Below are 56,597 nucleotides of genomic sequence, written 5' to 3' on the forward strand. Positions count from 1 at the left end.
CTCGGCGTGTACGACGTGTACGGCGGGTCTCGCGATGCCGCGGTGCGAGACGCCGCGCAGTTTCCGGTCAACGACCCGACCGCCGCCGTTTCCGCGATGGCGGTGGTGACCGAGACGCTCGGCTTCGGGATCACGTTGTCGCTCACCTACGAGCAGCCCTACGCGCTGGCACGCAGGTTGTCGACACTGGATCACCTAACCGGCGGACGGGTGGCGTGGAACATCGTGACCTCGTATCTGGACAGTGCGGCACGCAATCTCGGCCTCGACGCCCAGATTCCGCATGACCAGCGCTATGAGATCGCCGATGAGTACCTCGAGGTCTGTTACAAACTCTGGGAAGCGTCGTGGGAGGCCAACGCGGTGGTGCGCGACCCGGTGCGCGGTGTGTTCACCGATCCGGCCAAGGTGCACGACATCGAGCACAAAGGCCGTTATTTCACGGTTCCGGGACCGTTTCTGTGCGAACCGTCTCCGCAGCGCACACCGGTGCTGTTCCAGGCCGGCGCCTCGCCGCGCGGTGTCCAATTTGCCGCCGCCAACGCCGAGGCCGCGTTCATCTCCGGCCCGACACCCCAAATCGTGCGCGGCCCGGTGCGGGCGCTGCGCGAGACCGCTGCGGGGTTGGGCCGGGATCCGCGTTCCATCAAGGTCTTCACCATGGTGACCCCGATCGTCGCCGAGACGCACGAGCGAGCCGTGGCCAAGTTAGCTGAATACCGTGAATACGTCAGCACGACTGGCGCTTTGGCGCTCTTCGGCGGCTGGACCGGGGTGGACCTGGCCGAGCTGGGTGACGACGACCCGCTGCGTTACAGCGAGACAGACGCCAACCGGTCCGCGCTGGCCTCCTTCACCACCGATGAGCGCACCTGGACGGCAAGGGAACTCGCCGAAGAGATCGGCATCGGCGGGCGCGGGCCGCTGCTGGTGGGCTCACCCGGCGAGGTCGCCGACGAACTCGAGCGCTGGGTCGAGGAGGCCGACGTCGACGGGTTCAACCTCGCCTACGTGACGATGCCGGGCACCTTCGTGGACTTCGCGAAACTGGTTGTGCCCGAACTGCGTCGCCGCGGACGGGTCCCGGATCAGGTCCCGCGTTGCACGCTGCGCGAACGGCTGGGCGGTAAGGGACCGCTGCTGGCTGCCGACCACCCTGGCGCGGCGTACCGTCGCTGACGGTTTCCCGCCGACGTCGCGTTGTCCGGCGGATACGCCTCAATATGTCCCGAGGAGTCCACGGTGGGGTAACGCAGCACACCGGGCCTTTGACAAATGATCGATCATCGATCAAAATAGGCGGGTGAGGTCCCACCGATGCGAACCGAGGAATCGATGACAACCCTGGACACGCCCAAATTCCGCCGCGCCTATGACGATTGGCGGCTGACGGACATCCCGCACTATCGGGACGGGAACAGCACCTACGAGTTCGTGCGTGCCACCCACGAGGTGGACTACCGCACCTATCAAGCCGAGGCAGTGGCGGGCCGATCGTTCGGCTTCAACGGAATCGGTCGGCTGACCGAGGTCGCTTTGCACATGCCGACCAAGCACACGCTCCACGATCAGAGTTCGCAGTACAGGGAAAATCCGGCGTTCTTCCAGGCGCTGATGGGGGTACCGGATCGCGGACCGGTCGACTTGTTGGCGTTTCAGCGCGAAACCGAGGAACTCGCAACGGCATTCGAGGACAGCGGCATTACTGTGCATTGGATCGACTATCCGGAGGAGCCGACCAATCCGTACGGTCCGCTGATGGGCCATGTGTTTCTGTCGTGGGGTTCGATCTGGCGCGGGGGTTCCGTCATCTCCCGTTTCGGGTTCCTGCCCGGCATGGTCGGGGTGACCGAGTACCTGGCCAAGTGGGCCTGGAACACCCTCAACATCCCTCCGCTCATCGCCATCACCGAAGGCGCCATGGAGCCGGGGGCATGCAACATGATCGCCGAGGAGGTATTGGTCACCTGCTTGTCCGCCTCTTACGATCAGCGTGGGACGGAACAATTCGTCAACGCCATCTCCAAGACGAATGGCACGAGCGAGTTCTACAACCTGCAGTTGAGACCGGCCGTGGAAGGCTTTTTCAACCAAGCGACCGGCGCGTGCGCTCATCCGGACATCAACATCAACGCGATCGACGTCGGAAAGCTGGTTGTGTCTCCGGCGGCGCTGGACTGGGAGGCGCGTACCTGGTTGTACGACAACAACTTCGAACTGATCGAGGCCGACGCACAGGAGCAGCGCGATTTTCTGGCTCCATGCAACGTGCTGTTGCTGGAGCCCGGCAAGGTGATCGCACACGCGGACTGTCACGCCACGAACGAGAAAATCCGGGCCGCCGGCGTCGAGGTCATCGAGGTGACCGGTACTGAAATCCGCAAGGCGTGCGGAGGCATCAAGTGCCGGGTGATGCAGATCAACCGGGAACCCGGGCCGACTCTGGCGGATGTTCGGAACCGGGCGTGGCGCTCGGCCTAAAGTGGGGCGGTGTCCAACACGTCTGACGCAAGGCCCGAGGTGCGTGGTATGCCGCTGCGTGAACAGATTTTGGGTGTGCTGCTCGACGGGTTGATCAGCGGTCGGTGGCAACCCGGCGACCGGATTGTCGAACGGCAGGTCGCCACCGACCTGAACGTCAGCCAAGCGCCTGTTCGTGAAGCGCTGCGGGATCTGGAAGGGCTGCGGCTGGTCAGCTCGGAGCCCAACAAGGGTGCGCGTGTTCGCGACATAGGTCCCGATGACCTGTTGGAGATGTACCCCGTGCGAGCGGCTTTGGAAGGCCTCGCCGCCTCACTTGCGGTCGATCGACTCGACGGCGACGTGACCGCATTGCATCGGCATGCCGACGAGATTCGCAAGGCGGCCGACTTGGGTGACGTCGGCATGCAAGTTCGGGCCGGCGTTGCCTTCCATCGCGAGATCGTCGCCAGTGCGGGCAACCGGGTGCTGCTGGCGGTCTGGGAATCGCTGGGCATCGAGGTGTGGACGAATTTGTCGATTCGCTTGTTGCGCACCGAGTTACACGCAAACGTCGATGATCACATCGCGATCGTCGAAGCGTTCGCCAGACGTGACCCGAACGTCGATACCCTGGTCCGTGAGCACGTGATGTCCTACTGTCACGGGAGCCCGACCGATGGCCGCGGAGCAAAACGGTTACGGCGCAACCGTTAACCAGTCGGCGAACCCCGACGGGTCGTGGCGGCCCAGGGCGCCGTGCTCGTAGAGGCCCCACCCCTCGACCGGCGGCTTGTCGCCCTCGATGCAGACCGCGCGACCCACGTGGTCGATCACCCCGAAACCGGCACGCCCGATGATTGCCGGGTCGGTCATGTTGTAGGTCAGGCGTTCGGCGTACTTCTCGCCCTTCCAGGTGCCGTGGATCCAGTCCGAATCGCCACCGTAGCCGCCGCCGACGTGAATGGGCACCGGCAATTTGGACTCGACGTCGAAGTGGACCGGTGAGCCGTCCGGAGTGGTCGCGTCGATGGTGGCCCCGGTCGGAATGCGGGTGCCGGACGTGTAGTGGATCTTGACCCGCGGCCAGCCCAGCTGCTCGACACGGCCGTCGCGCCAGATCCGGGTGCAGTCGTTGAGCGAGCGGAACCCGTTGGGCTCCTCCTGGATGATCAACACGATCGCAAAGTCGTCGAAAGCCATTGGTACGTATAGCCACCACATGCCCTCGAACGGTGGGTCGGCGGGCCGTCCGGCCGGCTCAGCCTCGCCGATCGGGCGGATGCCCCACGACCGGTCGCGGCTCCCCAGCCAGGTGTTGGGGTCGACGACGATTTCCTCGCCGTCGATCACGACGTGTCCGCTCCAGCTGCCCAGCTGCGCGAAGCGCTGCGCGTCCAGCGTGACCCGGTTGCCGGACCGCAGGATGTGCGGCTGTTCCTGGACGACGTCGAACAGGCCCTTCCAGGTGAGATCGGCTGCGATGCCTTCGGTTTCGTCGAGGACGATCCGCAGCTTGTGCAGCGGTTCGATCACCTCGACCCGGTAGCCGTTGACGTGTTGGTTGAGGCGGTCTTGGTCGATCGCGTCCGACACGTGCACCGCGGTCTGGGTGTCACCGCGCCGGATCAGCACGAACGCGTCTTTGACACCGAGGTTGGGGTAGTAGCCAATGCCGCTGATCAAGAAGATGTCGCCGGTGCGGTCATGGGCGTTGAAGTAGGACCGGTCGTAGAAGTTGCGGTCCGAGGAGCCGGGCCACGCGATCGGCTGGGGAATCTGGTGTACCGGGTACTCGTCGAGCGGTCCGAGCATTACTGGTCCTCTCCGATAAGACGTTTCATCAATCCGGCGTGGTAGAACAACGACTCGACGTCGTCCGGCTTTTCGGTTTCGCCGAAGTGCACTCGCCGCGCACCGGTGCGCATGAACACACACGCCCACATCACACCGGAGTACACGTAGAACCAGCGCAGCTCGCCCACTTCGACACCGGCCAGGCGTGCATACGTGGCGCGGACGTCCTCCTCGCGCATCACATCGGGCAGTCCCGGCAATCCGGCAAGCCCGGTGAGCTCCTGGAAAACCATGTGCGCGTAAATCATCCACGCGACATCGAGCTCGCGCGGGCCCAGCGTCACCATCTCCCAGTCCAGCACCGCCACCGGTTGGAAGTCGCGGTACAACACATTGCCCACCCGGGCGTCACCCCACAGCAGGACGGGTTCGCGCGCGTCCACCTCCGTCGGCCAGTTGTCTTCCAGCCAGCTGAAAGTGCGCTCCAGCAGCGGCGATCGACCGATGTCGGGCACCGCGAAGTCGTACCAGTCCCGCACCCAGTTGTAGTGCCGGCGCAGCGCGGTATCGCCGTGGCCCTCGGACAGGAATCCAAACGTGCTCTCCGCGTTGGGGATTGAGTGCAGCTTCGCCAGTACGCCGACGGTGGCGTCCTGGAGTTCGCGCTGCCGCTCGACCGGTGCGTCGGCAAACCAGTTGTTGCCGAAGGTGTAGGGCATCACGTCGGGCGGCACGTCACCGGCGACGTAGTCCATCACGAAGAACGGCGTGCCCAGAACCTCGCCGGTGGGCTCGAGCCAGCGCACCGGCGGGACCGGGACCTCGGTGAGTTCGCCGACCTTGCGGATCACATCGAATTGGTGATCAAGCCGGTAGGTGGGGAAGACCTGCACGTCCTCGGCGCTCGGCGCGACCCGCGTGACCAGCTTCTGCTCGGTCGGCTGCCCGCCTTCGTGCCAGCGGGCGGTCAGGATGATGGTCTCCGACGACATGCCCGTCGAGTCGACCCCACTTTCGACCGTGACCGCGGGGTTCGCGCCGTCGGGCAGCACCGTGGCCAGCCAATTCGACATCACCGCCGGTAGCGTCGTGACGTCGCGGCTGGAGCGCTGAAGTCGGTCGACGTTGTCGAGCACAGGTTCATTGGCCACGGGGTGCCTCCATTCTTTGAGACCTTTCGCGGCAATTACGATACGGTAGGTAGCGTTATGAAAGCAGACCCGTCCGGCCTTGACAAGGCCCCAGGTGCCGGGCGCCCCAGGGACCCGCGTATTGACTCTGCCATCCTTGCGGCGACGGCGGAACTGCTTGTGGAAATCGGCTATTCGAACTTGACGCTGGCCGCCGTCGCCGAGCGGGCGGGCACCACCAAGTCGGCGTTGTATCGCCGGTGGTCGAGCAAGGCGGAGTTGGTGCACGAAGCGGCCTTTCCGACCGCGCCCAGCGCGCTGGAGACGCCGGCCGGCGACTTCACCGCCGACCTGCGGATGATGATCGCGGCGGCGCGGGATGTGTTCACCAGCCCGGTGGTGCGCGCCGCGCTGCCCGGGCTGGTCGCGGACATGTCGGCCGACCCAGACCTCAACGCGCGGGTGATGTCGCGCTTCAGTGACCTGTTCACCGCGGTGCAGGTGCGGCTGCGCGAGGCCGTCGATCGAGGTGAAGCGCATCCCGATGTCGATCCGGACCGGTTGATCGAGCTGATTGGGGGAGCGACGATGCTGCGGATGCTGTTGCGCCCGGACGAGAAGCTGGACGAGGCGTGGGTGGATCAGACCACCGCGATCGTCGTGCACGGGGTGACGCGATGACGCTGCGACTCGCCGGGCGCGCGGCGATCGTCACCGGTGCCAGCCGTGGTTTGGGCCGGGCGATCGCGCTGGCGCTTGCCGCCGAGGGCGCGGCGGTCGCGGTGGCCGGGCGCACCGAGCAGGTGTGGGATGACCGGCTGCCGGGAACCATCGGCGAGACCGTGGCCGCCATCGAAGTGGCGGGTGGGCGCGCGGTGGCGGTCCGCGCCGATCTGACCGACCGCGACGACGTCGCCCGGCTGGTGAGTGAGGCGCGAGATGCATTGGGCCCCATCACTGTTCTGATCAACAATGCGGCCTTCACCGCTCCGGGACGACCGCCGGTGCCCGGTGCACAGCCGCGGGTGAAGGCCGCCAGACCGGCCGGCGCCGCCAAACCCGGCTGGCCGGGTTTCGTCAGCACGCCGTTGTCCGCATTTCGCCGCCACTTCGACATCGCGGTGTTTGCGGCCTACGAGTTGATGCAGCTGGTGTCCCCGGACATGATCGAGGCCCGGGGCGGCTCGATCGTCAACATCACCTCGGTGGCCTCTCGGCTGCCCGGCAACGGACCCTATCCGGACCGCAGCGGCGGTGTCCTGCCTGGCTACGGTGGTTCGAAGGCGGCGCTCGAGCATCTCACCCAGTGCGCGGCGTTTGACCTGGCCGACCACAACATCGCCGTCAACGCGTTGGCACCGTCGAAGCCGATCATGACGCCTGGCCTGTCCTACTACGCCACCAACTTCGACGACACGGCAACTGAAGACGAATTCGCCAGGGCGGCAGCTCAATTGGCACTTGTGGACCCCGCGACCGTCACCGGTCGCACCATCGGTCATCACGAGGTGCTCGACGGCAGCTTCCGGCCGTTTGATCCTGCCTAGGCCAAATTTGCGCCGAGTGAGGTCAGGTTCGCGTGTCGGGCGCTGCGGTTCCCCGCGGCAGTGCCCTGGCTGCCGGTTGTCGCTGGCCACACCGCTGCCCGACGTGCGAGTATGAATCAAGCCTGTGCCGCAACGGCATAGGAAAACCGGCGAGTGGTGTGCCAATGCCCGATAAGCCGACAGGGCGCGTCGTTGCGCTCATCGTGCTGTTGATCGTGGTTGCCGCCGCCCTGCGCGGATACCTTCCGGCCCGCGATCATGCGGCGCGCGCGGAAGGCGGCGGCCGAGCGGCGCTGGTATTCGTCGTTGTCCTGCTCAGTGCGGCACTTGCGATGCTCGCGGTCGCGGTCATCGCGCGACTTCGGGATCCACGCGCGGTGGCACCGAAGGCGGGTGACCTCTCCGGGATGCTCGGTACCCGCGCAGGGCGGCCGAGCTGGCGCGTGGTGCTGATCGGACTCGCGGTGATCGTCGCGTGGTTGCTGATCGCGATGCTGCTGGCCCGGTTATCGCTGCCGCACGGGGCGCCTCCCGCGCAGCACGCACCGGACACCGGCGGCGCGCCAACCGCCCCCGCACCCACGTCGCGGCACCGGGCCCCGCAGAACGGCAACATGCTGGGAATTCTGCTGGCGGCCACCGTTGCGATGATGCTGCTCCTCGTCGTCGCAACATTCGTCATGTCGCGGCGACGATTGCGCGCCCCGACGCTGCACACCGCCGCTGATGACAGCGCCGAATATGTGCCGCCGGCACGGCCTTCGGAATCTCTGGTGCGAGCCGCCGAACTGGGGTTGGCCGAGATGGCCGACCGCGGGCGCGAACCGCGGCAGGCGATCATCGCCTGCTATGCCGCGATGGAACGTGAGCTCGCCGATGTTCCCGGAGCCGCCCCCCAGGACTTCGACACACCGACCGAGGTATTGGCCCGCGCGGTCGAACTCCGTGCGCTGCATATCGATAACGCCGTTCAGCTGGTGAACCTGTTCGAGGAAGCACGGTTCAGCCCGCATGTGATGAACGAGGGGCATCGCGACGTCGCGGTCGAGGTGCTGCGCCTGGTTCTTGCGGAACTTCGGAGTGCGGTATGAAAAGGCTGATAGCTCTAGGGGTTTGCTTCATCGCCGGAGCGGAGCTGCTGGTGTTGGTCGTGCACGATCGCTCCTGGGTGCTGGTCGCGTCGGGTGTCGCACTGGCCCTGGTGTTGCTCAATATTCGTCGGCTGCTGGGACAGGGGACCGAACCCGCGGCCGATTTGGACCCCGACGACCTCGGGGATTCGTTGCGCCGCTGGCTGGCCACCACCGAGACGACGATTCGCTGGTCCGAGTCCAGCCGTACGGACTGGGACCGGCATCTGCGTCCGATGCTTGCCCGCAGGTACGAAATCGCGACCGGGCAACGACTGGCCAAGGACCCGGCGGCTTTTCAGTCGACCGGCCGGATGCTGTTCGGGGCCGAACTGTGGGAATGGGTCAATCCCAACAACATCGAGCGCTCCGCTGACCACCAGCCCGGTCCTGGCCGGGCCGCGTTCGAAGAAATCCTCCGCAGGTTGGAGCAGGTATGACAGGGGGTGCGGCGATGCCGACCGCTTTGCCGGCCAGTACGACCACGGCACACTGCGAGGCGGTGCTCGACGAAATCGAGCGCGTGGTGGTGGGCAAGCGTTCCGCGCTGACCCTCATCCTCACCGCCGTCCTGGCGCGCGGCCACGTCCTCATCGAAGATCTGCCCGGGCTCGGCAAGACACTGATCGCGAGATCCTTTGCCGCCGCGCTGGGTCTGCGATTCACCCGGGTGCAGTTCACACCGGACCTGCTGCCCGCGGACTTGCTCGGGTCGACGATCTACGACATGCAGTCGGGCCATTTCGCATTCCGGGCCGGGCCCATCTTCACCAATCTGCTGCTCGCCGACGAGATCAACCGCACACCCCCCAAGACTCAGGCGGCGCTGCTCGAGGCGATGGCCGAAGGGCAGGTCAGCATCGACGGCGAAACCCACAAGTTGCCAATGCCTTTCATTGTTCTGGCGACCGACAACCCGATCGAATACGAGGGCACCTACCCGCTGCCGGAGGCGCAGCTGGATCGCTTCGCGATGCGATTGGAACTGCGCTACCTCTCCGAGCGCGACGAGACCTCGATGCTGCGCCGCCGTCTGGAACGCGGCTCGGCCGAACCGACCGTCAATCAGGTGGTCGACGCCCAGGACCTACTGGCGATGCGCGAATCGGTGGAGCAGGTGACGGTGCACGAGGATGTCCTTCGTTATGTGGTGTCACTGGCCACCGCCACGCGCCGCCATCCGCAGGTCGCCGTCGGCGCGAGCCCGCGTGCCGAACTCGACCTGGTTCAGCTCGCCCGGGCGCGGGCGCTGTTGCTTGGCCGTGACTATGTGATCCCCGAGGACGTCAAGGCGCTCGCGGTAGCGGCTGTCGCGCACCGAATTACCCTGCGTCCGGAGATGTGGGTTCGCAAGATTCAGGGTGCCGATGTCGTCGGAGAACTGTTGCGACGCTTGCCGGTACCACGCACCGGCGAGGGCACCCCATGAGCTTGTCATGATCGAGGCCGAGTTCCGCTGGCGCGCTGCGCCATTGACGCGGGCGATCGCGACCTGCGGTGGCGTTGCCCTCGTTGCCGCTGTGATCGGTGCGCATTGGCAGCTCATCGCGTTCGCGGCGCCGCTGCTCGGCGTGCTGTGCTCGATCAGCTGGCAACACCCGGTCCCGAAGATTTATGTGCAGGCAGAACCGGAGTCACAGCGGTGCTTCGAAGGGGAGCCGGCGCGGGTCAGGCTATCGGCAACCGAGGAAGCTGGGGCGCCCAATGTCTGGGCGGTCGAGCTCACGGTTCCCGCCGTCGAGGGCCTGCAGTTCGAGGTTGTCGATTCGGATTCTTCGCACGCGAAAACGGTTGCCGCCGTGGCGCAGCGCTGGGGCCGATACGCGATCCGCGCCCGGGTCGACGCGGTGGCCCGCGGTGGGTTGCTCACCGGGACGGCGATCGTCGATGCCGCCGATGTCATCGTGTTTCCGCTGACGCCACCGCAGCCGACGCCCATCCCGCGAACCGAGTTGCTCGACCGTCTCGGCGCTCACCTGACCGGGCATGTCGGTCCGGGCGTCGAGTATGCCGATATCCGGCCCTACGTTCCGGGTGATCAATTGCGGGCGGTGAATTGGCCGGTGAGCGCGCGGCGCGGTCAGCTGCACGTGACGGAACGGTTGACCGACCGTGCCGCCGACGTCGTGGTGCTGATCGATGGGTACCGGCAGCCGGCGGGCCCGGCAACCGATGCCACCGAGCGAGTGGTGCGCGGTGCGGCTCAGGTGGTGCAGGCCGCGCTGCGCTACAGCGATCGCGCCGGAATCGTGGCGCTCGGTGGCAATCGCCCGCGCTGGCTCGGCGCCGATATCGGTCAGCGCCAGTTCTACCGGATCCTCGATACGGTGCTGGCTGCGGGCGATCGATTCGAAAACACCACCGGCACACTGGCTCCGCGTGCGGCGGTCCCGGCCGGCGCCATCGTCATCGCGTTCTCCACCCTGCTCGACACGGAATTCGCGCTGGCGCTGATCGATCTACGCAAGCGCGGTCATGTCGTGATCGCCGTCGACACTCTCGATGCTTCACCGTTCGAAGGCGAACAGGACCCGCTGGTGGACCGGCTGTGGGCGTTGCAGCGGGCCGCCATGTATCGCGATATGGCGACCATCGGCGTCGACATCGTCTCCTGGCAGAAAGATCACCCGCTGGAGCAGTCGATGGGTGTGATGCCGGATCGCCGCCACCGCGTGCGCGGACGGCTGCGGGGGTAGCCATGTCGTCTATCGCGCGCCTGGGAGTCCATGCTCTGGCGATGGCCTTCGGCCTGCTGATGGTCGGCCTGGCCGCCGTCGACGCCCACGGCCTGGCGCTGGGCGCCGGGATGACGGCGCTGGCCGCGGTGGCGCTCGGGATCGTCTTTCGGCCCGCCGCGACGGTTGCCGTGCTGCTGTGCGTGACCGCGATCGCGATCTCCGATCCCTCCTATACGTTCGTGGGACTTTCGGGGTTGTGCGCGGCTGCCTACCTGGTATGCCGATACGCGGCTGGAATGCCGGACGCGTTCGCGATGGCGAGTTGGCCGACATTGGTTGGCGCCGTGGGATTTACCCTTGTGGGCGTGGTGGCGATGGCATTCCCCCTGCACCTGCCATGGGTACCGTTGGCGGCGCCGCTGGCGGTGCTGGCGATCTACGTACTCGCGACACGTCCGTTCTTGAGCTGATCACTCGTTGGGCGTGACCACGACGCGGTCGTGAGTGCGCGGGGTGGAGGCCGCAATCAGACGGTTACTGCAGCAACTGCGCGGCGTGATCCGCGAGATCGAGCAGCGGTTGCGGGAAGATCCCCAGAATAACGGTGATCGCGGCACACAGCGCGATCGCGATCTTGCTCAGGATCCCGGGCGCGACCACCTGTGGGGTGTCGTCGGTCGGTTCGGTGAAGAACATCAGCACGATCACCCGGACATAGAAGTAGGCGGCGACCCCGCTGGCGATCACACCGATGATGACCAATGGCACGGCGCCGCCCTGCGCGGCGGCCTGGAACACCGTCAGCTTGCTGATGAATCCGCTGGTCAACGGGATACCGGCGAAGGCCAACAGGAACATCGAAAGCATCACGCCCACAATGGGAGAACGCTGCCCGAGCCCCGCCCAGTGCGACAGCGTGGCGTCCTCGACGCCGTCGGAGTTGCGAATCAGGCCGACGATGGCGAACGCGCCGACCGTGCTGAAGCTGTAGGCCACCAGGTAGAACAGAGTGGCCGCCAAACCGGCGTGGTTGTCGGCGATCACACCGGTGAGGATGAAACCGACGTGGGCGACCGACGAATAGGCAAGCATGCGTTTGACGTCGGCCTGGTTGACCGCGGTCACGGTACCGACGGCCATGGTCAGGATCGCGATCGCCCACAGCACCGGACGCCATTCCTCGTGCAGCGGCGGCAATGCGACGTAGACGACGCGCAGCAGCGCACCGAAAGCCGCGACCTTGGTGGCCGCCGCCATGAACCCGGTGATCGGTGTGGGTGCACCCTGGTATACGTCGGGAATCCACGAGTGGAACGGCACCGCGCCCACTTTGAACAGCAGGCCGACCGACAACAGCGCGACGCCGACCAATGCCATCGAGCTGTCACCATGGGCCGCAAGCGCATCCCGGATGCCCGGCAGCAACAGCGTTCCGGTCGCACCGTAGATCAGCGCCACCCCGTAGAGGAAGAACGCCGACGAGAAGGCACCGAGCAAGAAGTACTTCATCGCCGCTTCCTGCGACAGCAGCCGGCGGTGACGCGCCAGCCCGCACATCAGATACAGCGGCAGCGACAGCACTTCCAGCGCGACGAACATCGTCAGCAGATCATTGGCCGCCGGGAACACCATCATGCCGCCGACCGACAGCATCAGCAGCGGGAAGAGTTCGGTCTGCGCGGCTCCGGCCCGTTCGGCCTCACGCTCGGCGTCACTTCCGGGGACCGCCGATGCCTGCGGGGTAAAGGCGTCCAATCCCGAAGCCGTCGAAACTCCCGCGGCTACCTTCACCTTGTTGGCTGTCGCGGCGACGTTGGTGCGTTCGGCGATGAAGATGACGGCCAACAGGGCCACCAGCACCACGGTGCCTTGCAGATACAGCGTCGGGCGGTCGATGGCCACCGCGCCCAACACCCCGCTGCGACCGGACGCCGGAAGCGAGCGGCTGACCACGATGTCGGCGGCGAACGCAGCGATCAAACCACCGAGGGCCAGCGTCACCTGGGAGACATAGCGAATGTTGCGGGGCAGGAACGCTTCAGCCAGTACTCCTACCACCGCGATACCGAAGACGATGAGCATCGGGCAGAGCAGGAAGTACTCGACGCTAGGGGTGGGAAGGGTCATCGGTGCGGTCCTTCGGCTGTACGGGGTGCGCTCACGGGCACGCTCGGCGCGGGATCATGCTGACCGATGGTGACCATGGTGTGGTCCACAGCAGGATTGATGATGTCGAGCACCGGCTTGGGATAGACGCCGAGGACGAACAGCAGCGCCATCAACGGTGCGACGACGACGAGCTCGCGCAACCGCAGATCGGTGATTCGTTCGTTGCCTTCGGCCACCGGACCGGTCATCACCCGCTGATAGAGCCACAGCATGTAGATCGCCGCCAGCACCAGGGCGGTCACTCCGAACGTGCCCGCCAGCCAGTACCGGTTGAAAGTGCCTAACAGCACCAGGAATTCGCTGATGAACGGTGCCAGGCCGGGCAGCGAGAGGGTGGCCATGGCCGAGACCATGAAGGTGCCGGCCAGAATCGGCGCCACTTTCTGCACGCCGCCGTAGTCCGCGATCAACCTGCTGCCGCGCCGGGTGACCAGGAATCCGGCGATCAGGAAGACCGCCGCCGTGGACAGGCCGTGGTTGAGCATGTACAGCGTTGAGCCGCTTTGTCCCTGGGTTGTCATCACGAAGATGCCGGCGATGATGAAGCCGAAGTGCGAGATCGAGGTGTAGGCGATCAGGCGCATCATGTCTTTCTGGCCGATCGCGACGATCGCGCCATAGATCACCCCGATGATGGCCAGCGTCACGATCAGCGGGCGGAAATACGTTGACGCATCAGGGAACAGCTGCAGGCAGTAACGCAGCATCCCGAAGGTGCCGACCTTGTCCATTACCGCGGTGATCAAGACCGCGGTCGCCGGCGTGGCCTCGACGCACGCGTCGGGCAGCCAGCGGTGGAACGGCCACAGCGGGGCCTTGACGGCGAAGGCGAACATGAAGCCCAGGAACAGCGCCTTGAACACCGCGGGGTCCACGCCGGCGAAGCGGCCCGAGGAGATGCCGGTCACTATTTCACGGAAGTCGAATGTGCCCGCACCGTGCTGGGCGGTGACCACGTACAGGCCGATCACCGCGGCGAGCATGATCAGACCGCCGAACAGGTTGTACAGCAAGAACTTCACCGCGGCCCGCGATCGCCCGGTTCCCTTGCCGAAGCCGCCGATCAGGAAGTACATCGGGATCAGCATGGCCTCGAAGAACACGTAGAACAGCAGCACGTCTAGCGCGATCACCGAGATCAGCACCATCGACTCGATGGCCAGCGTCAAGGCTACGTAGGCGTGTACGCCCCGGGTGCCCTCGCCACCGTCGTTCCAGCCCGCGACCAGCAGCAGCGGAATCAGGATCGCGGTCAGCAGCACGAGGATGACCGCGATGCCGTCCACGCCGAGGTTGTAGCCGGCGCCGAAGGACGGAATCCAGGGATGCTTTTCCAGGAATTGGTAAGGGGCGCCGCCGGTTTTGAAACTGATCGCGACGACGAGTGCGACCGCCAGCGTCAGGATGCTGACGACCACGCCGGTCCACTTGGCGAGCTGTCGCAGGCCGGGAGGCATCAGGATGATCAGGATGGAACCGGCCAGCGGGACCAGCCACAGCACGCTCAGCCACGGAACGTTAGTCACCACAGTTGCACCGCCAGGATCGCGGCGACCAGCAAGGTGGCGCCGGCCAGCATCGACAGCGCATAGGAGCGCGCGAAGCCGGTTTGCAGCCCCCGCAACCGATTCGAGGTCCGGCTGACCAGCGCGGCCAGCGCGTTGACCGAGCCGTCCACCCCCGCGTCGTCGACTTCGACCAGCGTGTCGGTCAACTGCGCGCCAGGGCGCATGAATACCTCCTCGTTGAAGGCGTCGCCGTAGAGGTCTCTTCGCGCGGCCGTGGTGAGCGCCGACACCTGAACGGGAGCCACTCTGGGGATGTCCGCCCTGCCGTACTTCTGATAAGCCACTGCGATCCCTACCGCGACGACGCCGAGCGCGAGCGTGGTGCTGATCCAGGCCGGAAGGGCGTGCGTGCTTTCCTCGTGCGCGCCGACGACCGGTTCCAGCCAGCGCGGCAGGGTGCCTCCGATGGCGAACAGGCCGCCGGCGAACACCGAGCCGAACGCGAGCAGGATCATCGGCCCAGTCATCAGGGCGGGCGCCTCGTGCGGGTGACTGCCCGGCGCCCAACGCTTTTCGCCGAAGAAGGTCATCAGCATCACCCGAGTCATGTAGAACGCGGTGATGCCTGCGCCCAGCAGCGCCGCCGCGCCCAGCGTGTAACCGCGGAGGTCGCCGGCGCCCAGCGCCGCCTCGATGATGGCGTCCTTGGAGTAGAAGCCTGCGAACGGCGGTACGCCGATGATTGCCAGGTAGCCCAGGCCGAAGGTGATGAAGGTGATGGGCAGGGCGGCGCGCAGCCCGCCGTAGCGGCGCATGTCCTGTTCTTCGTGCATCGCGTGAATGATCGAGCCCGATCCGAGGAACAACCCGGCCTTGAAGAAGCCGTGCGTGAGCAGGTGCATGATCGCGAACGCATATCCGGCGGGACCGAGTCCCGCAGCCAGGACCATGTAACCGATCTGGCTCATCGTCGACGCGGCGAGCGCCCGCTTGATGTCGTCCTTGGCGCAGCCGATGAACGCCCCGAACAGCAGGGTGACGGCGCCGACGATGACCACGCCCAACTGCGCTCCGGGAGCGAGGTTGTAGATCGGGTTGGACCGCACGATCAGGTACACACCGGCGGTCACCATGGTCGCGGCGTGGATCAGCGCGGACACCGGCGTCGGGCCCTCCATCGCGTCACCCAACCAGGCTTGCAGCGGGACCTGCGCGGACTTCGCGCAGGCACCCAGTAACAGCAGCAGCCCCATCCCGGTCAACACGCCCTTGCTGGCGGCGGGCGCACCGGCGAAAACACCGGCGTAGGACAGCGTGCCGAACGTGCTGAACATCATGAACATGCCGACGGCCAGACCGGCGTCGCCGACCCGGTTCATCACGAACGCCTTCTTGGCGGCCGTGGCCGCCGACGGCTTGTGGTACCAGAAACCGATCAGCAGATAGGACGCCAGGCCGACGCCTTCCCAGCCGACGTAGAGCACCAGGTAGTTGTCGGCGACGACCAGCAGCAGCATCGAGGCCAGGAAGAGATTGAGGTAGCCGAAAAACCTTCGGCGGTCCGGGTCTTCGGCCATGTAGGCGACCGAATAGATGTGGATCAGCGATCCCACCCCGGAGATCAGCAGCACGAAACAGATTGAGAGCTGGTCGATCTGCAGTCCGAAGTCGACCTGGAATTGGTCGACCGGGATCCAGGTGAACACCGTCTGGTGGATGGCGCGGTGCTCACTGTCGCGGCCCAGCAATTCCGACAGCAGCGTCGCGCCCCCCCCGAACGCCCCCAGCGCGGCAAGGACGCCCAGCCAATGCCCCCACGCGTCGGTACGTCTGCCACCGAACAGCAGGATTGCGGCACCCGCCAGTGGTAGTGCCACGAGCAACCAGGTCAAGTGTGCGATGTTTGTCACGGCGGCGTTCTTCTACCCTTTGAGTAGGTTCGCGTCGTCGACCGACGCCGATTTGCGGGCACGGAAAATCGTCATGATGATGGCCAGGCCGATGACGACCTCGCACGCGGCCACCACCATCGTGAAGAACGCGATCATCTGCCCGTCCAGATGGCCGTGCATGCGCGCGAAGGTGACGAACGCCAGGTTCACGGCGTTGAGCATCAACTCGACGCACATGAACATCACGATGGCGTTGCGGCGTAACAGCACACCGGCCGCCCCGATCGTAAAGAGCAGTGCCGAAAGGTAAAGGTAGTTAGCCGGATTCACGATGTGCCGCCTTTGATGGCTTGCCGGCGGGGAGTTTCCTTGCCGTCCGCACCCCGGGTTCGCAGCATCTTCGACACCGAATCGTCCGCGTAGGAGCCGTCGGGCAGCAACGCGGCCACGTCCACCGCGTTGTGGCGTGCGTAGACGCCGGGGTTGGGCAGCGGGGTCGGACGGCCACCGGACCGGAACCGTTCTTCCGAGAGTTCGCGCTGGGTCTTGCGGCGTTCGAAACGCTCGCGGTGCGCCAGCACCATCGCCCCGACCGCGGCAGTGATCAGCAGCGCGCTGGTCAGCTCGAAGGCCCACAGGTATCGCGAAAAGATCAGTGCCGCCAGGCCTTCGACGTTGCCGTTGGCATTGGCGGTGGTCAGTCCGACGAAGCCCCCGGTCGTCACCTTGCCGATGGCGGCGACCAGCAGGATGCCGAACCCTACTCCGGTGATGACCGCCGCGACGCGCTGTCCGCGCAGCGTTTCCTTCAGTGATTCCGCGGAGTCCACGCCGATCAGCATCAGCACGAACAGGAACAGCATCATCACCGCACCGGTGTAGACCACGACTTGAACCACACCCAGGAACAGCGCGTCCTGGATCATGTAGAAGATCGCCAGGATGATCATCGTCATCGCGAGGAACATCGCGGAGTACACGGCGTTAGCGGCCGTGACCACCCCGATCGCGCCGATCACGGCCAGAGCGCCCAGCAGCCAGAAGGCCACGGCTTCGCCGGTGGAGGTGCGAACGATGACGTCGCTCGCCAGGTTGGCGGCAAGTATCGTGCTCACCTTGCTTCTCCGACCGCATCTTTGGCGTCGTTCCTCGCCCTCAAGCCATCCGCGGTGACGTTGCCCTGGTAGTAGTCCTTGTCGGTAGCGCCCTCGGTCCGAGGATGCGGCGGCGCGAGCATGTTCTGCAGCAGCGGCGCTAGCAGCCGGTCCTTTTCGTAGATCAGGTCGGCACGGTTGTCGTCGGCCATCTCGTAGTCGTTGGTCATCGTCAGCGCGCGTGTCGGGCAGGCCTCGATGCACAGACCGCAGCCGATGCAGCGCAGATAGTTGATCTGGTAGACCCGGCCGTAACGTTCTCCCGGCGAAAACCGTGCCTCATCGGTGTTGTCGGCGCCCTCGACGTAGATCGCGTCGGCCGGGCAGGCCCAGGCGCACAGCTCGCAGCCGATGCACTTCTCCAGCCCGTCGGCGTACCGGTTGAGTTGGTGACGACCGTGATAGCGCGGGGCGACGGGGCCGGGCTTCTCCGGATACTCCTCGGTGACAGTCTTTTTGAACATCGCTGCGAATGTCACGCCGAATCCGGCCACGGCGTCGAGGAATTTAGCCATGTGCTTTCTCCTTGCTCGCACCGACCGCCGGTGTCAGAACCTTGCCCGGCAGCGGTGGTGTCGGGAATGCCGGGGGCAGCGGTAAGGCGTCGCTGCGCTTGCGCAACTCGCGCGCCAGCGCGCGATTGCCCGGCGTGCTGAATGGCCTGCGCAGCAACAACACCAGCGCCACGGCGAAGACGAGGCTGCTGACCACCAGCAGCGGAGTCCAATGGGCGTAGCCCTCGTTGCGCAGCGTGCGGATGATGCCCGCGATCAGCACCCAGACCAGCGACGCGGGAATGAGCAGTTTCCAGCCCAGTGCCATGAACTGGTCGTAGCGCAGCCGGGGCAGGCTGGCTCGCAGCCACATGTAGATGAACAGGAAGACCCACATCTTTGCGGTGAACCAGAGCACGGGCCACCAGCCTGTGTTGGCGCCGTCCCACATGTTCAGTGGCCACGGCGCATGCCAGCCACCGAAGAACATCAGCGTGGCGAGCGACGAAACCGTCATCATGTTCACGTATTCCGCCAGCATGAACATCGCGAACTTCAGCGACGAGTACTCGGTGTGGAAGCCGGCGACGAGTTCACCCTCGGCCTCGGGCAGATCGAAGGGGGCGCGGTTGGTTTCGCCGACCATCGAGATCAGATAGATGATGAACGACGGCAGCAGCAGAAAGACGTACCAGACGCCGTCCTGCGCCTTGATGATTCCGGACGTCGACATGGTGCCGGCGAATAGGAAGACGGCCGCGAACGACAACCCCATCGACACCTCGTAGGAGATGACCTGCGCGGTGGACCGCACCCCACCCAGCAGCGGGTAAGTCGAGCCGGATGCCCAGCCGCCCAACACGATCCCGTAGACGCCGATCGCCGACAGCCCGAGGATGAACAGCACCGCGGCCGGCATGTCGGTCAGCTGCAATGGGGTGCGGTGACCGAAGATCGACACCTCGGGGCCGAACGGGATGAAGGCGAACGCGGTGAATGCGGGAATCGTCGAGATGACCGGCGCCGCCATGTAGATGAACCAGTCGACCCCGCGCGGGGTGATGCTTTCCTTGAGCGCCAGCTTGATTCCGTCGGCCAGGCTCTGCAGGGCGCCCCACGGGCCCGCCCGGTTGGGGCCGGGCCGCAGCTGCATCCAGCCGAGGATCTTGCGCTCGAGCAGGATTGCCACCAGTACGTTCAGCATCAAGAAGACGAAGATGGCCAGCGCCTTGCCGAGCACCAGCCACCACGTGTCGTGTCCGAAGGCGCTCAACGTGTCCGTCATGAAGCCACTCCGATTCGCACGATGTTGCCGACGGTCACGCCCAGGTCCCGCTGCACCGCCGAGCCCGGCGAGTTCAGCGGTAGCCACACCACCCGGTCGGGCATGTCAGTGATGTTCAGCGGCAGGCTGATTGATCCGCGCGACGTGCTGACCGTAACCGTGTCGCCTTCGGCCGCACCGATCTCGGTCGCGGTGCCGGCTGACAGCCGGACCACGGGTTTGCGCGCCGTACCCGCGAGATACGGTTCGCCGTCTTGGCCGCGGCCATTGTCGAGCATCATCCGCCAGCCGGTGAGTACGGCTTCGCCTTGCCCGGGCTGCGGCGGCTGCGGCGCTGGAACCGTTGCGCCAGTTGCGCGATCGCCCTCCCAGTTGCCCAGCGCCGCGATCTGCTCGCGGGCCGCCTGGACGCCGGTCATGCCGAGGTAAACACCCATTTCGTCGGCCAGCGTGTCCAGGATCTGGTGGTCGGACTGAGTGGCTCGTTGGGTGCTGCCGTGCAGCGCGGGCTCGAAGGGCCGGAAGCGGCCTTCCCAGTTGACGAATGCGCCCGCCTTCTGGGTGGTGGGCGCGACGGGGAACACCACGTCGGCGCGTTCGGTGACCTCACTGTGCCGCAGTTCCAGGCTGACGACGAACTCGGCGGCGTCCAGCGCGGCCAGTACGGCATCCGGATCGGCGAAGTCGGCGGGTTCGATGCCGCCGACCAGCAGCGCGCCCAGGCTTCCGTCCGTCGCGGCGGCCAGAATTCCGTCGGCGTCACGCCCTGGGGCAGAAGGCAATTCGTCGACATTCCATGCCGCGGCCACCTCTGCGCGGGCAGCGTCGTCGGCCACCAGACGACCGCCGGGCAGCAGCCCGGGCAGCGCCCCGGCTTCGAGCGCGCCACGTTCGCCGGCGCGCCGCGGCACCCAGGCCAGTCGGGCCCCGGTGGCATCCGCGAGGCGGGCCGCCGCGGACAATCCGCCCGGCACCGTGGCCAGCCGTTCGCCGACCATGATGACCGCTCCGGGCTTCGACAGCAGCTCACCGACCTCGCCGCCGGCCAGTTCGTCCAGCGTGGATGGTTCGGCGCCCGGCACGGTTTGCAGCAGCCGGCCCGACATCTTCGTCAGGGCACGAGTGGCGAACGGGGCGACCGCGTAAATCGGCACGCCGCGCTTACGGGCGGCCTTGCGCAGCCGTAGGAATACGATCGGCGCCTCGTCCTCGGGCTCGAAGCCGGCCAGCACGACCACCGGCGCCGATTCCAGATCGGAGAAGCTGACCGTGAGCGGGCGACCCGCGATGCGTGCCGAAAGGAACTCCGCCTCTTCGGCCGAGGATGGGCGGGCACGGAAGTCGATGTCGTTGGTGTCCAACACGATTCGCGCGAACTTGGAGTAGGCGTAGGAGTCTTCCCAGGTGCCGCGGCCGCCGACCAGCACACCGGTGCGGCCGCGGGCTGTTTCGAACCCCTGCGTTGCCGCCACGATCGCGTGCGCCCACGAGGCGGGCTGCAGCGTGCCGTCGGCGTCCCGGACCAGGGGAGTGGTGAGCACGTCGGGCTGGGTGTCGTAACGGAACGCCCACCGGCCCTTGTCGCAGTTCCATTCCTCGTTGACCTCGGGGTCGTCACCGGCGAGCCGCCGCAGCACTTTGCCGCGGCGGTGGTCGGTGCGCTCGGCGCAGCCGCCGGCGCAGTGCTCGCACACGCTGGGGCTGGAGACCAGATCGAATGGGCGGGCCCGGAATCGGTAGGCGGTGCCGGTCAGCGCGCCGACCGGGCAGATCTGCACGGTGTTGCCCGAGAAGTAGGAGTCGAACGGCTCGTTCGCGTAGATGCCGACCTGCTGCAGGGCACCGCGCTCCTGCATGTCGATGAACGGATCGCCGGCGATCTGCTCGGAGAACCGCGTGCAGCGCGCACACAGGATGCACCGCTCGCGGTCAAGCAGCACCTGCGAGGAGATGTTGATCGGCTTGGCGAACGTGCGCTTGACGTCTTCGAAACGAGAATCACTGCGGCCGTTGGACATTGCCTGGTTCTGCAGTGGGCATTCGCCACCCTTGTCGCACATCGGGCAGTCCAGCGGGTGGTTGATCAGCAGCAGCTCCATCACACCGTGCTGGGCCTTGTCCGCGGCCTCGGAGGTGAGCTGGGTGCGCACCACCATGTCCTCGGTGCACACGATCGTGCACGACGCCATCGGCTTGCGCTGACCCTCCACCTCGACCATGCACTGCCGGCACGCGCCGACCGGGTCGAGCAGTGGGTGGTCGCAGAATCTGGGAATCTGAATCCCCATCAACTCGGCCGCCCGGATCACCAGAGTTCCCTTGGGAACCGTGATCTCGTTGCCGTCGATGGTCAGCTTGACCATGTCGGGCGGCGTCGTTTCGCCACCGGTCTCGGTTTTGGCCGCGCTAGTCATCAGGGCTGTGTCTCTTTCCGGGTCTCTTTCCGGCCATTCGGCCCTGCCGTCAGCATGGAGTCTCGTGGGTCGAACGGGCAGCCGCCTCCTTCGACGTGGGCGATGTACTCGTCGCGGAAATGCTTGATCGACGACATCACCGGGCTTGCTGCACCATCGCCCAACGCGCAGAACGACTTTCCGAGGATCGCATCGGAGATGTCCAGCAATTTGTCGAGATCCTCGTGGGTGCCCTTGCCCGTCTCGAGTCGTGTGTAGATCTGGTCCAGCCAGAACGTGCCCTCGCGACACGGTGTGCACTTGCCGCACGACTCGTGCTTGTAGAAGTACGTCCAGCGCTGCACCGCGCGCACCACGCACGTGGTCTCGTCGAAGATCTCCAGCGCCTTGGTGCCCAGCATCGAGCCGGCAGCACCCACACCCTCGTAATCCAGTGGCACGTCGAGGTGTTCGTCGGTCAACAGCGGCGTCGACGACCCGCCCGGTGTCCAGAACTTCAGGCGGTGCCCGGCCCGGACCCCGCCGGCGTAGTTGAGCAGTTCGCGCAGCGTGATGCCCAGCGGTGCTTCGTACTGGCCGGGGCGGGTGACATGCCCGGACAGCGAATACAGCGTGAACCCAGGCGATTTCTCGCTGCCCATCGAACGGAACCATTCGACGCCGTTGAGAATGATCGACGGCACGCTGGCGATGGTCTCGACGTTGTTGATCACCGTGGGGCAGCCGTAGAGCCCGGCCACGGCGGGGAACGGCGGGCGCAGCCGGGGCTGCCCGCGCCGGCCCTCCAGACCCTCCAGCAGCGCGGTTTCCTCGCCGCAGATGTAGGCGCCCGCACCGGCGTGCACCACCAGCTCCAGGTCGTAGCCCGAGCCCGCGATGTCGCGGCCCAAAAAGCCTGCGGCGTAAGCCTCGGCGACCGCGTTCTGCAGCCGGCGCAGCACCGGCACCACCTCGCCGCGCACGTAGATGAAGGCGTGACTGGCCCGGATCGCGTAGGAGGCGATGATGGCGCCCTCCACCAGTAGGTGAGGCGTCGCCAGCATCAACGGAATGTCTTTGCAGGTACCGGGTTCGGATTCGTCAGCGTTGACCACCAGGTAGTGCGGCTTGGCGGCCGGGCCGGAGTCGCCCTGCGGGATGAACGACCACTTCGTTCCGGTCGAGAAGCCGGCGCCACCGCGGCCGCGCAGGCCCGAGTCCTTCACGGCCCCAATCACCGCGTCGGGCTCCATCTTCAGGGCCTTCTTCAGCGCCTGGTAGCCGTCGTGGCGCTGGTAGGTCTCCAGCGTGAACGACTTCGGGTCGTCCCAGTAGCGGCTGATGACCGGGGTCAGCGGGGTGGTCATGACGTGCCTCCGGGAGCCGGCGGGGGTTCCATGCCCTTCTCCTTCGCGACCTGCAGCCCGGCCAAAGTGGCCGCGCCCGCACCACCCTGGCCTTCGTCGGGGCGCTCGTCGGGCAGGCCGGCCAAGATCCGTGAGGTCTCGCGGAACTTGCACAGTGCACCGCGGGTGGGAGCTATGGGATTACCGGCTCGCAGCGAGTCGACGAGCTCGCGTGCCGACTCCGGCGTCTGGTTGTCGTAGAACTCCCAGTTGACCATCACCACCGGGGCGAAGTCGCACGCCGCGTTGCATTCGATGTGCTGCAACGTGACCGAGCCGTCGTCGGTGGTCTCGTCGTTGCCGATGCCGAGATGTTCTTTGAGCGCGTCGAATACCGCGTCGCCGCCCATCACCGCACACAGCGTGTTGGTGCAGACGCCCACCAGGTAATCGCCGGTCGGGCCGCGGCGGTACATCGTGTAGAAGCTGCCCACCGCCGACACCTCGGCGCCGGTCAATCCGATTTGCTCGCCGCAGAATTCGAGTCCGGCCGGTGTCAGGTAGGAATCCTCTGCTTGGACCAGATGCAGCAACGGCAACAACGCGGAGCGCTTGTTGGGGTAGCGGCTGATGATCTCCTTGGCGTCGACCTCGAGCCGCGCCCGGACCTCCGGCGAATACGACTGCGGCGCACCCTCAACCACGAATTGGTTGGCTTCTTCGGGCGGCGGCCCCAGCCGGATGAACACGCGCTCGCCCGAGCCGGGGGAGCCTCCCACCGGTGCGCTCATCGGTCGACCCCGCCCATGACCGGGTCGATGCTGGCGACCGCGGTGATCAGGTCGGCGACCATACCGCCCTCGCACATCGCGGCGACCGACTGCAGGTTGGTGAAGGAGGGATCCCGGTAATGCACTCGGTAAGGCCGGGTTCCGCCGTCGCTGACCATGTGCACGCCGAGTTCTCCGCGGGGTGATTCCACCGCGCTGTAGACCTGGCCGGCCGGCACCCGAATGCCCTCGGTGACCAACTTGAAGTGGTGGATCAAGGCTTCCATCGAGCCGCCCATGATCTTGGCGATGTGCTCGGGCGAATTACCCATGCCGTCGGGTCCTACCTTCAGGTCGGCGGGCCAAGCGATCTTGCGATCCTCGACCATGTGAGGTCCCGGCCTCAGCTTGTCCAGGCACTGCTCGACGATCTTGATCGACTCCCACATCTCCTTGACGCGAATCATGTAGCGCCCGTAGGCGTCACACGTGTCGGCGGTGATCACATCAAACTCGTAGTCCTGGTATCCGCAGTAGGGTTCGCTCTTGCGCAGGTCGTGCGGCAACCCGGTGGCACGCAGGATCGGTCCGGTGATGCCCAGGGCCATGCAGCCGGCCAGGTCGAGATAGCCGACGTCCTCGGTGCGCGCTTTCCAGATTGCGTTTTCGTTGAGCAGATCGCCCATTTCGCGCAGCACCTGCTTGAGCCCCTTGAGGCCCTCGACGATGTCGGTTTCGGCGCCCGGCGGCAAGTCCTGCGCGACCCCGCCGGGGCGGATGTAGGCACTGTTCATCCGCAGCCCACTGATCTTTTCGAACAGGGTCAAGACGATCTCGCGTCCCCGGAAGCCAACGAACATCGGCGTCATCGCGCCCAGCTCCATGCCGCCGGTGGCCAACGCGACCAAATGCGAGGAGATGCGGTTGAGCTCCATCATCAGCACGCGGATGACGTTGACCCGCTCCGGTATCTCGTCGGTGATGCCGAGCAGCTTCTCGACACCGAGGCAGTAGGCGGTCTCGTTGAAAAACGGTGACAGATAATCCATCCGCGTCACGAACGTGACACCCTGCGTCCAGTACCGGTATTCGAGGTTCTTCTCGATTCCGGTGTGCAGGTAGCCGATTCCGCAGCGGACCTCGGTGACGGTCTCACCCTCGATCTCGAGAATCAACCGCAACACCCCATGGGTGGACGGGTGCTGAGGTCCCATGTTGACGACGATGCGTTCACCGGGATCCGCGGCACGGGCGGCCTCGACGACCTGCCCCCAGTCCTGTCCGCCGGCGACGACGACAGTTTCGGCGCCACCGTCGTGCGTCGGGTCAGTGATTGTGCTCATTAGTTGTACGCTCTCCGCTCGTCGGGCGGGGGTATCTGTGCTCCCTTGTACTCGACGGGAATACCGCCGAGCGGGTAGTCCTTGCGCTGCGGATGGCCGTGCCAGTCGTCCGGCATCTCGATGCGGGTCAGCGACGGGTGTCCGTCGAAGATGATGCCGAAGAAGTCGTACGTTTCGCGCTCGTGCCAGTCGTTGGTCGGGTAAATGCCATACAGCGACGGGATGTGCGGATCACCATCGGGCGCAGACACTTCCAGCCGGACGCGGCGATTGTGCGTGATCGACTGCAACGGGTAAACGGCATGCAATTCGCGGCCGTTCTCGTGCGGGTAATGCACGCCGTTGACGCCCAGGCACATCTCGAAGCGCAATTCGGGTTCGTCGCGCAGGCGCTGGGCGACGTGGGGCAGCGCCTCGCGGCGCACGTGCAACGTCAGTTCGTTGCGGTCGACGACGACTTTCTCTATCGCGTCGCCGAATTCGACGTCGCCCGCCTTCAGTGCATCGGCCAGCCGGTCGACCACATCGTCGAAATAACCGCCATACGGCCGGGGACTACTGCCCGGAAGCGTGATCTCCCGCACCAGCCGTCCGTAGCCGGAGGTGTCACCCGACCCCGAAATGCCGAACATGCCGCGGCGCACGTTGATCACTTCTTCGCCGGACGAGGGCACCGCGCCGCCCACTTCGCTGGCGGCTACCTTCGGGTCCTGTTCCGGTGAGCTCATCGCAGCAACCCACGCATTTCGATGGTGGGCCGGGCGCCCAGTGCCGCCTGCTCGGCTTCAGCGATGGCCTGCTCCCGGTTCACGCCGAGCGGCATTTCCTGAATCTTCTCGTGCAGCTTGAGAATTGCGTACAAGAGCATCTCCGGGCGGGGCGGGCAGCCGGGGAGATAGATGTCCACCGGAACCACGTGGTCCACGCCCTGAACGATCGCGTAGTTGTTGAACATCCCGCCGGACGACGCGCAGACGCCCATGGCCAGTACCCATTTCGGTTCTGCCATCTGGTCATAGATCTGGCGCAGCACCGGGGCCATCTTCTGGCTCACCCGCCCGGCCACGATCATCAGGTCGGCCTGGCGCGGTGTCGCCGAAAACCGCTCCATCCCAAACCGTGCGATGTCGAACCGTGGTCCGGCCGTTGCCATCATCTCGATCGCGCAGCACGCCAATCCGAACGTTGCCGGCCACAACGAGTTCTTCCGGACGTAGCCGGCGATCTTCTCGACAGTGCCGAGCAGGATGCCGGCGGGTAGCTGTTCTTCCAGGCCCATGAGTTACCTCAATCCCATGTCAGGCCGCCGCGGCGCCACACGTAGGCGTAGGCCACGAACACGGTGAGCATGAACACCACCATCTCGACCAGAGCAAACATCCCCAGTGCGTCGTAGCTGACCGCCCACGGATACAGGAACACGATTTCGATGTCGAAGACGATGAACAGCATCGCGGTCAGGTAGTACTTCACCGGAAACCGCTGCCCGGGCGTCGCATGCGGCCCACTCACCGACGTTTCGGTCGGCTCGATGCCGCATTCGTAGGCCGCCATCTTCGACTTGTTGTAGCGCGACGGGCCGGCCAGGCTTGCGATCACCACCGAGCCCACAGCAAAGGCGGCGGCGATTCCGCCTAGCACCAGGATGGGTATGTAGACGTTCAACTCGCTCCAAGATCCGTCGTGGGGCCGCCTATATAGCGACCAGGCGGCGACCGGGCTGCTGTGACGGACTGGGTCTGTAGCCCGGCACAGTGATCTTCAACATAGCGTCGAGGCGGCTGGGGCACGTGCTCGGGGTGGTGCTAATGCGTGGTTTGCGGTGTGAGATCCGGCACGTTTTCGGGGCGCGGCAAAGACGGCGCCGCAACGGCACCGGGAAAGGAGCAGGTCGTCAGCTTCAGATCGCGGGGGCGCGCAGCAACCCGAGCACGGTGCGACCCAGCACGATCGGGTCGATCGGGTGCGGCACCGCGGCCTCGGCGCGCGACCACGTCGCGAGCCACGCGTCGTCCGGGCGTCCGGTGAGCACCAGGATCGGCGGGCAGGTTTCGAGCTCGTCCTTGAGCTGTTTGGCGATTCCCATGCCGCCGGTCGGTGTCGCTTCACCGTCGAGGATGGCCAGGTCAATGCCGCCCTCGTCCATGGTGCGGATCACCATCGGGCCGGTAGCCACCTCGACATAGTTCAACTCCGGCAGATCCGGGTGCAGCCGCTTACCCAGTGCCCGCTTCACTTTGTCGCGGGTGTTGGGGTTGTCGCTGTAGACGAGTATCCGCAGAGCGATGGTGGCGTCGGGCACGGTGCAGATGCTACTGGTGCTCGACCGGCTTTATCGGCCAGACCGCACGAAAACGGCCTGTGCCGCCGCCTTGGCCGCGGGCGCGACCATGCCGAACTTGTTCCAGCCGATGCCGAACTGGGATCGATCGATCCTGGTTTCGCCCGAGATTTGGATCGAACCGTCGCCGCTTCCGGTGACGGTGACGGGCAGCGGTACCGGCGCACTGATCCCCTTGATCGTGAAGCTGGCCCGCAGGTCCGCGCCCTTGCCCTCGGTCGGGTGAATCGCCGTGACGACGACGCTGATCTCAGGAAACCGCTCGACATCGAAGAAATCGGCCGAGCGCAGATGCTCGTCGCGACGGCCGATGCCGGTCTGCACCGACGCGGTACGGATGTCGAGGCGGCCGAAGACCGAGCCCTGGCCGGTGAGTTGTCCGTCGCCGGTGAACTCGGTGAACCGGCCCTTGACGGTGAGCAGGCCCCACATGTTCCTGATCTTGAAGGTGACGGCCGACCGGTCGGGAATGATCTTCCACCCCCCGGCCAGGTCGGGATCATTCAACAGTGTTTCCAGCGTCGTCATCGTCACCTCATCAGCGGCGCAATCTCGGCGGGGTCGAAGTACTCGTCGATCCGGTCGATCAGACCATTTGTGCCCACCCTGATCACGATGCAAACGCGCATGGAGATCGATTGACCGGCATGGCCGGTGGCGTGCAGGACGTGCTGCTGAACGAAGCCACTGATCAATCCGTCGTCGAAAAGCCGGCGATCGAGGATCTCGTAGCGACGTTCGGTGGTCACACCGATGAACCAGTCGATGACTTTGAGCGCGCGGGTCTTGTCATCGGTCCTGAAGGGGTCCCGGCTGGCGCCCACCCGCCATACCGCGATGTCGTCGCTCCACAGCCGATCGACCGCGGCCTTGTCGCCGCTGACGATCGATGAGAACAGCTGGTCGGCCGTGTCGAGGACGACCTGGGTGGTTGCAGCGGGCATGGCAGGCTCCTATTCGCTGTCGTACCCGGGGTGGGCAACCGCCAACCGATTGCGCACCAGGGTTCTTAGGACGGCGAGCACCTCGCCGGCACGCTCGTCGAGCTCGCCGGCCCGGATGGCGGCGGCGAGCTGCTCCTCGTCTCCGAAACCCAAGCCGGTCAGCGCGTCTCGCGATTCCGCTTCACTCTCGTCGCGCAGTTCGCGCTCGACGATGCGCAATGCGTTGGCGGCCACCCGGGAGTGGAAGTTGACCTGTCCGGTGGTCGCCTCCCGGACGTCTGTTTCCAGGAACTCGGCCACCGCGGCCACGAGTTCGGCAGCCAGCGGGCGTCCGTATGCGCCGATCACCACCGCGCCTCCTTTGATTGCCCGCCTCGCCCCCTCGCCGCCGCGCGGCTGGGGGTGCCCCCACCGCGCGCCGCTGCGCGGCGTGCATCGTCACCGGGCGCTTCGAGCAGGTTGAGGATGTCCCACTCGGTTTCGCTGACCCGGCGGCCGATCGTCGCCAGCTCGACCGAGCGCGACTGACCGCTCAAATGCCGCTCCGCCTGGAAGCGGCAGATCACGCCCCAGCGCAGGGTGGCCAACACCAGCCACCAGTGCAGTGCCGCCCGGTCGACGCTGGTTCCGCTGGCCCGTTCGTAGTCGCGCACGAAACTCTCTATGCTGCCGAGGCCGCCGGCGCCGAGGCTGGCCGGAGCGCCGAACCGCCAGGCGCGGATGCAGAACCAGGCCAGGTCTTCGTAGGCCTCGCCGCGGTGCACCAGCTCCCAGTCGAGCACCGCGGCCAGGTTGGATCCGTCGACGATCAGGTTGCCCATCCGGTAGTCGCCGTGCACCAGCACCGTTGCCGATTGCTGCGGCCGGTGCGCGGCCAACCAGCGAAAGGCCCATTCGAAGGTGGCGGTGGTGTCGTTCATCGCGTCGAGGCGCTCGCGATACTCCACCAGCTGGTCCTCGTACTCCAGGCCCGGGATGTCCGGGTCGGCCCGGTGAATGGCGGCCAACGCTTGCGCGCATTGCCGCAGCAGCTCGGTGCGGCGCGCGTGCCCGTCGGGAGTGTCGAGCTGACGCTGGATGCGCCGGACGATGGTCTCGCCCTTGATCTCATCGCAGACGAGAAACGGATTGCCCAGTGCCGCAACCGAATCATCGGCGAGGAGGATGTGGGGGACCGGCGCGCCGGCGGCCGCGGCCGCCGCCTGCGCACGGGCTTCGAGCTCCATGCCGGCATGAACGTCGTCGGGTGGGCCGGTGCGCAGGATCAGCGCGCGGCGTTGGCTGCCGGTGACCGCGTCGAACGCCCAGGTGGTGCGGCTGGCGCCGCCGGTCAGCGCGCGCAGGTTCTCGATCGTGGTGCCGGCGCCCAGTACCGGCACCAGCGCCGCTTCCAGTTTGGCGCCCAGTTCCCCGGTCACGGCTTGCCGAACTTGAACAGCCGCTGCGCCACTCGGCGAATCTGGATTTCCTCAGCGCCCTCGGTGATCCGATAGCGTCGATGATGCCGGTAGATGTGCTCGAACTGTTCATGACGGCTGTAGCCCAGACCGCCGTAGACCTGCATGGCGCGGTCGGCGGCGTCGCAGACCAGCCGGTTGGCGCGATAGTTGGCCATCGACACCTTGTCCGACACTTCCATGTGGTGGTCGCGGTCCAGGTGCCAGGCGGCGTATTGCACTAGTAGCCGCACCATCTGCGCTTCGGTCTGCAGCTCGGCGAGCGGCCATTGCACGGCTTGATTGACCGACAACGGCTTGCCGAACACCGTGCGCTTGGCTGCGTATTCGGCGGCTCGGTCGATGCAATACTGCGCGGCGCCCAGGCTGCTCGCGGCTTGGCGAATCCGGTTCTCGTGCAGGAACGTTTGGGCGACCTCCAGGCCGCGGTCGACCTCGCCGAGGACCGCATCGGCGGGGATCCGGACATCGGTCAGCTCGACTTCACCGTGGTCGGTGGGCATGTTGAAGGTCCACCAGTAGTAGGGGACTTCGAATCCGGGGGTGTCGGTCGGGACCAGGAACGCGGTGATGCCCCGCGCTTGTCCCGGCTCACCGGAGGTGCGGGCGAAGACGAGGTCGTGGGTGGCGCGGTGCACACCGGTGTTGAACCGCTTGGAGCCGTTGATCACCCAGCTGTCGCCGTCGAGCTGGGCATGGGTTTCCAGCCAGGTCGCGTCGGATCCGTGCTGCGGCTCGGTCAGTCCGAATGCCATGGACCGCTCACCGGTGATAAGCGCCTCCGACCACACCCGACGCTGCTCGCCGGTGCCGAAGCGCTCCATCATGATCACCTGAGGGAAGTTCCCGACGATCGACGACTCGTTCTGCAGGTCGTTGTGCAGTCCGAGTCCCTTGTGCGCCAAGTGTTCCCGGATCACCGCCATGTCGACGTTGGTGCCGTCGCGGCCGCCCAGCGAGGCCGGAAGTCCGTAGCGCAGCCAGCCGGCCTTGTCGGCGCGCCGGCGCATCTCGGCGAGCAGCTTCTCCCACTCTTCGGTCGGGATGCCGTCGTTGTCCCAATCGGTGCGGGCATGCTCGCGGCGCTGATCGAAGAACTGGATGTTTTCGCGTTCCAGCGGCTTGATCTCCGCCTCGATGAAGGCATCCATCTCGGCGAGTACGCCCGGAAGGTGTTCTGGCAGGGTGAAATCCACAGTTGTCTCCTTGGGAAAGGCTCAAGCGCCGTACAGAGTTTTCTTCCACACCGTCGACAGGGTCGCAATGGCGTCCTCGTCGCTGATCTGCATCCCGAGACCAGACTGCCCGACGAAGACGGTGGTGAAGTTCTCGAACAGCAGGGCAATGGCCGCCGCCGTGTGCTGCGGGTTGAGTTCGCTGCCGTAGCCCTGTTCCTGGGCGCGTCGCACCGATGAGGCCACGATGTCCATGCCGAACTTTCGAAACTCGTTCTGCACGGCCGCGAACCGCTGCTGCGTGGTGGCCAGCTGGGCGACGGCGATCATGATGCCGATGTGCTGCTTGAAGATGTTCCAGTACCCAGTGACCACCGAGGTGAAGAACGCATTGTCGTCCGGAGAGTCGGGCAGGTGCACGCTCAGCCCGGACGGCGCCACCACATCGTGCAGGAACGACTCCGCCAGCGCGGCCAGCAGGTCTTCCTTGTCGGCGAAGTACCGGTAGAAAACCGCCGGCGACTTTCCGGCGGCCGATGTGATGTCGGCCAGCGTGGTGCCGTGAAAGCCGCGTTCGGCGAACAGTTTTCGCGCGGCCTGCTCGATGGCCTCCCTGGTCTGGCGGCCTTTGGAGGTCAGCGCCCGCGACGCGTCGGGGGTGGACACACCCATCAGTTCCGGATCCGGTCGCCCGCGCGCAGTAGCGCGCTCGGCAGGTCATGGCCCACCGCCGATTTCGCGACGGCGGCGGCGGCGATCGCGGCTTGCAGGTCGACGTCCACATCGATGCCACTGTCGGTGAGCAGGTAGACCAGTTCTTCGGTGGCGATGTTGCCGGTGGCCCCCGGAGCGAACGGGCAACCACCCAGTCCGCCGACCGAGGCGTCCAGTCGGGTGACGCCGGCGCTGACCGCCGCGTAGGCGCTGGCCAGCCCGGCGCCGCGGGTGTTGTGGAAGTGCGCTCCCAGCGGCAGGTTGCCGATCACCGGACGCAGTTGGGCGATCAGCGAACTCACCCGGCCCGGGGTGGTGGTGCCGATCGTGTCGGCGATCGACAGGCGGTCGGCACCGCGGTCGCGGGCGGCCGCGGCGATCTCGAGAACCCGCTGCGCCGGGGTGGGTCCTTCGAACGGCGAGTCCCATGCGGTGGCGATGACGACCTCGACGGTGACAGGAAGACTTGAGGGGCCGCCGTGCGCGATGGCGACGATCTCGTCGATCTGGTCGGTGGCCTGGACGCTGGTGCGCCCGACGTTGGCCATGCTGAACGTGTCGTCGGCGGCCACCACGTATTCGATCGAGCGCAGCCCGGCGGCAACCGCGCGCTTGGCGCCATTGGGGCTGGCAACCAGGGCGGAGAATTCGATGTCGGGGTAGTTGTGCAGCTGGGCGGCGAGCTCGGCGGCATCGGCCATCGACGGCACTTTCGTCGGGGAGACGAACGCCGTCGCCTCCACCTCGCGCACACCCGTGGCGGCCACCGCCGCGAGCAGTTCGAGCTTGGCCGACAACGGGATTGGCTTTTCGATCTGCAGCCCGTCGCGCAGCGCCACCTCACGGATATCGACGTGCCGGTTCATAGCACCCCCTCGCCGCGCAGTGCCTCGAGCTCGTCGGCGGTCTTGCCGAGCAACCCCGCGTAGACGTCGTCGTTGTGTTGTCCGGGGCAGGCCGGCCCCGCATGGCGGACACTGCCCGGCGATTCCGACAGCACCGGAACAACTCCGGGTCCCAATACATTACGTGCGATGCGTTCGTCATAGTGCTCGACCAGCATGCCGCGTGCCCGCAGCTGAGGGTCTTCGACCACTTCGGCGACGGTGTTGATCGGGCCCGCGATCACGCCTGCGGCACTGAGGGTTTCGACGATGGTTCCGGGCTGCCGCTCGGCGGCCCATGCGCCGATGATCTTGTCGAGCTCGTCCTGGTTGCGCCCGCGAGCGGTGTGCGTGGCGAACCGGTCGTCGCCGGCCAGCTCCGGGCGCCCCATCGCCGCGCACAGCCGGGCGAACACGGTGTCCTGGTTGGCCGCGATCACCACCCACGAATCGTCGGCGCTGCGATAGATGTTCGACGGCGCGATACCTTCCAGCCGGGTGCCCGACGGTCCGCGCACCACGCCGCCTACGTCGTAATCGGGAATCGTGGATTCCTGGATGGCCAAGCAAGATTCGGTCAGCGCGACGTCGACGACTTGTCCTCGACCCGTGACGCTGCGACGGTACAGGGCGGCTATCGCGCCCTGGGCGCCGAACATGCCGGCCAGACTGTCGCCGAGCGAGAGCGCCAGGCGGGGTGGCGGGCCGCCGGGAAATCCGTTGAGGTGGCGCAGTCCGCTGGCGGCCTCGGCCACCGAGGCATAACCCGCCTTGTGCGCGTCGGGTCCGGTCTGCCCGTAACCGGACACCCGGACCAGGATGATGCCGGCGTTGCGTTCGCTGAGTATGTCGTAGCCCAGGTTCCACTTCTCGAGAGTGCCCGGGCGGAAGTTCTCCACCACGACGTCGGACTTCTCGACGAGCTCGAGGAACAGCTCGCGCCCGTGCGGTTTGCGCAGGTCGAGCGTGATCGCTTTCTTGTTGCGCGCGGCCACGGTCCAGAACACGTGGTGCCCTTCGTATTCGGCTTGACCCCAGTTGCGCAGCGGGTCCGGGGCGCCCGGCGGCTCCACCTTGATGACCTCGGCGCCCATGTCCCCGAGCAAGCGGCCGGCGAACGGACCCGCGATCAAGGTGCCCAGTTCGAGCACCCGGATGCCGTCCAGCGCACCCGTCACGGCGAGCTCGCGAATTCGTGCCGGATCAGCCAGTCGGTGACGACGTTGACGGCCTCGCGCAACTTGTCGCGCTGGTCCGGACCGGCGTAATAGTGTGTGGCACCAGGGATTTCGTACATCTCCTTGTCGGAATGTCCGATCGCCTCGAACAGCCGCCGGGTGTGGCTGGGTGTGCAGGCGTCGTCGGCCAGGTTGCCGATCACCAGCGCAGGGATGGCGATATCGCGACCGCAGTCCACTCCGTCGCCGCGGGCTTCGTCGTAGCTCCATTGCGACAGCCAGCCGCGCAGCGTCGAGAAGCGGGCCAGCCCGACCGGGCTCATGTTCACCACCTGAGGATCACCCAGATAGCAGGTGCCCGGCGTGCGCTCGTTGGGATCCACGGTGGGATCCAGCCAGCGGGGATCAGCCATCGTGCCATGAACGACGAATCCGAACTCGTCGTCGGGGCGGCCCTGAGCGGTCAAATCAGCCAGCTTCTCTTTGGCCCATGCGGTGATGCGGCGGTTGCGGGCGATCTGCGCTTGACGGTACCGGTCCAGGAACTCCTGGGGGTAGGGCGGCTGGTTGGGATTGTCGGGGGTGTACAGATCGAGCTCGGGATCGCGCTTGGTGGGGTCGGATTCGTCGAGGATGGACGCGTCCAGCCATTCGGTCAGCGTGCCGTGCCGGCTGATGTGCGCGGCCAACAGCATGATGCCGTCGGCGGCCGGCAGCTCCAGCTTGGTCAGGTCCGGTCCGTCGCCGGTCGGGCTCGACGTGATCGTCGCGTGCTGGGCCTGCTGCTGGTAGAAGACCGACAGCGAGCCGCCCCCGCTCCATCCCGCCAACACCACCTTGGGATAGCCCAGCCGGTTCTTGGCGTCCTTGATGCATTCCCCGAGATCCTCGACGACCTTCTCCATCAGCAACGCCGAATCCGTGCCGCGGAACCGGCTGTTGCAGTAGATGACGTGGTGGCCGGCCCGAGCCAGCGCGTTGATCATCGGAAGATAGGCGCCGCCGCCGATCGGGTGCATGAACACCAGGACGGTGTCTGACGGCTTGTCTTTCGGCTTGAGCAGGTAGCTCTCCAGCACGGTGATCTCGGCCAGCCCGCCGTAAACGTCTCGGACGCTGGAATTGTTCTGGAAGGCAACAAGATACGGGATCCGGTCGTAGTCGTGCTTGACGGCTTGACTCATCAGTGTTGTCCTAAATCGTTGGCCAGTACTTCGGGTGAGGGTGTCAGGCGCTTGCGGGTGTCGACGGCGATAACCTGCCAGTCGACCCGCGAGTGCTCGTCGAACTTGCGGCGGGCTCGTTCGCGGGCCTTCTCCGGCGCGCCGTGGTGAACCCCTTGCGGCGCATGGGTGATCAGGCCCGGCGGCATCGGGATGCCGTAGAGCGAGCCGCCGTGGAAGAACGCGATTTCGTCGTAGTCGACGTTGCGGTGATACCAGGGAGTGCGTTCGGTGCCGGCAACGCCCTCGGCGGGCTTGGGCAGGAAGTTCATCACGTAGACACCGGTCGCCTGCATGAACAGGTGCACCGTCGGCGGCAGGTGAACGCTGTCGGAGGTGATCACGTTGTAGTCGTCGATGTTGAAGGTGAACGCGAAGTTGTCGCCGCGCCATCCTTCGACGTCGAGTGGATTATGTTGGTAGACAAGCGTGGTCGTGCCGCCTTCTAGAACATCGCGGTGGAAGAGTTGGACCTCGTATTCGTCGCGGGCCCCCAACCCGGGGGGGTCGTCGATCGGAGCAGGCTCGGGAATGGTGGCCTGCGAAGGATCGAAGGGGAAGTGCCGGCCCAACGGGCCGGGCGGCGGCACCCGGAACTCGTCGGTGGCCTCGATCATCAGCAGCGTGGTTTCGCGATCCGGCACCTGACGCCAGGTGCAGGCCTTCGGGATGTAGACCCAGTCACCCTCGCGGTAGTGCAGCGGGCCGAACTCGGTCTCCAGCAGTCCGGTGCCGTGGTGGACGAACGACAGCAGATCGCCGTCGACATAGCGGGCGAAGTAGGGCATCGGCTCGCGGCGGCGGCTCAACAGAACGCGGCAGTCCTCGTTGCTGAACATCAGCAGCGGCACACCGTTGGCGTCGGTCGCATCGCTGGGCTTGAGCTCGCTGGACAGCACGTCGACCGGGCGCAGCGGTCCGGACGCTCGATAGGCGGTGGGGTCGTGGCGGCGGTAGATGTTGGCCGTGCGCCCGGTGAAACCGCCCCGGCCCAGCTCGTCGTCCTTGAGGCCGTCAAGGTCGGCGTGCAGGCGGCGCGGCGTCTTGCCTTTGCGCAGGTGAACGAACGATTCCATGGCGACTCCCGGGCACGTCAGGCGACCAAAACTGAAAGTGACATTACTTTCTCTTTTGACCACGCACAAGAGCCGTCGTTATTGCCGGCTTGGCTTCGCGCAAAAGCCGGGCGACCCGCTCAGGCGCGCCTCGAACCGGCCGCCGCTAGTCGCGGACGCGCAGGACGACTTTTCCTTTGGCGGTGCGATTCTCCATCGAGGCGACGGCCGCGGCGGCCTGGTCCAGCGGGTAAACCTCCGGCTCCGGCGCCGCAAGCTTGCCCGAGGTGAGCAGGCGCTCCAGTCCGGCCCACTGTTCGTCCAGCGCGCCGGGATGCGTTGCCGTCCATGCGCCCCAGCCGACGCCGACGACGTCAATGTTATTGAGCAGCAGTCGGTTTACCTTCACCGTGGGGATCTCGCCGCCGGTAAAGCCGACGACCAGAAGCCGTCCGCCCGGAACAAGGGAGCGTAGGGAATCGGTGAACCGGTCACCGCCGACCGGGTCGACGACCATGTCGACGCCGCGGCCGCCGGTCAATTCCTTCACCGCATCTTTGAAGTTATCGGCCAGTACCACGTCGGTCGCGCCGGCCGCGGTGGCGATCCGGCCCTTCTCCTCCGTGCTGACCACCGCGATCGTGCGCGAGGCCCCGAGCGCCGGCGCCAAGCGCAGCGTCGAGGTTCCGATCCCGCCGGCCGCGCCGTGCACCAGCACGCTTTCGCCCTGTTGCAGGCGGCCACGAACCGTCAGTGCGAAGTACACCGTCAGGTCGTTGAACAGCAGTCCGGCGCCCGCCTCGAAGCTCACGTTGTCCGGCAGCTTGAACGCCCGGTCGGGGGAGAGCACCGCGACCTCGGCCATACCGCCGGTCAGCATCGTCAGGCCGACGACCCGGTCGCCGGGACCCACGTGAGCGCCCGCCGGAGCCGAACGAACGACGCCGGCGATCTCGGCTCCCAGCACGAACGGCGGGTCCGGCCGGTACTGGTAGAGGCCGCGGGTCAGCAGTGCGTCCGGGAACGCGGCGCCGGCGGCATGCACCTCGACGACGATCCCGTCGCCGGTAGGCTCGTCGACCTCGCCCACCTCGATCGCGTCTGGGCCGTCTAGCCGCGTCACCCGTGCTGCACGCATGCTGCCTCCATTGTCGATGGGGCCGGACGCCTCCGCCCAGCGCTCGAATAGCCTACTGCCAGCTCAGAATCCGCCGGCGACACGTACCACCGCGCGGCCCGAGTAGGTGCCCGCGCGCAGTTGATCCAAAATCTCGACCACGTCTTTCACATCGACGTCGTTGGCGACCGTGTCCAGGTGCCGCGGCTTGAGCGAGTCGCCCAGCAACGCCCACAACTTGCGTCGGCGTGCAATGGGCATCAGCACCGAGTCCATGCCGAGCAGGGAGACGCCGCGCAGGATGAACGGCATCACCGTGGTGTGCAACGCGGGCCCACCGGTGAGACCGCTGGCCGCCACCGCCCCGCCGTAGTCGACCGTGCTGAGCACATCGGCGAGCGTCGCGCCCCCGACACAATCCACTGCGCCCGCCCAGCGCGCCTTGGCCAGCGGTCGCGGCTTGGCATCGGGGTCGGCGGGCAGCCGGCCGATAACCTCAGCAGCGCCAAGCTCTTTCAGCATTGCGGTGGCCGCTTCCTTACCGGTGGACGCGACCACCTGATAGCCCGCCGCCGCGAGTAGGTCCACGCTGACCGACCCGACACCACCGGAGGCGCCGGTGACGACGATGGGCCCGGCGTCGAGCGCGATGCCCCAGTCGATCAGGGCCTGCACGCTCATCGCGGCGGTGAAGCCGGCGGTCCCGATGGCCGCACCCTCACGCGGGCTCAGTGCTCCCAGCGCCACCACCTGGTCGGCGGGCAGTCGCGCGTACTCGGCGTAGCCACCGTGATGGCCGGTGCCGATCGCGTACCCGTGGGCCAGCACCCTGTCTCCGACGCTGAAGTCCGGCGACTGCGATTCGACGACTTCGCCGGTGAGGTCGATGCCCGGCACGATCGGATAGTCGCGCACCACGCCGCCCTTGGGCGTCAGCGCCAGCGCGTCCTTGTAGTTGACGCTGGAATACAACACCCGGATCGTCACCTCACCGGGCGGCAGGTCGGCCGGGCTGAGCGTTTCGACCGACGCCGTGATCCGATCACCATCTTGACGGGCTACCAGCGCCTGAAACGTGTCCATACGACGACGTTAGCCTCATCGTATGGATCCCTTTCCCCTTGGTCGCTTTTCGGTAGCCCGCGTCGGCTTCGGGGCTATGCAACTGCCCGGTCCCGGGGTGATGGGTCCGCCACGTGATCGTGACGAGGCGCTGGCGGTGCTGCGCAGGGCCGTCGAACGCGGCGTCAACCACATCGACACCGCCCAGTTCTACGGCCCCGACGTCGCCAACGAGTTGATCCGCGAGGCGCTGCACCCGTATCCGCAAGATCTGGCATTAGTGAGCAAGGTCGGCGGGCGCCGCGATGACGCCGGCGCCTGGCTGCCGGTCGACGAGCCGTCGGAGCTGCGCCGCGACATCGAAACGAACTTGCGATCGCTCGGCGTCGACCAACTGGCGGCGGTCAATCTGCGACTGTTCGAAAGCGACGGCCCCGACCAGCTTTTCGATGACCAGCTCTCGGTGATGATCGATGCCCGTGACGAGGGGCTGATCGGTGGCATCGGGCTGAGCAACATCAACCGCGAGCACCTGCTGCATGCGCTGGAGTGCACCGAGATTGACTGTGTGCAAAACGCTTTCAATCTGATTGACCGGGACTCCGCAGCGGTGCTTCAGGAGTGCACCAGGCGGGGAATCGCGTTCGTTCCGTTCTTTCCGTTGGGCGCGGCGTTCGTGCAGCCGAACCCGGTGCTCAGTCACGAGCTGGTGCAGCGCGCGGCGCAACGGCTCGGCCACACGCCCGCGCAGGTCGCGTTGGCATGGACGCTGAGCGTGGCGCCGAACGTGCTGCTGATCCCCGGTACCTCGTCGCTGGGGCATCTCGAGGAGAACCTCGACGTTGCCTCGATCGAACTCGACGACGACACCCGCGAGCAGCTGAACGCAGTCGCTGCCTGATGCCGCCACGCGTTCGACGCGCGACTCCGGACGACGCCGCGGCGTGCGCCGACCTCTACCGGCCGTACGTGCTGGACACTGCGATCACGTTCGAGACCGAGGTGCCGACGGTAGCAGAGTTCGCCGAGCGCATCGCCAAAGCGATTGCGACGCATGAATTTCTGGTGCTCGAGGTCGACGGGTGCATCGCGGGCTACGCCTACGCGCAGACGTGCAATCCCCGTGCCGCCTATCGATGGTCGGTTGAGACGAGCGTGTACGTCGCCCAGGACCGGCGTCACACCGGGGGTGGCCGGATGCTCTACACCGAACTGCTACAGCGGTTGGCGCAGCGCGGCTTTCGGCGGGCGTTCGCCGGCATCGCGCAACCCAACGAGGCCAGCAACGCGCTGCACGCGGCATTCGGCTTCCGCCCGGCCGGTGACTATCGGCGCGTCGGCTGGAAACTCGGCGCGTGGCACGACGTCACGTGGTGGCAGCTCGACCTGCTGGCGCCCGAGGACGAGGTCGACCCGCCGCGTCCGATCGTCAGTTAGCGCTCGCCGAACGTGCACTCACTGCGAAAAAACGGCGTGAAATTCGCAGTGGCTTCACGCTCGGCGTAAGAGGACTCGCTACTTGAGTTCGGCGGAGGAGAGGCCCAGGAGCCGGCGTGCGACCACGAGCTGCTGGATTTGCTGGGTGCCTTCGAAGATGTCCATGATCTTCGAGTCACGTGCCCACTTCTCCAGCAGCGACTGCTCCGAATAGCCTGGGGTGCCGGCTAATTCGACCGCTTTCAGCGTGACGTCGGTGCCCACTCGGCCAGCCTTGGCCTTGGCCATCGACGCTTCTTTGGAGTTGGGGATCTTGTTGTCGGCCTGCCACGCCGCGCGCAGCGTCAGCTGGTAGGCCGACTCCCAGTCGGCCTCCATCCGCAGGAATTCGGCCGCAGCGGCGCTTTGGGCGTGCGCGGGCCTGTCATAGGAGATCTCGACCCCGGCCTCGGTCAGGATTTTGCGCAGCTCCTCCAGGGCGGCCCGGGCGATGCCGATGGCCATGCCGGCGACCACGGGCCGGGTGTTGTCGAAGGTCTCCATGACACCGGAAAATCCTTGGCCCGATTGGATTTCCGGGTTGCCGAGCAGGTTGTCCTTCGGGATCCGCGCGTTGTCGAACCGGATCGCGGCGGTGTCGGATCCCTTGATGCCGAGCTTCTTTTCCAGCCGTTCGACGGTGACACCGGGATGTTCGCGGGGCACGATGAACGACTTGATCGCCGGGCGACCCTGCGACTTGTCCAGGGTCGCCCACACCACGATATGGGTGGCCCGCGAACCCGCTGTGACGTAGATCTTTTCGCCGTTGATCACGTACTCGTCGCCGTCCAGCTTGGCAGTGGTCGATACGGCAGCCGAGTCGGATCCGAAGCTGGGTTCGGTGATCGCCATCGCCGCCCAGACTCGGCCCAGCCGCTGCAACTGCTCGTCGGTGGCCACGCCGCTGATCGCCGCGTTGCCCAGACCCTGATAGGGCATCGACAGCATCATCGCCGCGTCACCCCAACTGGCCTCCATCGTCTGCAGCACCGCCGCCATGTTGGAGCCGTTGCGGTTTTCTTCCTTGCTCTCACTGCTGCGGAACGCCTCGGCGCCGGCGAGTCCCACGGCATTGGATTCGGCGGCGCCGGAGAACAGGTTGGACAAGGTGTCCAGCTCCACCGGATAGGCGTGCTCGTGGACGTCGTACTTGCGGGCGATCGGGCGCATCATCTCCGCGGCGCCTTGGTGGGCCTTGTCGATCACCGCTTGCATCTTGCGGGGCAGTTCCAGATTGATTGCCATGATTGATCTTTCGCTAGGGGACGACTCAGATAACGACGACGCCCTCGGCGACGCCGATGGCCCGCAGGTCGCGGTACCAGCGTTCGACGGGGTGTTCTTTCGTGTAGCCGTGGCCGCCGAGTAGTTGCACGCCGTCCAGGCCGATTTGCATGCCCTTGTCGGCGCCGATCCGCTTGGCCAGCGCGGCCTCGCGGATGAACGGAAGGCCTTGTTCGGCACGCGCGGCACCGCGCCAGGTGATCAGCCGCAGCCCGTCCAGCTCGATGGCGATGTTGGCGCACATGAACGCCACGGCCTGACGGCGAGCGACGGGCTCGCCGAACGCCTCGCGCTCCTTCACGTACGGGATGACATAGTCGAGAACCGCGTGCGAGGTGCCGACCGCCAGCGCCGCCCAGCCCAGCCGGGACAGCGCTATCGCCTCGGAGTAGTCCTCATCGGTGGCTTCCTCCTCGCCGAGGCGGGCGTTCAGCGGCACCGACACCCCGGCGAGCTCGAGCTGACCCAGCGCGGCGGCCCGGATACCCATGCTTGGATCCGCCTTGACGGTAAGGCCTTTGGCGCCCGATTCGACGATGAACAGTGCGGGCTTGCCGTTCAATTGAGCGCCGACGATGAACAGCTCGGCATCGGCCGCGGCCGGGACCAACGACTTCACACCGTCGAGCCGGTACCCGCTCGGTGTGCGCACAGCGGTGGTCTTCAACCGGGTGGGGTCGAACAGCGGTTGGGGTTCGGCAATGGCCACGCAGGCCTGCGGGACATTCTCGCCGGCGAACTCGGGCAGATAGCTGGCTTGCTGGTCCGCGCTGCCCCAGTGGGTCAGCGCGGCTGCCACGCCACCCGGCGCCAGGATGGGCAATGCCAACCCCATGTCGCCGTAGGCCAATGCCTCGGCCACCAGCACGTTGGTGACACTCGAGCGGTGTGCGGCGATGCCCTCGAAGTCCTCGGGGATGTTGATCGCGGTGATGCCGAGTTCGGCCGCCTTGGCGATCAAGTCGGGCCGGTAGCTCGCCGCCTCGTCGGCCTCGGGGGCCGCGGGCCGCAGCACCTCTTCGGCGAATTCCTCGAGGGTCTCGACGATCATCTTCTGTTCGTCGTCGGGCCGCAGGTCGTAGTAGTCCATGCCGCTGGACTTCAGCCGGGTGGGTCCACTGCGCAGGCTCTGGACTCGTTTGAACTGGCGGGAAGCGGCACCGGCGGTGGAAAAGATCGTCTTAGTGCCGTAGCGCAGGCCCCGGTTCATCGGGTCACGCAGGTGGTATTTGTCCAGAAATTCCTGGCCGACCAGCGGGGTAAGCAGCGCCAGGGTGATGTCGATCCCGGTGCGTCTGTGCGGTTGCATCCCGACGCCGGTGTTGCGTCCGCGCCGTTTTCCGCGCGGATGGGAAGTATTTGAGCCGGAGACAGTGTCCGTCATTTCAGCAGCCTCTGTAGTTGGGGCGATGCAGTCAAGAGGCTATCTTACTCCGGAGTAAGATAAAGAGTGCTTGTTAGCTACTTCACACCGAGGCGGCGCAGCACATATTCGTGCAACAGGCCGTTCGTCGCCACGGCGTCGCCGCGATGAGGGCCCGCGATGCCATCCAGGCCGGTGAATGTCCCGCCGGCCTCGCGCACCAGGATGTCGAGTGCGGCCAGATCCCACACCGAGACTTCCGGTTCGGCCGCGATATCCACCGCACCCTCCGCGAGGAGGCAATATGAGAAGAAATCTCCATACGCCCGCACCCGCCATACGGCGTCGGTCAGTTCGATGAGGTGGTCGCGCAGGCCGCGTTCGGCCCAACCCGACAGGCTGGAAAACGACAGGCTCGCCGAATCCAGTTGTGCCACCGAGGAAACCGACAAGCGCCGCGGCGCAGCGCCGTCGACCGAGGCGAATGCGCCCTGGCCGGCCGATGCCCACCACCGTCGTTGCAGCGCCGGCGCGCTTACCACACCGACCACGGGCACACCGTCGTCGAGCAGCGCGATCAGGCTGGCCCACACCGGAACCCCGCGCACGAAATTCTTGGTGCCGTCGATCGGGTCGACGATCCATTGCCGGCCGGCCAAGCTGGTTGTCCCGCCGAACTCCTCGCCGACGACGCTGTCGTCGGGTCGCTCGCGCGCCAGCACCTCGCGGACCTCGGATTCGACCGCCCGGTCGGCGTCGGTCACCGGGGTCAGGTCCGGCTTGGTGTCGACGTGCAGGTCCAGCGCGCCGAACCGGTCGCGGGTCAGCATGTCCGCACGGTCGGCAAGTGCCATCGCCAATGCGAGATCGTCCTGACTCATGCCAGCAGTCCTACCACGGGCCGGCCCGCGTCCGTCATCCCCGGGTTGCGCGGAAACGGCGTGACGATGCCGACCGGGAGGCAAACACACCGTGGTGCTCTGGTCGGCGCCCAGCTCCAACAGCGTTTTGCAGATAACGCAATTGCAACGACGCCGGGCTTCGGGTTTGGCCGCTGCACGGCGCGCTGCCGAAGGGACCTTCGGCCCTAACGGCGCACCGTCTCGCGACGAATGATGTTACTACGAGTTGCAGATAAGCCCCGCGCAGCTGGAAGGTCGCTGATCATGAACCGCCTGACGACACTGGAAGCCGGTTTCCTCAAAGCCGAAGACGCCGATGCGCGGGTCAGCTTGGCCATCGGGGGACTGTCGGTCATCGAAGGCCCGGCGCCGGACCAGGGCGCGCTGATGTCGGCGTTCGCCGAACGCATACGCGCCTGCCCCCGCATGGGACAACGGTTGCGGTTGCGGCTGTTCGACCTCGGCGCTCCGCAGTGGGTGGACGACCTCGGCTTCGACATCGGCCGGCACGTGCGGCGTGTTGCGCTGCCGCAGCCCGGAGGCGACCAGGAGTTGTTCCGGGTGGTCGCCGATCTGATGGCCAGGCGTCTGGACCGCGATCGGCCGTTGTGGGAGATCTGGGTAGTCGAAGGTCTTAGCGACGGTCGATGGGCGATGCTGACCAAGATCCACCACTGCATGGCCGATGGGATCGCGGCCACACATATGCTCGCCGGACTGTGTGATGACGGCGTCAGTGACAGGTTTGCCCCGCATATCGGTCCGGCGAAAGACGCGAAAACGCATGCGGCAGAAGTCAACCCGCTGGCGATTCTGGGCGCGTTGTGGAGCGCGTCGACCTCGGTGGCTGCCGGCGCCGCGCGAGCGGCCCTGGGCGCCGCGGAAATCGCCACCGGTCTGCTGCGCTCGGATCCGTCACCACTGAACGGACGGATCGGAGATTTACGTCGATACAGCGGCGCGCGAGTGCCGCTGGCCGACATCGAGAAAGTATGCACGGCGTTTGACGTAACCATCAATGATGTTGCGCTGGCGGCAATTACGGAAAGCTATCGCAACGTCCTGGTCAAGCGTGGCGAGCGATTGCAGCCCGGTTCGTTGCGCACCTTGGTGCCGGTGTCGATGCGGTCCGCCGATGCGTTCGACAAGACCGACAACCGGGTGTCGGTGATGCTTGCGGAGTTGCCGATCGACGAGGAGAACCCGGTGCAGCGGCTGCGCATCGTGCATTCGCGGTTGGGCCGGACGAAGGCCGGTGGACAACGTCAGGCCGGAAACGCGTTCGTGGCCATGGCCAATCGCATTCCGTTCGCGTTGGCCGGCTGGGCGCTCGGGTTTCTGACGCGACTGCCACAACGCGGCGTCGCCACGCTGGCCACCAACGTCCCGGGTCCGCGGCGCCCCCTGCGGGTGATGGGCAACAAGGTGCTGGGCGTGTTCCCGGTCCCACCCATCGCGATGCAACTGCGAACCGGCGTCGCGATGCTCAGCTACGCCGACGACCTATTTATAGGAATCCTTGCCGACTATGACGAGGTGGCCGACGTCGACGAGCTGACCCGCGGGATCGAAGCCGCGGTGGCTCGCCTGGTGGCCATCAGCAAGCGGCGCAAGGCTCATTACGCCCGCGGACCGCTGTCCCTGGTCGTGTGAGCGCGTCAGGCAAACGATGCGTTCGGATCGGGTTCCGGCCCAAATGTGAAGTGACGCCCCGTGATATCTGTCGGGGTAACCCGGACGTAATGCTTCTTGACGGTCGCCGTCCACGGCATCAGCTCGGCGCGGTCGGCGCGCTCGATGTCCGCCGCGGTCTTCAGCACTCGAGCGCGGCCCCGGACGATCACGCTCCAGCCTTCGGCGACGTCGTGGTCGTCGGCCTCGAATACCACCACGCTGTTCCCCACGGCGGAGAACAACTTGGTGCCCTCGGCGGTGCGGAACAGCACGGTTCGGTCTTGCACCGCATAGTTCACCGGGAAGATCTCGGGTTCGCCGGCGAAACTAGTCACCAGTCGGCCCAAGGCGACGCCGCTCAGCCTGCGCCAACTCTCGTCCTCCGACAAAACGACCGCGGGCTCATCCGTCATCGACCTCACCTTTCCTCGGGCGCGCCAGTACCCATGACGCTACGGCGAATCCGGGTGGGACAGTAGGGTCCTAGGTCAATTTGACCGTACATCGCCCCGGCCGTCCTACCATGGCGACGTGTGGGAATTCGCGCTGTTACTTCTGCTCGTCGTGGTGCTGGCGGGATTTCTCGCTCAGCGGTTCATTCCGCGCGGCCCGCGGGGGGAGTCGCTGCGCGGCACGTTGCTGGTGACCGGGGTGAGCCCGCGGCCCGACGTCACCGGCGAGCAGTACGTCACCATCACCGGTGTGATCAACGGACCCACCGTCAACGAATATCCCGTCTACTGGCGGATGGTGGTCGACGTCGATCGTTGGCCGAGCATGGGCGAACTGCACGAGGTGGTGTATTCCTCGAAGAATCCGGACAACTGGAAGTTCGCTCCGCCCGAATCTCCTGCGGGCTAGTCGCCCACACCCACCCGCCGGCGGGCGCGTCAGTCGCTCTCGGTAGGGGGCCAGGCCCCGAAAAAGACGAAACCCGTTGTGTCACAAACCTCGTGGATGATAGAGGGTATGGCGCTCGGCGTCGACGGCCCAGTAGCTGCCGCGCCGGCGGATCAAGGGTGCTCGCACGATTGACGACCTCGCTTGCTTTGTGGGTGGCAGGTGGCATTCTGATGTCATGGCGGACAAGGACATCGAGCGCATCCGGGCAACAAGCGCTCTGCAAGTGATCAGGCAGCACCCCGTCCTGGTGCTGTTCGCGGTGTCGCCGGCGCTTGCGGTGCTGGGCGTCATCTGGTGGCTGGCCGGCGCGGGCTGGGCAATCGCCGCGGCGATCGTCCTGCTGCTCGCAAGCGCGGGCATCATCGTCTTCCGCGGCTAGGTCGAGTTCAGCCCCATCGCGAATGCGCCAACAGGCCTGCGATCAGCCGTGGCCGATGCGCAGCAGGTCGGTGAGATTCGGCAGTTTGACGCGGGGACGCCCGTGCGATTCGCCGGCCGCCCGCTCATGGGCGTCGATGATGTCCCAGTGAGCCGAGGTGACCAGCTTCGGTTGGCGCGAGGCCAGCCAGTCGGCCAATTTGTCGGCATGGTCGTCTGGGAAGGTGACCAGTTCGTCGGCGGCGGTCAAATCGTTGATCAGGGTGTCGACGGTGTCCTGGGAGTCCTTCTTATTGGTGCCGATGACGCCGGTCGGCCCCCGCTTGATCCACCCGACCACGTATTCATTGCGGCTGCCCTCGACCCGGCCGTCGGTGTTGGGGATGGTCGCGGTCTTGTCGTCAAAGGGCAATCCCGGGGTGGGCATGCCGCGATAGCCGACCGAGCGCACCACCAGCTGAGCCGGCAGCTCCTCGCGCTCCCCGGTGTCCTTGGCCGACACCCGTCCGCTCTGGTCCGCGACCAACTCGTTGCGGCCGAGGACGATGCCCTCCACCCTCTCGTCGCCCTTGATCTCGATCGGAGAGGTCAGGAACCTGAACACCATGCGCCGGTGTCCCGGGCGGGGTTCGCGGTTGGCGTAGTCGCGCAGCACCTTGATGTTCTGTTTCGTGGTCTTGCCGGCGGCCTCGGCGTCTTCGTCGCTGATGCCCTCCAGCTGCGCGGGATCGACGATGACGTCGACCCCTTCGAGGTCGGCCAGCTCGCGCAATTCCAGCGTGGTGAACGCGGCCTCCAAGGGCCCGCGCCGGCCCACGATCACCACTTCTTCCACGCCGCATGGGCGCAGGGATTCCAGCGCGTGATCAGCGATATCGGTCTCGGCCAGCGCGCCGGGGTCGGTGATCAGGATGCGGGCGACGTCGAGGGCCACATTGCCGTTGCCAATGACGATCGCGCGGGCCCCCGACAGATCCGGGGTCGCGCTCTCGAAGTGCGGATGGGCGTTGTACCAGCCCACGAACTCGACGGCGGCCATGCTGCCCGCCAGCTCTTCGCCGGGAATCTGCAACGACCGATCCGATTGCGCCCCGATCGCATAAATCACGGCGTGGTAGCGCTCGCCAAGTTCGGCGGGAGCCACGTGCTCACCCACCGCCACGTTGCCGAAGAACCGGAAGCGGGGATCGCCGGCGATCTTTTCGAACTGCTTGCTGATCGACTTGATCTTGGGGTGGTCGGGTGCCACGCCCGAGCGCACCAGTCCCCACGGCGTCGGCAACATCTCGAGCATGTCGACCGCGACATCGATCTCATCGGAGTTATCGGCAGCCTTCAGCAAAGATGCTGCGGCGAAGAACCCCGATGGTCCGGAGCCGACGATGGCGACATGAAATCGACGCATACCCAAGCCTTCTGTCCATGCCCGGCCGCGACGCTAGGGGCTGAGAGTGGCTGGGCGTCGCAGTCGCGGGCGCACACGATGGTGATTCGATGCTAGACGGTGGACCCCGGCTGGTGGTCAAAGTGCCGCGCGTCGCGACCTGAGCATTCGCTGCCGACCAGCGCGCCGGTAACGTGGTCGGCTGTGGAACCCGACCGTCAAGCCGATATCGCCGCCCTCGACTCCGCCCTGACCACGGTGGAGAGGGTGCTCGATGTGGACGGTCTGCGCAGCCGCATCGAGAAGCTCGAACACGAGGCGTCCGATCCCAAGCTGTGGGACGACCAGGCCAACGCGCAGCGGGTGACCAGCGAGTTGTCACACACCCAGGGCGAGCTGCGCCGCATCGAGCAGTTGCGGCAACGGGTCGACGATCTGCCGGTGCTCTACGAGCTGGCCGCCGAGGAGGGCGGTGCCGACGAGCTGGCCGAAGCGGACGCCGAGCTGAAGGCGCTGCGTGCCGACATCGAAGCCGCCGAGGTGCGCACCCTGCTGTCGGGCGAGTACGACGAGCGCGAGGCGCTGGTGACCATCCGCTCCGGCGCGGGCGGGGTGGACGCCGCGGACTGGGCCGAGATGCTGATGCGGATGTATATCCGGTGGGCCGAGCAACACCACTACGGCGTCGAGGTGTTCGACACGTCCTACGCCGAAGAGGCCGGCATCAAAAGCGCCACCTTCGCCGTCCATGCGCCGTTTGCCTACGGCACGTTGTCGGTGGAGCAGGGCACGCATCGGCTGGTGCGCATCAGCCCGTTCGACAACCAAAGCCGGCGCCAGACGTCGTTCGCCGAAGTCGAGGTGCTGCCGGTGGTGGAGACCACCGACCACATCGATATTCCGGAAGGCGATCTGCGCGTCGACGTGTACCGGTCCAGCGGTCCGGGCGGCCAGTCGGTGAACACCACCGACTCGGCGGTTCGACTCACCCACATCCCGACCGGTATCGTCGTGACTTGCCAGAACGAAAAGTCGCAATTGCAGAACAAAGTTGCGGCGATGCGGGTTCTCCAAGCAAAGTTGTTGGAGCGCAAGCGTTTAGAAGAACGTGCTGAGCTGGATGCGCTCAAAGGTGATGGCGGCAGCTCCTGGGGTAACCAGATGCGGTCCTACGTATTGCATCCGTATCAGATGGTCAAGGATCTGCGGACCGAGTACGAAGTCGGCAATCCGGCGGCCGTATTGGACGGAGACATCGACGGGTTCCTGGAAGCTGGGATCCGGTGGCGCAACCGAAAAGATGACGACTAATACAACTCTTGTTGCTATCGCGATGACGCAGCCGTGGCACAACTTTTGGCGCGGTCACATCGGAGGCTGGATTCTCGACCAGGGCCTGCGCGTCGTCATGTTGCTGATCGCGTCGGTGCTCGCGGTCCGCTTCGTGACCTGGGTGGCCCAGCAGGTCACCCGGCAGCTCGACGTGGGCTTCGCCGAGAGCGACGCCTTGGTGCGCTCGGAGGCGACCAAGCACCGCCAGGCGGTGGCCTCGGTGATTCAGTGGGTGTCGATCGTCCTGATCGCGATCTGGGGTGTCGTCCAGATCAGCGACGTGCTGAACTTTTCCGTCGGCGGCCTGGTCGCGCCCGCCACCGTCATCGGTGCGGCGCTGGGTTTCGGTGCTCAGCAGCTGGTCAAGGATCTGCTCTCCGGTTTTTTCATCATCGTCGAGAAGCAGTACGGCTTCGGTGACCTGGTCTCGCTGACCGTGGCCGGGGTCAACGCCGAGGCGCGCGGCACGGTGGAGAACGTGACGCTGCGGGTGACCCGGCTGCGTTCGTCGGACGGCGAGCTGTTCACCATCCCCAACGGTCAGATCGTCAAGACCGTCAACCTGTCCAAGGACTGGGCGCGAGCGGTGATCGACATCCCGGTCTCCACCAGCGCCGACCTCAACCGGGTCAACGAGGTTCTGCACGACGTGTGCGACCACGCCATGGACAATCCGTTGCTGGGCGAGTTGCTGCTGGACGCACCGACCCTGATGGGCCTGGAAAGCATTGAGGTGGACACGGTCACGCTGCGCATGGTGGCCCGCACGCTGCCCGGCAAACAGTTCGAGGCCGGCCGACAGCTGCGGGTGCTGATCATGCGGGCACTCGCCGGCGCCGGCATCGTCACCACGGCCGACGCGACGGTCAGCGTCGTTCAGGACGAAGCCAGCGTGGCGCAGTCCGCCGAAGAGCCGGATGAGCTCGCGCACGAGTCGGTGACGAAGTGAAGCTGACCCTCAACGTCCTCGAAAAGCACCGCGACGAGGACCGCCGCTGGCCGCGCTATGTGTTCGGCGGCCGGATGCGCACCTCGACGGTGGCGTTGATCCTCGCCTTCCTCGCGGTGTGGTGGGTCTACGACGCCAATCGGCCGGAGCCGGCGCCCAAGGCGCCGCCGACGCAGGTGGTGCCGCCGGGCTTCGTGCCCGACCCGAACTACACCTGGGTGCCGCGGACCAGGGTGCAACCACCGGTTAACACGTATGTGCCGACGCCGACCAGCACGGTGCCGCCGACCTCGACCACCACGCCGCCGCCCGAGCCGCCAACGACGACGACGTCACCGCCGCCTTTCCAGCTGCCCTGCCTGCTGCCGCCACCGTTCTGTCCGCCCAGCCCAAGCCCCACTTCACCGCCCCCGCAGCAACCGATGCTGGGGCCGGCGCCGTCGCCCACGTCGGCGCCACCGGCGCGCTGATCTTCGCGGTCCAGCGAAATTCACCGCTACACTGGCGTGCCGTGATGATCACCCTTGACCATGTCAGCAAGAAGTACAAAGCGTCGGCGCGTCCGGCGTTAGACGACGTCAACGTCAAAATCGACAAGGGTGAATTCGTCTTCCTGATCGGGCCCTCGGGTTCGGGCAAATCGACCTTCATGCGGCTGCTGCTGGCCGCGGAAACGCCGACCACTGGGGACGTGCGGGTCTCGAAGTTCCACGTCAACAAGCTGCCCGGCCGGCATGTGCCCAAGCTGCGCCAAGTGATCGGTTGCGTTTTTCAGGACTTTCGTCTGCTCCAACAAAAGACGGTGTACGAGAACGTCGCCTTCGCGCTGGAAGTCATCGGCAAGCGCGCCGATCAGATCAACCGGGTGGTACCCGACGTGCTTGAGACGGTCGGTTTGTCGGGCAAGGCCAACCGGCTGCCGGCCGAGCTGTCGGGTGGTGAGCAGCAGCGCGTCGCGATCGCGCGTGCGTTCGTCAACCGGCCGCTGGTGCTGCTGGCCGACGAGCCCACCGGAAACCTGGACCCCGACACCAGCAACGACATCATGGACCTGCTGGAGCGGATCAACCGCACCGGGACGACGGTGCTGATGGCGACGCACGACCACCACATCGTCGACTCGATGCGCCAGCGCGTCGTGGAGTTGTCGCTGGGTCGGCTGGTTCGCGACGAGCAGCGCGGCGTCTACGGGATGGACCGCTAGTGCGCTTCGGCTTCCTACTCAACGAGGTCCTCACCGGTCTTCGTCGCAATGTGACGATGACGGTCGCGATGATCCTGACGACCGCGATCTCGGTCGGCCTGTTCGGCGGTGGTCTGCTGGTGGTGCGGCTGGCCGAGCACTCCCGCGCCATCTACCTCGACCGCGTCGAGACGCAGGTCTTCCTCACCGACGACGTGTCCGCGAACGACCCGGCGTGCGGCACTAATCCGTGTAAGGCGCTGCGGACGAAGATCGAGGGCCGCGATGACGTCAAATCGGTTCGCTTTCTTAACCGTCAGGACGCCTACGACGACGCCATCCGAAAGTTCCCGCAGTACAAGGACGTTGCGGGCAAGGATTCGTTCCCCGCGTCTTTCATTGTCAAGTTGAACAATCCGGAGCAGCACAAGGACTTCGACCTTGCGATGCAGGGCCAGCCCGGAGTGCTCTCGGTGCTCAATCAGAAAGACCTGATCGACCGGCTGTTCGCGGTGCTGGACGGCTTGAGCAATGTCGCGTTCGCCGTCGCATTGGTGCAGGCTGTCGGCGCGATCTTGTTGATTGCCAACATGGTTCAGGTCGCGGCGTATACGCGGCGCACCGAGATCGGGATCATGCGCCTGGTGGGGGCAAGTCGCTGGTATACCCAGCTGCCATTCCTGGTTGAGGCGATGCTCGCGGCGGCCCTGGGTGTGGCGATTGCGGTCGGCGGCTTGATCGTGGTGCGCGCGCTGTTCCTGGACAACGCATTAAACCAGTTCTACCAAGCCAATCTGATCGCTCGCGTTGACTACGCCGACATCCTTTACATCTCACCGATTCTGTTCCTGCTCGGCGTGTCGATGGCAGGGATGACGGCTTACGCAACACTGCGCCTCTACGTACGGCGTTAGCTGTGGCCGCAAAGTCCAGTGGGGGCAAGGCCAGTGGTGGCAAGCAGGGCGGCAAGAAGATCGTGGCCTCCAATCGCAAGGCCCGGCACAACTACTCGATCCTGGAATCATTCGAGGCCGGAGTGGCTTTAGTCGGCACCGAGGTGAAAAGCCTACGGCTGGGCCAGGCTTCACTCGCCGACGCGTTCGCAACCGTCGACGACGGCGAAGTGTGGTTGCGTAACTTGCACATTCCGGAGTACGAACACGGTAGCTGGACGAACCATGATCCCCGTCGCAACCGGAAGTTGTTGTTACATAGGCGACAGATCGACACACTGATCGGAAAAATCCGCGATGGTAACCTGACGCTAGTGCCTCTGTCGCTCTACTTCTCTGAGGGCAAGGTCAAAGTAGAACTCGCACTAGCGCGAGGCAAGCAAGCACATGACAAGCGCCAGGACCTGGCGCGCCGTGACGCCCAGCGTGAAGTTTTGCGTGAACTGGGGCGACGAGCAAAGGGTATGAACTGATCGGAGCCGCGTACGCTCAGCTGTCTGCCGTGTCCTACGGCGTCAGCGATTTCGTGGGCGGCGTGGCAGCGCGACGAGTGGCAGCGCTGCGCGTGATGTTGGCGGCGTACCCGGTCGAGGCCGTGTTGCTCGGCGTGATCGCATTGTGCGCGGGCGGACCGATCCATTCCGGCGCGATCTTTTGGGGCAGCCTGTACGGCATCGGTCAGGCCTTCGGCATGTGGGCGTTCTACGCCGCGCTGGGGTCTGGGCCCATCTCGGTGGTCGCCCCCCTGGCGGGCGTGCTCAATGCCGCGGTCCCCGTGGCGGTCGGCATCGCGTTGGGGGAGAGACCCGGCCCGGCGGCGTCGGCCGGCGTGGTGCTGGCCATCGTCGCGGTGATGCTGGTCAGCCGTGAGGCCACCGTGGAAGGCAAGACGCGATTCCGCTTCACGCCCAAAATTGCCTGGCTGACCGTACTGGCCGGGTGTGCGTTCGGGCTGGACTTGGTGTTCCTGCACCAATCACCACACGACTCCAAGCTGTGGCCGTTGATGTTCGCGCGGTTGTCGGCCACGGTGGTGGTCACCGCGCTGGCCGCGTCCCGCCGCAGCTTGCAGCTGCCGCGTGGGGAGTCGATGAAGCTGGCGCTGGCCATTGCGCTGCTCGACATCTGCGCTCTGGTGACGCAACTGATAGCGCTGCAGTCGTGGCTGCTGTCGTTGGCCAGCATCATGATTTCGCTGTATCCCGCCGCCACCGTCGTCCTGGCGATGATGGTTCTGCGCGAGCGAGTGACTCGCTGGCAGGGGATCGGCATGGTGATGGCCATGGGATCGGTGGCCATGATCGCCGCCAACTAACTTCTGTTCTGCGACCTACTATGGTCCCGGCGGGACTAGGTCGGGAGAAGACGTTGGGTGAAGACCCTGTAATTCGCGAGTTGTCCGCTGCCGTGGAGCGCAGCCCCGACGTGGTCGAGTTGCGATTGCATCTGGCCGGCTTGCTGGCCGACCGAGGACGCTATGCCGAGGCGCTGGGACACTGCAGCGCGGCGCTGCACCAAGACGCCGGTAACGCCAACGCGCTGAGTCTGGTGCAGCGCTGCAGTACGGCGCTTGCCGCGCCCCCTCAGGCATCAGCCGACGGGACACCCGTGGCCGGGCGATCAGCCGGCGATGCCCAGTTCGATTGGTCCAGTGCCGAACGTCAGGTCGCCGACATCATCGAGCCGGCTTTCGTCGACGCGCCCGCCGACGTCGTCAACGAGGGCGACTTCGACGTTCTCGAGCGCAGCGGCGTACGGCTCGACGACGTCGCGGGCATGGCCGATGTCAAACGACAGATTGAACTTTCGCTGCTGGGCCCGATCCGCAATCCCGAGTTGATGAAGGCCTACAAGGTCTCAGCCCGCGGTGGCCTGTTGCTCTACGGGCCGCCCGGGTGCGGCAAAACCTATATCGCCAAGGCTATTTCGGGTGAACTCGGGGCGAACTTCTATCAGGTGGGGATTGCCGACGTTTTGCACCATTGGTTCGGGGAGAGCGAACGCAGCATCCGTTCGGTTTTCGATAGCGCGCGCCGCAACGCTCCCTGCGTGTTGTTCTTCGACGAACTGGACGCGTTGGGGCATCGGCGTTCGGCGTTGAGCGGAAGCTCCGGGATGCGGCCGGTGGTCAATACGTTGTTGGAGGAAATGGATTCGGCGACGTCGACCAACGACGGGGTGTATGTGCTCGGCGCCACGAATGCACCTTGGGATGTGGACCCCGCGCTGCGGCGGCCTGGCCGGTTCGACCGGATGGTCTTCGTGGGATTGCCCGATGCCGAAGCCAGGACGGGGATTCTGCGTTCGCACCTGAAGGATCGGCCGGTGGCGGGGATCGATTTGAAATCGATCGCGAAGCGCACGGACGGGTTTTCGGGTGCCGACCTCGCGCATGTGTGTGACAGCGCAACGCAATTGGCGATGTCGGCGTCGATGCGCAGCGGGCAGGTCCGCCCGGTGACGATGGCGGATGTGGACGAGGCGGCGGCGCAGATCCGTCCCAGCACCGGGCCGTGGTTCGAGGTCGCACGCAACATCGTCGAATTCGCCAACAACGACGGCACCTACGACGATCTGGCAAAATACCTGCGGCGCAGGAAAATTCGGTAACCGTCGATGACATCGGAGCCCGGTGTCGACCAAGCCGATCAGGCCATTCATGTTGCCGAGGCGTACTTCGACACCGAAAACTACGAACGCGGGCGTGAGGTTCTGCGCCGTTCGTTGTCGCAGAACCCGAACGATCCCGGTCTACTCGCTCAATACGCGCGCGCTGAATACCTGCTCGAAAACTATGACGGCGCCTCGCGCAGTGCGTACGCCGCTTTGGCCGCGGCGCCACAGCATGAGTTGGCCATGCGGATATATGCGTTGTCGCTCGAAGGCCTGGGCCGCCACGGCGACGCGCTGTGGATGGCATGGCAGGGAGTCAGGACTCATCCGAATGAGCCTCTGCAACACCGGGTTTACGCACGCCTGCTGCAGAAGTCCCATCAGCTGAATTCGGCGCTGGTGGTCGTCGACGAGGCGTTGCGTCTCGACCCCGCGAGCCCCGACGGTCTGGTTCTGCGCGGCTCGATCCTGCACGATCTGGGCCGCATCCGGGAATCGACGGACTCGTACCGGCAAGCGTTGGCGTTGGACGCAAACCACGCCGCGGCCCTGAACAACATGGCCGTCAATCGGTTGCAGCGCGGCAAGTTCGGCCACGCCCTGCGCGGGTTTCTCGGCGCCGCGGGCAGCGACCCGACGTTGGGTGATCTCGTCCGCCGCAATATCGGCGCGGTGCTGGCGAAGATGTTGCGTCGGCTGACCGTCGTCGCCACCGTGCTGGCGGTCCTGATCCAATTCGTCGGGTTCAACCACGGCGACGGTCATCCCACGGTAGTGCTGCGGGTGGCGACGGGAGTGGTGACCGCGGCGCTGATCGTCATTCTTGGCCGATTCCTGTCTGCCATCCCCCGCACGGTGCTCGCGTCGGTCTTAAGGGAGCGCGCCTTTGTCGTTGCCCGTCTGGTCCATGCGCTGCTGGTGATCGGCCTGGGAGCCTGTGTTACCGCGTTGGGCGGAATGACCTGGACGATCGCGGCGGCAGGCACCCTGATGATCGCCGGTCTGATTCTGGCGCGAGTGGGGCTAACGATCGGACGGTAATCGGCCTAGCATCCGACCATGACCACGCGTGCTGTTACCAGACTCGACAAATCCGACGTGCTCGACGGGCTGTTCGCCGTCTGGGACTCCATCGAAGCGCTACTCGGCGGGCTGTCCGAGGCCGACTGGCGGGCGCCGACGCCGTTGCCGGGCTGGGACGTACAGGGCGTCGCGTCGCACATCGTCGGCACCGAGTCATTCCTCGAGGGCATCGCCGCGCCCGAACCGGACATCGATGTCAAGACGCTCGACCATGTGCGCAACGACATCGGGGCAATGAACGAGTGCTGGGTCCGCCATCTCGGCACGCAACCCAGCAGCAGCGTGCTCGAGCGATTCCGTGCGGTGACCGAGGGACGCCGCAAGGCGTTGGAGGCGATGTCCGACGAGCAATGGAACGCCGAGACCTTCACGCCTGCCGGCCCCGAAAGTTATGGGCGGTTCATGCGAATCCGGGTCTTCGACTGCTGGATGCACGAGCAGGACATCCGCGTGGCGGTCCAGCGGCCGTCGTCGGATGCCGAGCTGAAGGGGGCCGCGTCGCGGCTGTCGCTGGATGAGGTCGCGGCCACCTTGGGGTTCGTGGTCGGCAAACTCGCGAAAGCGCCCGAGGGCTCCCGCATCCTGTTCGACCTGACCGGCCCGCTGGCGCGCAACATCCGGGTCAAGGTCGACGGACGCGCTGCGGTGGTGGATGACTTCGGCGGGCTGGAGCCGACCGCGACGGTCCGGGCGGACGCCCTGCAGTTCACCCGGCTCGCCGGGGGACGCCCGATGTGCCCGGCCCGCCCACAGGACGTCGAACTCGGTGGTGACAAGGACGTCGCCGCGCGGATCGTCGAGCGGCTGAACTTCGTGATCTGACCGCGTCCTGGTGCGGAACATAATTCCGTTGCCGCTCGTTAAGGCTGCC

Annotated in this window: 59 protein-coding genes (1 of these 59 running past the window's edge); 25 read left to right on the forward strand and 34 right to left on the reverse strand. The window is 66.0% G+C overall.

The annotated features are described in order from the left end of the window. The 3 genes from MAAFP003_RS06820 to MAAFP003_RS06830 all read left to right on the forward strand — a co-directional run. Positions 1-1,179: the 3' portion of an LLM class flavin-dependent oxidoreductase gene (locus MAAFP003_RS06820; protein WP_096285554.1), read on the forward strand. 174 nt of this gene lie to the left of the window's left edge; 1,179 of the gene's 1,353 nt are visible here — the last part of the coding sequence; its start codon lies beyond the left edge, outside the window; its stop codon occupies positions 1,177-1,179. 156 nt (positions 1,180-1,335) lie between these two features. Further along, a complete protein-coding gene (gene nnhA, locus MAAFP003_RS06825; RefSeq protein WP_341477083.1) occupies positions 1,336-2,481 on the forward strand; it encodes a 2-nitroimidazole nitrohydrolase in 1,146 nt (381 codons plus the stop codon). 9 nt (positions 2,482-2,490) lie between these two features. After that, on the forward strand, positions 2,491-3,177 hold the full coding sequence (locus tag MAAFP003_RS06830; RefSeq protein WP_207768476.1) for a GntR family transcriptional regulator: 687 nt from the start codon (positions 2,491-2,493) through the stop codon (positions 3,175-3,177). Here MAAFP003_RS06830 and MAAFP003_RS06835 read toward each other — a convergent pair. Together MAAFP003_RS06835 and MAAFP003_RS06840 are read right to left on the reverse strand one after the other, a co-directional pair. Beyond that, positions 3,160-4,275 (reverse strand): Rv3169 family protein, encoded by a 1,116-nt coding sequence (locus tag MAAFP003_RS06835; RefSeq protein ID WP_096285560.1) that lies wholly within the window; start codon positions 4,273-4,275, stop codon positions 3,160-3,162. The two genes, MAAFP003_RS06830 and MAAFP003_RS06835, sit on opposite strands and share 18 nt — an antisense overlap. Beyond that, positions 4,275-5,408 carry a phosphotransferase family protein gene (locus MAAFP003_RS06840; RefSeq protein ID WP_096285562.1) on the reverse strand — a complete coding sequence of 378 codons (1,134 nt, stop codon included), beginning with the start codon at positions 5,406-5,408 and terminating at the stop codon, positions 4,275-4,277. The genes MAAFP003_RS06835 and MAAFP003_RS06840 overlap by 1 nt, the downstream gene beginning before the upstream one ends. A 57-nt stretch (positions 5,409-5,465) precedes the next feature. Here MAAFP003_RS06840 and MAAFP003_RS06845 point away from each other — a divergent pair, with 57 nt between their 5' ends. The 7 genes from MAAFP003_RS06845 (at position 5,466) to MAAFP003_RS06875 (ending at position 11,212) form a co-directional block, all read left to right on the forward strand. After that, a complete protein-coding gene (locus MAAFP003_RS06845; RefSeq protein WP_096285564.1) occupies positions 5,466-6,068 on the forward strand; it encodes a TetR/AcrR family transcriptional regulator in 603 nt (200 codons plus the stop codon). Beyond that, positions 6,065-6,934 carry an SDR family NAD(P)-dependent oxidoreductase gene (locus tag MAAFP003_RS06850; RefSeq protein ID WP_096285566.1) on the forward strand — a complete coding sequence of 290 codons (870 nt, stop codon included), beginning with the start codon at positions 6,065-6,067 and terminating at the stop codon, positions 6,932-6,934. Before MAAFP003_RS06845 ends, MAAFP003_RS06850 begins: the two co-directional genes overlap by 4 nt. Positions 6,935-7,098: 164 nt before the next feature. Beyond that, complete coding sequence (locus tag MAAFP003_RS06855; protein WP_096285568.1) at positions 7,099-8,025, forward strand: DUF4129 domain-containing protein; 927 nt, start codon at positions 7,099-7,101, stop codon at positions 8,023-8,025. After that, positions 8,022-8,504: a hypothetical protein gene (locus MAAFP003_RS06860; protein WP_096285570.1), complete on the forward strand. Its 483-nt coding sequence runs from the start codon at positions 8,022-8,024 to the stop codon at positions 8,502-8,504. Before MAAFP003_RS06855 ends, MAAFP003_RS06860 begins: the two co-directional genes overlap by 4 nt. Positions 8,505-8,518: 14 nt before the next feature. Next, complete coding sequence (locus MAAFP003_RS06865; RefSeq protein WP_096290924.1) at positions 8,519-9,493, forward strand: AAA family ATPase; 975 nt, start codon at positions 8,519-8,521, stop codon at positions 9,491-9,493. Positions 9,494-9,500: 7 nt separating this feature from the next. Beyond that, on the forward strand, positions 9,501-10,760 hold the full coding sequence (locus MAAFP003_RS06870) for a DUF58 domain-containing protein (protein WP_096285572.1): 1,260 nt from the start codon (positions 9,501-9,503) through the stop codon (positions 10,758-10,760). Positions 10,761-10,762: 2 nt separating this feature from the next. Beyond that, positions 10,763-11,212, forward strand: coding sequence for a hypothetical protein (locus MAAFP003_RS06875; protein WP_096285574.1), 450 nt, complete (start codon positions 10,763-10,765; stop codon positions 11,210-11,212). Between the two features lie 64 nt (positions 11,213-11,276). Here the strand turns inward: MAAFP003_RS06875 and nuoN are convergent, their stop codons facing one another. The 27 genes from nuoN to MAAFP003_RS07010 all read right to left on the reverse strand — a co-directional run bounded on the left by nuoN (position 11,277) and on the right by MAAFP003_RS07010 (position 38,267). Then, positions 11,277-12,869 carry an NADH-quinone oxidoreductase subunit NuoN gene (gene nuoN / locus MAAFP003_RS06880; RefSeq protein ID WP_096285576.1) on the reverse strand — a complete coding sequence of 531 codons (1,593 nt, stop codon included), beginning with the start codon at positions 12,867-12,869 and terminating at the stop codon, positions 11,277-11,279. Beyond that, a complete protein-coding gene (locus tag MAAFP003_RS06885) occupies positions 12,866-14,437 on the reverse strand; it encodes an NADH-quinone oxidoreductase subunit M (protein WP_165796322.1) in 1,572 nt (523 codons plus the stop codon). The genes nuoN and MAAFP003_RS06885 overlap by 4 nt, the downstream gene beginning before the upstream one ends. Further along, positions 14,434-16,320 carry an NADH-quinone oxidoreductase subunit L gene (gene nuoL / locus MAAFP003_RS06890; RefSeq protein WP_096290925.1) on the reverse strand — a complete coding sequence of 629 codons (1,887 nt, stop codon included), beginning with the start codon at positions 16,318-16,320 and terminating at the stop codon, positions 14,434-14,436. The genes MAAFP003_RS06885 and nuoL overlap by 4 nt, the downstream gene beginning before the upstream one ends. Before the next feature lie 21 nt (positions 16,321-16,341). Further along, positions 16,342-16,641, reverse strand: coding sequence for an NADH-quinone oxidoreductase subunit NuoK (gene nuoK, locus MAAFP003_RS06895; RefSeq protein ID WP_008259456.1), 300 nt, complete (start codon positions 16,639-16,641; stop codon positions 16,342-16,344). After that, positions 16,638-17,417 carry an NADH-quinone oxidoreductase subunit J gene (locus MAAFP003_RS06900; protein ID WP_423790884.1) on the reverse strand — a complete coding sequence of 260 codons (780 nt, stop codon included), beginning with the start codon at positions 17,415-17,417 and terminating at the stop codon, positions 16,638-16,640. Before MAAFP003_RS06900 ends, nuoK begins: the two co-directional genes overlap by 4 nt. Before the next feature lie 5 nt (positions 17,418-17,422). Further along, positions 17,423-17,980: an NADH-quinone oxidoreductase subunit NuoI gene (nuoI, locus tag MAAFP003_RS06905; protein WP_096285582.1), complete on the reverse strand. Its 558-nt coding sequence runs from the start codon at positions 17,978-17,980 to the stop codon at positions 17,423-17,425. Further along, entirely contained in the window at positions 17,973-19,232 is a 1,260-nt protein-coding gene (nuoH, locus tag MAAFP003_RS06910) for an NADH-quinone oxidoreductase subunit NuoH (RefSeq protein ID WP_165796376.1), read from the reverse strand. Before nuoH ends, nuoI begins: the two co-directional genes overlap by 8 nt. Positions 19,233-19,240: 8 nt before the next feature. Continuing rightward, positions 19,241-21,658 (reverse strand): NADH-quinone oxidoreductase subunit G, encoded by a 2,418-nt coding sequence (locus MAAFP003_RS06915; RefSeq protein WP_096285586.1) that lies wholly within the window; start codon positions 21,656-21,658, stop codon positions 19,241-19,243. Continuing rightward, on the reverse strand, positions 21,658-23,004 hold the full coding sequence (gene nuoF, locus MAAFP003_RS06920) for an NADH-quinone oxidoreductase subunit NuoF (RefSeq protein WP_096285588.1): 1,347 nt from the start codon (positions 23,002-23,004) through the stop codon (positions 21,658-21,660). Before nuoF ends, MAAFP003_RS06915 begins: the two co-directional genes overlap by 1 nt. Further along, positions 23,001-23,774, reverse strand: coding sequence for an NADH-quinone oxidoreductase subunit NuoE (gene nuoE / locus MAAFP003_RS06925; protein WP_096285590.1), 774 nt, complete (start codon positions 23,772-23,774; stop codon positions 23,001-23,003). The genes nuoF and nuoE overlap by 4 nt, the downstream gene beginning before the upstream one ends. After that, entirely contained in the window at positions 23,771-25,096 is a 1,326-nt protein-coding gene (gene nuoD / locus MAAFP003_RS06930) for an NADH dehydrogenase (quinone) subunit D (RefSeq protein ID WP_096285592.1), read from the reverse strand. The genes nuoE and nuoD overlap by 4 nt, the downstream gene beginning before the upstream one ends. After that, positions 25,096-25,824 carry an NADH-quinone oxidoreductase subunit C gene (locus MAAFP003_RS06935; RefSeq protein WP_096285594.1) on the reverse strand — a complete coding sequence of 243 codons (729 nt, stop codon included), beginning with the start codon at positions 25,822-25,824 and terminating at the stop codon, positions 25,096-25,098. The genes nuoD and MAAFP003_RS06935 overlap by 1 nt, the downstream gene beginning before the upstream one ends. After that, positions 25,821-26,375 carry a NuoB/complex I 20 kDa subunit family protein gene (locus tag MAAFP003_RS06940; RefSeq protein ID WP_036467525.1) on the reverse strand — a complete coding sequence of 185 codons (555 nt, stop codon included), beginning with the start codon at positions 26,373-26,375 and terminating at the stop codon, positions 25,821-25,823. Before MAAFP003_RS06940 ends, MAAFP003_RS06935 begins: the two co-directional genes overlap by 4 nt. Before the next feature lie 8 nt (positions 26,376-26,383). Beyond that, a complete protein-coding gene (locus MAAFP003_RS06945; protein ID WP_090600871.1) occupies positions 26,384-26,761 on the reverse strand; it encodes an NADH-quinone oxidoreductase subunit A in 378 nt (125 codons plus the stop codon). Between the two features lie 235 nt (positions 26,762-26,996). Then, entirely contained in the window at positions 26,997-27,398 is a 402-nt protein-coding gene (locus MAAFP003_RS06950; RefSeq protein WP_085225798.1) for an Rv3143 family two-component system response regulator, read from the reverse strand. Between the two features lie 30 nt (positions 27,399-27,428). Continuing rightward, on the reverse strand, positions 27,429-27,965 hold the full coding sequence (locus MAAFP003_RS06955; RefSeq protein WP_096285596.1) for a YceI family protein: 537 nt from the start codon (positions 27,963-27,965) through the stop codon (positions 27,429-27,431). A gap of 2 nt (positions 27,966-27,967) precedes the next feature. Beyond that, positions 27,968-28,381: a nuclear transport factor 2 family protein gene (locus MAAFP003_RS06960; protein WP_096285597.1), complete on the reverse strand. Its 414-nt coding sequence runs from the start codon at positions 28,379-28,381 to the stop codon at positions 27,968-27,970. Positions 28,382-28,390: 9 nt separating this feature from the next. Then, positions 28,391-28,729, reverse strand: a complete 339-nt coding sequence (locus tag MAAFP003_RS06965; protein ID WP_096290926.1) for a DUF6285 domain-containing protein — start codon at positions 28,727-28,729, stop codon at positions 28,391-28,393. Beyond that, positions 28,726-29,799, reverse strand: coding sequence for a phosphotransferase family protein (locus MAAFP003_RS06970; RefSeq protein WP_096285599.1), 1,074 nt, complete (start codon positions 29,797-29,799; stop codon positions 28,726-28,728). Before MAAFP003_RS06970 ends, MAAFP003_RS06965 begins: the two co-directional genes overlap by 4 nt. Next, the gene (locus MAAFP003_RS06975; RefSeq protein ID WP_096285601.1) at positions 29,796-31,034 is read right to left on the reverse strand and encodes an acyl-CoA dehydrogenase family protein; all 1,239 of its coding nucleotides are present in this window, start codon (positions 31,032-31,034) and stop codon (positions 29,796-29,798) included. Before MAAFP003_RS06975 ends, MAAFP003_RS06970 begins: the two co-directional genes overlap by 4 nt. A gap of 21 nt (positions 31,035-31,055) precedes the next feature. Next, positions 31,056-31,685, reverse strand: a complete 630-nt coding sequence (locus MAAFP003_RS06980; RefSeq protein ID WP_096285603.1) for a TetR/AcrR family transcriptional regulator — start codon at positions 31,683-31,685, stop codon at positions 31,056-31,058. Then, on the reverse strand, positions 31,685-32,593 hold the full coding sequence (locus MAAFP003_RS06985) for a hydroxymethylglutaryl-CoA lyase (protein ID WP_096285605.1): 909 nt from the start codon (positions 32,591-32,593) through the stop codon (positions 31,685-31,687). Before MAAFP003_RS06985 ends, MAAFP003_RS06980 begins: the two co-directional genes overlap by 1 nt. Next, a complete protein-coding gene (locus MAAFP003_RS06990; protein ID WP_096285606.1) occupies positions 32,590-33,789 on the reverse strand; it encodes a CaiB/BaiF CoA transferase family protein in 1,200 nt (399 codons plus the stop codon). Before MAAFP003_RS06990 ends, MAAFP003_RS06985 begins: the two co-directional genes overlap by 4 nt. Then, positions 33,786-34,973, reverse strand: coding sequence for an alpha/beta hydrolase (locus MAAFP003_RS06995; protein ID WP_096285608.1), 1,188 nt, complete (start codon positions 34,971-34,973; stop codon positions 33,786-33,788). Before MAAFP003_RS06995 ends, MAAFP003_RS06990 begins: the two co-directional genes overlap by 4 nt. Beyond that, positions 34,973-36,088: a homogentisate 1,2-dioxygenase gene (locus MAAFP003_RS07000; RefSeq protein ID WP_096285610.1), complete on the reverse strand. Its 1,116-nt coding sequence runs from the start codon at positions 36,086-36,088 to the stop codon at positions 34,973-34,975. The genes MAAFP003_RS06995 and MAAFP003_RS07000 overlap by 1 nt, the downstream gene beginning before the upstream one ends. Positions 36,089-36,233: 145 nt before the next feature. Beyond that, entirely contained in the window at positions 36,234-37,205 is a 972-nt protein-coding gene (locus MAAFP003_RS07005; RefSeq protein WP_096285612.1) for an NADPH:quinone oxidoreductase family protein, read from the reverse strand. A 63-nt stretch (positions 37,206-37,268) separates the two neighbouring features. After that, a complete protein-coding gene (locus MAAFP003_RS07010; protein ID WP_096285614.1) occupies positions 37,269-38,267 on the reverse strand; it encodes an oxidoreductase in 999 nt (332 codons plus the stop codon). Positions 38,268-38,289: 22 nt separating this feature from the next. Here MAAFP003_RS07010 and MAAFP003_RS07015 point away from each other — a divergent pair, with 22 nt between their 5' ends. Together MAAFP003_RS07015 and MAAFP003_RS07020 are read left to right on the forward strand one after the other, a co-directional pair. Next, complete coding sequence (locus MAAFP003_RS07015) at positions 38,290-39,147, forward strand: oxidoreductase (protein ID WP_096285616.1); 858 nt, start codon at positions 38,290-38,292, stop codon at positions 39,145-39,147. Then, on the forward strand, positions 39,147-39,683 hold the full coding sequence (locus tag MAAFP003_RS07020) for a GNAT family N-acetyltransferase (RefSeq protein ID WP_096285618.1): 537 nt from the start codon (positions 39,147-39,149) through the stop codon (positions 39,681-39,683). Before MAAFP003_RS07015 ends, MAAFP003_RS07020 begins: the two co-directional genes overlap by 1 nt. 78 nt (positions 39,684-39,761) lie before the next feature. On the opposite strand, the gene MAAFP003_RS07025 is transcribed toward MAAFP003_RS07020, so the two are convergent. The 3 genes from MAAFP003_RS07025 to hisN form a co-directional block, all read right to left on the reverse strand. Then, positions 39,762-40,970 carry an acyl-CoA dehydrogenase family protein gene (locus tag MAAFP003_RS07025; RefSeq protein ID WP_096285620.1) on the reverse strand — a complete coding sequence of 403 codons (1,209 nt, stop codon included), beginning with the start codon at positions 40,968-40,970 and terminating at the stop codon, positions 39,762-39,764. Between the two features lie 25 nt (positions 40,971-40,995). Further along, positions 40,996-42,393, reverse strand: coding sequence for an acyl-CoA dehydrogenase family protein (locus MAAFP003_RS07030; RefSeq protein ID WP_096285621.1), 1,398 nt, complete (start codon positions 42,391-42,393; stop codon positions 40,996-40,998). A 77-nt stretch (positions 42,394-42,470) separates the two neighbouring features. Further along, a complete protein-coding gene (gene hisN, locus MAAFP003_RS07035) occupies positions 42,471-43,253 on the reverse strand; it encodes a histidinol-phosphatase (RefSeq protein WP_096285623.1) in 783 nt (260 codons plus the stop codon). 285 nt (positions 43,254-43,538) lie between these two features. Here hisN and MAAFP003_RS07040 point away from each other — a divergent pair, with 285 nt between their 5' ends. Further along, positions 43,539-44,927 (forward strand): WS/DGAT/MGAT family O-acyltransferase, encoded by a 1,389-nt coding sequence (locus tag MAAFP003_RS07040; protein ID WP_096285625.1) that lies wholly within the window; start codon positions 43,539-43,541, stop codon positions 44,925-44,927. Positions 44,928-44,932: 5 nt separating this feature from the next. Here the strand turns inward: MAAFP003_RS07040 and MAAFP003_RS07045 are convergent, their stop codons facing one another. After that, the gene (locus MAAFP003_RS07045; protein WP_096285627.1) at positions 44,933-45,361 is read right to left on the reverse strand and encodes a pyridoxamine 5'-phosphate oxidase family protein; all 429 of its coding nucleotides are present in this window, start codon (positions 45,359-45,361) and stop codon (positions 44,933-44,935) included. A gap of 118 nt (positions 45,362-45,479) precedes the next feature. Between MAAFP003_RS07045 and MAAFP003_RS07050 the strand changes: the two genes are divergently transcribed. Then, the gene (locus MAAFP003_RS07050) at positions 45,480-45,809 is read left to right on the forward strand and encodes a hypothetical protein (RefSeq protein WP_096285629.1); all 330 of its coding nucleotides are present in this window, start codon (positions 45,480-45,482) and stop codon (positions 45,807-45,809) included. Between the two features lie 217 nt (positions 45,810-46,026). Further along, positions 46,027-46,230, forward strand: coding sequence for a hypothetical protein (locus tag MAAFP003_RS07055; RefSeq protein WP_103175401.1), 204 nt, complete (start codon positions 46,027-46,029; stop codon positions 46,228-46,230). A 42-nt stretch (positions 46,231-46,272) separates the two neighbouring features. Here the strand turns inward: MAAFP003_RS07055 and MAAFP003_RS07060 are convergent, their stop codons facing one another. Continuing rightward, the gene (locus tag MAAFP003_RS07060) at positions 46,273-47,634 is read right to left on the reverse strand and encodes an FAD-dependent oxidoreductase (RefSeq protein WP_096285631.1); all 1,362 of its coding nucleotides are present in this window, start codon (positions 47,632-47,634) and stop codon (positions 46,273-46,275) included. A gap of 183 nt (positions 47,635-47,817) precedes the next feature. On the opposite strand from MAAFP003_RS07060, the gene prfB reads away from it, so the two are divergent. Genes prfB through MAAFP003_RS07110 form a run of 10 tightly spaced genes read left to right on the forward strand, consistent with a single transcriptional unit; the run spans position 47,818 to position 56,548 of the window. Next, positions 47,818-48,924, forward strand: coding sequence for a peptide chain release factor 2 (gene prfB, locus MAAFP003_RS07065; RefSeq protein WP_096285633.1), 1,107 nt, complete (start codon positions 47,818-47,820; stop codon positions 48,922-48,924). Then, positions 48,914-49,894, forward strand: coding sequence for a mechanosensitive ion channel family protein (locus MAAFP003_RS07070; RefSeq protein WP_243393804.1), 981 nt, complete (start codon positions 48,914-48,916; stop codon positions 49,892-49,894). The genes prfB and MAAFP003_RS07070 overlap by 11 nt, the downstream gene beginning before the upstream one ends. After that, a complete protein-coding gene (locus MAAFP003_RS29090; RefSeq protein WP_165796323.1) occupies positions 49,891-50,364 on the forward strand; it encodes an Rv3103c family proline-rich protein in 474 nt (157 codons plus the stop codon). Before MAAFP003_RS07070 ends, MAAFP003_RS29090 begins: the two co-directional genes overlap by 4 nt. A 44-nt stretch (positions 50,365-50,408) precedes the next feature. Continuing rightward, positions 50,409-51,098: a cell division ATP-binding protein FtsE gene (gene ftsE / locus MAAFP003_RS07080; protein WP_096290928.1), complete on the forward strand. Its 690-nt coding sequence runs from the start codon at positions 50,409-50,411 to the stop codon at positions 51,096-51,098. Then, positions 51,098-51,991, forward strand: a complete 894-nt coding sequence (gene ftsX / locus MAAFP003_RS07085) for a permease-like cell division protein FtsX (RefSeq protein WP_096285637.1) — start codon at positions 51,098-51,100, stop codon at positions 51,989-51,991. Before ftsE ends, ftsX begins: the two co-directional genes overlap by 1 nt. Positions 51,992-51,993: 2 nt before the next feature. Beyond that, entirely contained in the window at positions 51,994-52,503 is a 510-nt protein-coding gene (smpB, locus tag MAAFP003_RS07090) for an SsrA-binding protein SmpB (RefSeq protein WP_096285639.1), read from the forward strand. Then, positions 52,500-53,345 carry an EamA family transporter gene (locus MAAFP003_RS07095; protein WP_480212824.1) on the forward strand — a complete coding sequence of 282 codons (846 nt, stop codon included), beginning with the start codon at positions 52,500-52,502 and terminating at the stop codon, positions 53,343-53,345. The genes smpB and MAAFP003_RS07095 overlap by 4 nt, the downstream gene beginning before the upstream one ends. 53 nt (positions 53,346-53,398) lie before the next feature. Then, a complete protein-coding gene (locus MAAFP003_RS07100) occupies positions 53,399-54,640 on the forward strand; it encodes an AAA family ATPase (protein WP_096290930.1) in 1,242 nt (413 codons plus the stop codon). 6 nt (positions 54,641-54,646) lie between these two features. Beyond that, positions 54,647-55,684, forward strand: a complete 1,038-nt coding sequence (locus MAAFP003_RS07105; RefSeq protein WP_096285641.1) for a tetratricopeptide repeat protein — start codon at positions 54,647-54,649, stop codon at positions 55,682-55,684. 18 nt (positions 55,685-55,702) lie between these two features. After that, complete coding sequence (locus MAAFP003_RS07110; protein WP_096285642.1) at positions 55,703-56,548, forward strand: maleylpyruvate isomerase family mycothiol-dependent enzyme; 846 nt, start codon at positions 55,703-55,705, stop codon at positions 56,546-56,548. The last annotated feature ends 49 nt before the right edge of the window (positions 56,549-56,597 follow it).

This window comes from Mycobacterium ahvazicum (assembly GCF_900176255.2).
GTDB lineage: Bacteria > Actinomycetota > Actinomycetes > Mycobacteriales > Mycobacteriaceae > Mycobacterium > Mycobacterium ahvazicum.

Coding starts and splice junctions, on each gene's coding strand:
- nnhA (WP_341477083.1), top strand. CDS start 1,336: ATGACAACCCTGGACACGCCCAAATTCCGCCGCGCCTATGACGATTGG.
- MAAFP003_RS06835 (WP_096285560.1), bottom strand. CDS start 4,275: ATGCTCGGACCGCTCGACGAGTACCCGGTACACCAGATTCCCCAGCCG.
- MAAFP003_RS06845 (WP_096285564.1), top strand. CDS start 5,466: ATGAAAGCAGACCCGTCCGGCCTTGACAAGGCCCCAGGTGCCGGGCGC.
- MAAFP003_RS06850 (WP_096285566.1), top strand. CDS start 6,065: ATGACGCTGCGACTCGCCGGGCGCGCGGCGATCGTCACCGGTGCCAGC.
- MAAFP003_RS06855 (WP_096285568.1), top strand. CDS start 7,099: ATGCCCGATAAGCCGACAGGGCGCGTCGTTGCGCTCATCGTGCTGTTG.
- MAAFP003_RS06860 (WP_096285570.1), top strand. CDS start 8,022: ATGAAAAGGCTGATAGCTCTAGGGGTTTGCTTCATCGCCGGAGCGGAG.
- MAAFP003_RS06865 (WP_096290924.1), top strand. CDS start 8,519: ATGCCGACCGCTTTGCCGGCCAGTACGACCACGGCACACTGCGAGGCG.
- MAAFP003_RS06870 (WP_096285572.1), top strand. CDS start 9,501: ATGATCGAGGCCGAGTTCCGCTGGCGCGCTGCGCCATTGACGCGGGCG.
- MAAFP003_RS06875 (WP_096285574.1), top strand. CDS start 10,763: ATGTCGTCTATCGCGCGCCTGGGAGTCCATGCTCTGGCGATGGCCTTC.
- nuoN (WP_096285576.1), bottom strand. CDS start 12,869: ATGACCCTTCCCACCCCTAGCGTCGAGTACTTCCTGCTCTGCCCGATG.
- nuoI (WP_096285582.1), bottom strand. CDS start 17,980: ATGGCTAAATTCCTCGACGCCGTGGCCGGATTCGGCGTGACATTCGCA.
- MAAFP003_RS06915 (WP_096285586.1), bottom strand. CDS start 21,658: ATGACTAGCGCGGCCAAAACCGAGACCGGTGGCGAAACGACGCCGCCC.
- nuoF (WP_096285588.1), bottom strand. CDS start 23,004: ATGACCACCCCGCTGACCCCGGTCATCAGCCGCTACTGGGACGACCCG.
- nuoE (WP_096285590.1), bottom strand. CDS start 23,774: ATGAGCGCACCGGTGGGAGGCTCCCCCGGCTCGGGCGAGCGCGTGTTC.
- nuoD (WP_096285592.1), bottom strand. CDS start 25,096: ATGAGCACAATCACTGACCCGACGCACGACGGTGGCGCCGAAACTGTC.
- MAAFP003_RS06935 (WP_096285594.1), bottom strand. CDS start 25,824: ATGAGCTCACCGGAACAGGACCCGAAGGTAGCCGCCAGCGAAGTGGGC.
- MAAFP003_RS06940 (WP_036467525.1), bottom strand. CDS start 26,375: ATGGGCCTGGAAGAACAGCTACCCGCCGGCATCCTGCTCGGCACTGTC.
- MAAFP003_RS06955 (WP_096285596.1), bottom strand. CDS start 27,965: ATGACGACGCTGGAAACACTGTTGAATGATCCCGACCTGGCCGGGGGG.
- MAAFP003_RS06960 (WP_096285597.1), bottom strand. CDS start 28,381: ATGCCCGCTGCAACCACCCAGGTCGTCCTCGACACGGCCGACCAGCTG.
- MAAFP003_RS06980 (WP_096285603.1), bottom strand. CDS start 31,685: ATGGGTGTGTCCACCCCCGACGCGTCGCGGGCGCTGACCTCCAAAGGC.
- MAAFP003_RS06985 (WP_096285605.1), bottom strand. CDS start 32,593: ATGAACCGGCACGTCGATATCCGTGAGGTGGCGCTGCGCGACGGGCTG.
- MAAFP003_RS06995 (WP_096285608.1), bottom strand. CDS start 34,973: ATGAGTCAAGCCGTCAAGCACGACTACGACCGGATCCCGTATCTTGTT.
- MAAFP003_RS07000 (WP_096285610.1), bottom strand. CDS start 36,088: ATGGAATCGTTCGTTCACCTGCGCAAAGGCAAGACGCCGCGCCGCCTG.
- MAAFP003_RS07005 (WP_096285612.1), bottom strand. CDS start 37,205: ATGCGTGCAGCACGGGTGACGCGGCTAGACGGCCCAGACGCGATCGAG.
- MAAFP003_RS07010 (WP_096285614.1), bottom strand. CDS start 38,267: ATGGACACGTTTCAGGCGCTGGTAGCCCGTCAAGATGGTGATCGGATC.
- MAAFP003_RS07015 (WP_096285616.1), top strand. CDS start 38,290: ATGGATCCCTTTCCCCTTGGTCGCTTTTCGGTAGCCCGCGTCGGCTTC.
- MAAFP003_RS07020 (WP_096285618.1), top strand. CDS start 39,147: ATGCCGCCACGCGTTCGACGCGCGACTCCGGACGACGCCGCGGCGTGC.
- MAAFP003_RS07025 (WP_096285620.1), bottom strand. CDS start 40,970: ATGGCAATCAATCTGGAACTGCCCCGCAAGATGCAAGCGGTGATCGAC.
- MAAFP003_RS07030 (WP_096285621.1), bottom strand. CDS start 42,393: ATGACGGACACTGTCTCCGGCTCAAATACTTCCCATCCGCGCGGAAAA.
- hisN (WP_096285623.1), bottom strand. CDS start 43,253: ATGAGTCAGGACGATCTCGCATTGGCGATGGCACTTGCCGACCGTGCG.
- MAAFP003_RS07040 (WP_096285625.1), top strand. CDS start 43,539: ATGAACCGCCTGACGACACTGGAAGCCGGTTTCCTCAAAGCCGAAGAC.
- MAAFP003_RS07045 (WP_096285627.1), bottom strand. CDS start 45,361: ATGACGGATGAGCCCGCGGTCGTTTTGTCGGAGGACGAGAGTTGGCGC.
- MAAFP003_RS07055 (WP_103175401.1), top strand. CDS start 46,027: ATGGCGGACAAGGACATCGAGCGCATCCGGGCAACAAGCGCTCTGCAA.
- MAAFP003_RS07060 (WP_096285631.1), bottom strand. CDS start 47,634: ATGCGTCGATTTCATGTCGCCATCGTCGGCTCCGGACCATCGGGGTTC.
- MAAFP003_RS07070 (WP_243393804.1), top strand. CDS start 48,914: ATGACGACTAATACAACTCTTGTTGCTATCGCGATGACGCAGCCGTGG.
- ftsE (WP_096290928.1), top strand. CDS start 50,409: ATGATCACCCTTGACCATGTCAGCAAGAAGTACAAAGCGTCGGCGCGT.
- MAAFP003_RS07105 (WP_096285641.1), top strand. CDS start 54,647: ATGACATCGGAGCCCGGTGTCGACCAAGCCGATCAGGCCATTCATGTT.
- MAAFP003_RS07110 (WP_096285642.1), top strand. CDS start 55,703: ATGACCACGCGTGCTGTTACCAGACTCGACAAATCCGACGTGCTCGAC.